General features: G+C 59.8%; 57 protein-coding genes, 6 tRNA genes and 1 riboswitch (1 of these 64 cut by a window edge). Of the genes, 25 read left to right on the forward strand and 38 right to left on the reverse strand.

Translation table 11 applies throughout. The annotated features are described in order from the left end of the window. Positions 1-194: 194 nt before the first annotated feature. A complete protein-coding gene (locus tag DBR44_RS16500) occupies positions 195-446 on the reverse strand; it encodes a YfhL family 4Fe-4S dicluster ferredoxin (RefSeq protein WP_124645112.1) in 252 nt (83 codons plus the stop codon). 99 nt (positions 447-545) lie between these two features. Then, positions 546-1,106, reverse strand: coding sequence for a 16S rRNA (guanine(966)-N(2))-methyltransferase RsmD (gene rsmD / locus DBR44_RS16505; RefSeq protein WP_124645113.1), 561 nt, complete (start codon positions 1,104-1,106; stop codon positions 546-548). A gap of 704 nt (positions 1,107-1,810) precedes the next feature. Here rsmD and ftsY point away from each other — a divergent pair. The 4 genes from ftsY (at position 1,811) to rpoH (ending at position 5,665) form a co-directional block, all read left to right on the forward strand. After that, the gene (gene ftsY, locus DBR44_RS16510; RefSeq protein WP_124645114.1) at positions 1,811-2,929 is read left to right on the forward strand and encodes a signal recognition particle-docking protein FtsY; all 1,119 of its coding nucleotides are present in this window, start codon (positions 1,811-1,813) and stop codon (positions 2,927-2,929) included. A gap of 112 nt (positions 2,930-3,041) precedes the next feature. Continuing rightward, entirely contained in the window at positions 3,042-3,695 is a 654-nt protein-coding gene (gene ftsE / locus DBR44_RS16515) for a cell division ATP-binding protein FtsE (RefSeq protein WP_103524468.1), read from the forward strand. Continuing rightward, a complete protein-coding gene (gene ftsX / locus DBR44_RS16520; RefSeq protein ID WP_124645115.1) occupies positions 3,692-4,600 on the forward strand; it encodes a permease-like cell division protein FtsX in 909 nt (302 codons plus the stop codon). Before ftsE ends, ftsX begins: the two co-directional genes overlap by 4 nt. A gap of 201 nt (positions 4,601-4,801) precedes the next feature. Then, positions 4,802-5,665: an RNA polymerase sigma factor RpoH gene (gene rpoH, locus DBR44_RS16525; RefSeq protein ID WP_103524438.1), complete on the forward strand. Its 864-nt coding sequence runs from the start codon at positions 4,802-4,804 to the stop codon at positions 5,663-5,665. Between the two features lie 68 nt (positions 5,666-5,733). On the opposite strand, the gene DBR44_RS16530 is transcribed toward rpoH, so the two are convergent. From DBR44_RS16530 to DBR44_RS16545, 4 genes are all read right to left on the reverse strand, one after another. Further along, positions 5,734-7,521: a PglL family O-oligosaccharyltransferase gene (locus DBR44_RS16530; RefSeq protein WP_124645116.1), complete on the reverse strand. Its 1,788-nt coding sequence runs from the start codon at positions 7,519-7,521 to the stop codon at positions 5,734-5,736. Between the two features lie 95 nt (positions 7,522-7,616). Next, on the reverse strand, positions 7,617-9,446 hold the full coding sequence (locus DBR44_RS16535; protein ID WP_124645117.1) for a PglL family O-oligosaccharyltransferase: 1,830 nt from the start codon (positions 9,444-9,446) through the stop codon (positions 7,617-7,619). A gap of 56 nt (positions 9,447-9,502) precedes the next feature. Next, positions 9,503-9,937 (reverse strand): pilin, encoded by a 435-nt coding sequence (locus DBR44_RS16540; RefSeq protein WP_124645118.1) that lies wholly within the window; start codon positions 9,935-9,937, stop codon positions 9,503-9,505. Positions 9,938-9,958: 21 nt separating this feature from the next. Next, the gene (locus DBR44_RS16545; RefSeq protein WP_124645119.1) at positions 9,959-10,387 is read right to left on the reverse strand and encodes a pilin; all 429 of its coding nucleotides are present in this window, start codon (positions 10,385-10,387) and stop codon (positions 9,959-9,961) included. Positions 10,388-10,576: 189 nt separating this feature from the next. On the opposite strand from DBR44_RS16545, the gene DBR44_RS16550 reads away from it, so the two are divergent. The 3 genes from DBR44_RS16550 (at position 10,577) to proB (ending at position 14,776) form a co-directional block, all read left to right on the forward strand. Continuing rightward, entirely contained in the window at positions 10,577-11,926 is a 1,350-nt protein-coding gene (locus DBR44_RS16550; RefSeq protein WP_124645120.1) for an adenosylmethionine--8-amino-7-oxononanoate transaminase, read from the forward strand. A gap of 126 nt (positions 11,927-12,052) precedes the next feature. Continuing rightward, the gene (locus DBR44_RS16555; RefSeq protein WP_124645121.1) at positions 12,053-13,591 is read left to right on the forward strand and encodes a hypothetical protein; all 1,539 of its coding nucleotides are present in this window, start codon (positions 12,053-12,055) and stop codon (positions 13,589-13,591) included. A gap of 66 nt (positions 13,592-13,657) precedes the next feature. Continuing rightward, a complete protein-coding gene (gene proB, locus DBR44_RS16560; RefSeq protein WP_103524445.1) occupies positions 13,658-14,776 on the forward strand; it encodes a glutamate 5-kinase in 1,119 nt (372 codons plus the stop codon). Positions 14,777-14,842: 66 nt separating this feature from the next. Here proB and DBR44_RS16565 read toward each other — a convergent pair whose 3' ends face one another. The 4 genes from DBR44_RS16565 to ruvB form a co-directional block, all read right to left on the reverse strand. Beyond that, positions 14,843-15,670, reverse strand: coding sequence for a hypothetical protein (locus tag DBR44_RS16565; protein ID WP_124645122.1), 828 nt, complete (start codon positions 15,668-15,670; stop codon positions 14,843-14,845). 142 nt (positions 15,671-15,812) lie between these two features. After that, positions 15,813-16,247: a hypothetical protein gene (locus tag DBR44_RS16570; RefSeq protein WP_124645123.1), complete on the reverse strand. Its 435-nt coding sequence runs from the start codon at positions 16,245-16,247 to the stop codon at positions 15,813-15,815. A gap of 44 nt (positions 16,248-16,291) precedes the next feature. Further along, positions 16,292-17,008 carry a glutamine amidotransferase gene (locus DBR44_RS16575; RefSeq protein ID WP_124645124.1) on the reverse strand — a complete coding sequence of 239 codons (717 nt, stop codon included), beginning with the start codon at positions 17,006-17,008 and terminating at the stop codon, positions 16,292-16,294. Between the two features lie 4 nt (positions 17,009-17,012). Next, complete coding sequence (gene ruvB / locus DBR44_RS16580; protein ID WP_103524448.1) at positions 17,013-18,047, reverse strand: Holliday junction branch migration DNA helicase RuvB; 1,035 nt, start codon at positions 18,045-18,047, stop codon at positions 17,013-17,015. Between the two features lie 90 nt (positions 18,048-18,137). Continuing rightward, a riboswitch (FMN riboswitch) is annotated at positions 18,138-18,292 on the forward strand. 179 nt (positions 18,293-18,471) lie between these two features. Between ruvB and ribB the strand changes: the two genes are divergently transcribed. Continuing rightward, a complete protein-coding gene (gene ribB / locus DBR44_RS16585) occupies positions 18,472-19,119 on the forward strand; it encodes a 3,4-dihydroxy-2-butanone-4-phosphate synthase (RefSeq protein WP_124645125.1) in 648 nt (215 codons plus the stop codon). A gap of 94 nt (positions 19,120-19,213) precedes the next feature. On the opposite strand, the gene ruvA is transcribed toward ribB, so the two are convergent. The 5 genes from ruvA to amgK form a co-directional block, all read right to left on the reverse strand. Continuing rightward, complete coding sequence (gene ruvA / locus DBR44_RS16590; RefSeq protein ID WP_124645126.1) at positions 19,214-19,807, reverse strand: Holliday junction branch migration protein RuvA; 594 nt, start codon at positions 19,805-19,807, stop codon at positions 19,214-19,216. A 30-nt stretch (positions 19,808-19,837) separates the two neighbouring features. Further along, positions 19,838-20,785, reverse strand: coding sequence for a prenyltransferase (locus DBR44_RS16595; protein ID WP_124645127.1), 948 nt, complete (start codon positions 20,783-20,785; stop codon positions 19,838-19,840). A gap of 89 nt (positions 20,786-20,874) precedes the next feature. Next, positions 20,875-21,405, reverse strand: a complete 531-nt coding sequence (ruvC, locus tag DBR44_RS16600; protein WP_124645128.1) for a crossover junction endodeoxyribonuclease RuvC — start codon at positions 21,403-21,405, stop codon at positions 20,875-20,877. Continuing rightward, a complete protein-coding gene (gene murU / locus DBR44_RS16605) occupies positions 21,402-22,100 on the reverse strand; it encodes an N-acetylmuramate alpha-1-phosphate uridylyltransferase MurU (RefSeq protein ID WP_124645129.1) in 699 nt (232 codons plus the stop codon). Before murU ends, ruvC begins: the two co-directional genes overlap by 4 nt. A gap of 10 nt (positions 22,101-22,110) precedes the next feature. Then, positions 22,111-23,142 carry an N-acetylmuramate/N-acetylglucosamine kinase AmgK gene (gene amgK, locus DBR44_RS16610; RefSeq protein ID WP_124645130.1) on the reverse strand — a complete coding sequence of 344 codons (1,032 nt, stop codon included), beginning with the start codon at positions 23,140-23,142 and terminating at the stop codon, positions 22,111-22,113. A 98-nt stretch (positions 23,143-23,240) separates the two neighbouring features. Between amgK and DBR44_RS16615 the strand changes: the two genes are divergently transcribed. The 4 genes from DBR44_RS16615 (at position 23,241) to DBR44_RS16630 (ending at position 31,863) form a co-directional block, all read left to right on the forward strand. Further along, positions 23,241-25,517 carry an LPS-assembly protein LptD gene (locus tag DBR44_RS16615; RefSeq protein ID WP_233578624.1) on the forward strand — a complete coding sequence of 759 codons (2,277 nt, stop codon included), beginning with the start codon at positions 23,241-23,243 and terminating at the stop codon, positions 25,515-25,517. Positions 25,518-25,519: 2 nt separating this feature from the next. Next, on the forward strand, positions 25,520-26,809 hold the full coding sequence (locus DBR44_RS16620) for a peptidylprolyl isomerase (protein WP_233578625.1): 1,290 nt from the start codon (positions 25,520-25,522) through the stop codon (positions 26,807-26,809). A gap of 3 nt (positions 26,810-26,812) precedes the next feature. After that, a complete protein-coding gene (pdxA, locus tag DBR44_RS16625; protein ID WP_124645133.1) occupies positions 26,813-27,802 on the forward strand; it encodes a 4-hydroxythreonine-4-phosphate dehydrogenase PdxA in 990 nt (329 codons plus the stop codon). 218 nt (positions 27,803-28,020) lie between these two features. After that, positions 28,021-31,863, forward strand: coding sequence for a DUF3683 domain-containing protein (locus DBR44_RS16630; RefSeq protein ID WP_124645134.1), 3,843 nt, complete (start codon positions 28,021-28,023; stop codon positions 31,861-31,863). Between the two features lie 56 nt (positions 31,864-31,919). Here the strand turns inward: DBR44_RS16630 and DBR44_RS16635 are convergent, their stop codons facing one another. Next, on the reverse strand, positions 31,920-32,672 hold the full coding sequence (locus DBR44_RS16635; RefSeq protein ID WP_158613646.1) for a glutathione S-transferase family protein: 753 nt from the start codon (positions 32,670-32,672) through the stop codon (positions 31,920-31,922). 153 nt (positions 32,673-32,825) lie between these two features. On the opposite strand from DBR44_RS16635, the gene DBR44_RS16640 reads away from it, so the two are divergent. Next, positions 32,826-33,362 (forward strand): cysteine hydrolase family protein, encoded by a 537-nt coding sequence (locus DBR44_RS16640; protein ID WP_124645136.1) that lies wholly within the window; start codon positions 32,826-32,828, stop codon positions 33,360-33,362. 85 nt (positions 33,363-33,447) lie between these two features. Here DBR44_RS16640 and DBR44_RS16645 read toward each other — a convergent pair whose 3' ends face one another. Both DBR44_RS16645 and DBR44_RS16650 read right to left on the reverse strand, forming a co-directional pair. Next, the gene (locus DBR44_RS16645; protein ID WP_124645137.1) at positions 33,448-33,744 is read right to left on the reverse strand and encodes a protein YbgS; all 297 of its coding nucleotides are present in this window, start codon (positions 33,742-33,744) and stop codon (positions 33,448-33,450) included. Positions 33,745-33,880: 136 nt separating this feature from the next. Next, the gene (locus tag DBR44_RS16650) at positions 33,881-35,188 is read right to left on the reverse strand and encodes a hemolysin family protein (RefSeq protein ID WP_199731086.1); all 1,308 of its coding nucleotides are present in this window, start codon (positions 35,186-35,188) and stop codon (positions 33,881-33,883) included. A gap of 169 nt (positions 35,189-35,357) precedes the next feature. Here DBR44_RS16650 and DBR44_RS16655 point away from each other — a divergent pair, with 169 nt between their 5' ends. Together DBR44_RS16655 and DBR44_RS16660 are read left to right on the forward strand one after the other, a co-directional pair. Then, positions 35,358-35,780: an HIT family protein gene (locus DBR44_RS16655; RefSeq protein ID WP_124645138.1), complete on the forward strand. Its 423-nt coding sequence runs from the start codon at positions 35,358-35,360 to the stop codon at positions 35,778-35,780. Between the two features lie 183 nt (positions 35,781-35,963). After that, positions 35,964-36,800 (forward strand): sulfurtransferase, encoded by an 837-nt coding sequence (locus DBR44_RS16660; protein ID WP_124645139.1) that lies wholly within the window; start codon positions 35,964-35,966, stop codon positions 36,798-36,800. 82 nt (positions 36,801-36,882) lie between these two features. Here DBR44_RS16660 and DBR44_RS16665 read toward each other — a convergent pair whose 3' ends face one another. The 3 genes from DBR44_RS16665 to DBR44_RS16675 all read right to left on the reverse strand — a co-directional run bounded on the left by DBR44_RS16665 (position 36,883) and on the right by DBR44_RS16675 (position 39,049). Then, on the reverse strand, positions 36,883-37,479 hold the full coding sequence (locus tag DBR44_RS16665; protein ID WP_233578627.1) for an alpha/beta hydrolase: 597 nt from the start codon (positions 37,477-37,479) through the stop codon (positions 36,883-36,885). A 167-nt stretch (positions 37,480-37,646) separates the two neighbouring features. Continuing rightward, complete coding sequence (locus DBR44_RS16670; protein WP_124645140.1) at positions 37,647-38,105, reverse strand: hypothetical protein; 459 nt, start codon at positions 38,103-38,105, stop codon at positions 37,647-37,649. A 161-nt stretch (positions 38,106-38,266) separates the two neighbouring features. Continuing rightward, positions 38,267-39,049: an exodeoxyribonuclease III gene (locus DBR44_RS16675; RefSeq protein ID WP_124645141.1), complete on the reverse strand. Its 783-nt coding sequence runs from the start codon at positions 39,047-39,049 to the stop codon at positions 38,267-38,269. 76 nt (positions 39,050-39,125) lie between these two features. Here DBR44_RS16675 and pyrE point away from each other — a divergent pair, with 76 nt between their 5' ends. Together pyrE and DBR44_RS16685 are read left to right on the forward strand one after the other, a co-directional pair. Next, positions 39,126-39,773, forward strand: coding sequence for an orotate phosphoribosyltransferase (gene pyrE / locus DBR44_RS16680; protein WP_124645142.1), 648 nt, complete (start codon positions 39,126-39,128; stop codon positions 39,771-39,773). Next, positions 39,770-40,375, forward strand: a complete 606-nt coding sequence (locus DBR44_RS16685) for a DUF4124 domain-containing protein (RefSeq protein WP_124645143.1) — start codon at positions 39,770-39,772, stop codon at positions 40,373-40,375. Before pyrE ends, DBR44_RS16685 begins: the two co-directional genes overlap by 4 nt. A gap of 15 nt (positions 40,376-40,390) precedes the next feature. Here DBR44_RS16685 and DBR44_RS16690 read toward each other — a convergent pair whose 3' ends face one another. The 8 genes from DBR44_RS16690 to cutA form a co-directional block, all read right to left on the reverse strand. After that, the gene (locus tag DBR44_RS16690) at positions 40,391-40,717 is read right to left on the reverse strand and encodes a hypothetical protein (protein ID WP_124645144.1); all 327 of its coding nucleotides are present in this window, start codon (positions 40,715-40,717) and stop codon (positions 40,391-40,393) included. A 131-nt stretch (positions 40,718-40,848) separates the two neighbouring features. Further along, positions 40,849-40,924: transfer RNA gene (locus DBR44_RS16695), tRNA-Lys, on the reverse strand. 9 nt (positions 40,925-40,933) lie between these two features. Beyond that, a tRNA-Lys gene (locus DBR44_RS16700) sits at positions 40,934-41,009 on the reverse strand. Positions 41,010-41,038: 29 nt separating this feature from the next. Further along, positions 41,039-41,114 (reverse strand) — tRNA-Lys (locus DBR44_RS16705). Between the two features lie 10 nt (positions 41,115-41,124). Continuing rightward, positions 41,125-41,200 (reverse strand) — tRNA-Lys (locus tag DBR44_RS16710). Positions 41,201-41,230: 30 nt separating this feature from the next. Further along, positions 41,231-41,306, reverse strand: a tRNA-Lys gene (locus DBR44_RS16715). A gap of 7 nt (positions 41,307-41,313) precedes the next feature. Beyond that, positions 41,314-41,389, reverse strand: a tRNA-Lys gene (locus DBR44_RS16720). A gap of 140 nt (positions 41,390-41,529) precedes the next feature. Next, positions 41,530-41,868, reverse strand: coding sequence for a divalent-cation tolerance protein CutA (cutA, locus tag DBR44_RS16725; RefSeq protein WP_124645145.1), 339 nt, complete (start codon positions 41,866-41,868; stop codon positions 41,530-41,532). Between the two features lie 17 nt (positions 41,869-41,885). Here cutA and DBR44_RS16730 point away from each other — a divergent pair, with 17 nt between their 5' ends. Continuing rightward, a complete protein-coding gene (locus tag DBR44_RS16730; protein WP_124645146.1) occupies positions 41,886-42,314 on the forward strand; it encodes an FxsA family protein in 429 nt (142 codons plus the stop codon). On the opposite strand, the gene DBR44_RS16735 is transcribed toward DBR44_RS16730, so the two are convergent. Continuing rightward, positions 42,308-42,604, reverse strand: a complete 297-nt coding sequence (locus DBR44_RS16735) for a DUF167 domain-containing protein (protein WP_124645147.1) — start codon at positions 42,602-42,604, stop codon at positions 42,308-42,310. The two genes, DBR44_RS16730 and DBR44_RS16735, sit on opposite strands and share 7 nt — an antisense overlap. Before the next feature lie 106 nt (positions 42,605-42,710). On the opposite strand from DBR44_RS16735, the gene DBR44_RS16740 reads away from it, so the two are divergent. From DBR44_RS16740 to DBR44_RS16760, 5 genes are all read left to right on the forward strand, one after another. Continuing rightward, the gene (locus DBR44_RS16740; protein ID WP_103523069.1) at positions 42,711-43,175 is read left to right on the forward strand and encodes a Dps family protein; all 465 of its coding nucleotides are present in this window, start codon (positions 42,711-42,713) and stop codon (positions 43,173-43,175) included. Positions 43,176-43,272: 97 nt separating this feature from the next. Continuing rightward, positions 43,273-44,118, forward strand: a complete 846-nt coding sequence (locus DBR44_RS16745) for an energy transducer TonB (protein ID WP_124645148.1) — start codon at positions 43,273-43,275, stop codon at positions 44,116-44,118. Between the two features lie 24 nt (positions 44,119-44,142). Next, positions 44,143-44,517, forward strand: a complete 375-nt coding sequence (locus tag DBR44_RS16750) for a VacJ (protein ID WP_124645149.1) — start codon at positions 44,143-44,145, stop codon at positions 44,515-44,517. A 30-nt stretch (positions 44,518-44,547) separates the two neighbouring features. Then, a complete protein-coding gene (locus tag DBR44_RS16755) occupies positions 44,548-44,955 on the forward strand; it encodes a thioesterase family protein (RefSeq protein WP_124645150.1) in 408 nt (135 codons plus the stop codon). A gap of 57 nt (positions 44,956-45,012) precedes the next feature. Next, entirely contained in the window at positions 45,013-45,504 is a 492-nt protein-coding gene (locus DBR44_RS16760; protein WP_124645151.1) for a TlpA disulfide reductase family protein, read from the forward strand. Positions 45,505-45,565: 61 nt separating this feature from the next. Here the strand turns inward: DBR44_RS16760 and DBR44_RS16765 are convergent, their stop codons facing one another. The 8 genes from DBR44_RS16765 to def form a co-directional block, all read right to left on the reverse strand. Then, on the reverse strand, positions 45,566-46,321 hold the full coding sequence (locus DBR44_RS16765; protein WP_124645152.1) for a molybdopterin-synthase adenylyltransferase MoeB: 756 nt from the start codon (positions 46,319-46,321) through the stop codon (positions 45,566-45,568). A 122-nt stretch (positions 46,322-46,443) separates the two neighbouring features. Then, positions 46,444-47,712 carry a sigma-54 dependent transcriptional regulator gene (locus DBR44_RS16770; RefSeq protein WP_059285445.1) on the reverse strand — a complete coding sequence of 423 codons (1,269 nt, stop codon included), beginning with the start codon at positions 47,710-47,712 and terminating at the stop codon, positions 46,444-46,446. Further along, positions 47,712-49,817 (reverse strand): ATP-binding protein, encoded by a 2,106-nt coding sequence (locus DBR44_RS16775; protein WP_124645153.1) that lies wholly within the window; start codon positions 49,815-49,817, stop codon positions 47,712-47,714. The genes DBR44_RS16770 and DBR44_RS16775 overlap by 1 nt, the downstream gene beginning before the upstream one ends. After that, complete coding sequence (locus tag DBR44_RS16780; RefSeq protein WP_233578629.1) at positions 49,817-50,371, reverse strand: DUF4390 domain-containing protein; 555 nt, start codon at positions 50,369-50,371, stop codon at positions 49,817-49,819. The genes DBR44_RS16775 and DBR44_RS16780 overlap by 1 nt, the downstream gene beginning before the upstream one ends. Positions 50,372-50,375: 4 nt before the next feature. Beyond that, positions 50,376-51,629 (reverse strand): 16S rRNA (cytosine(967)-C(5))-methyltransferase RsmB, encoded by a 1,254-nt coding sequence (rsmB, locus tag DBR44_RS16785; protein ID WP_124645155.1) that lies wholly within the window; start codon positions 51,627-51,629, stop codon positions 50,376-50,378. Positions 51,630-51,792: 163 nt separating this feature from the next. Next, positions 51,793-52,644, reverse strand: coding sequence for a zinc metalloprotease HtpX (gene htpX, locus DBR44_RS16790; RefSeq protein ID WP_124645156.1), 852 nt, complete (start codon positions 52,642-52,644; stop codon positions 51,793-51,795). Positions 52,645-52,677: 33 nt separating this feature from the next. Next, on the reverse strand, positions 52,678-53,598 hold the full coding sequence (fmt, locus tag DBR44_RS16795) for a methionyl-tRNA formyltransferase (protein WP_124645157.1): 921 nt from the start codon (positions 53,596-53,598) through the stop codon (positions 52,678-52,680). Between the two features lie 87 nt (positions 53,599-53,685). Then, on the reverse strand, positions 53,686-54,189 hold the full coding sequence (gene def / locus DBR44_RS16800; RefSeq protein WP_124645158.1) for a peptide deformylase: 504 nt from the start codon (positions 54,187-54,189) through the stop codon (positions 53,686-53,688). Positions 54,190-54,314: 125 nt separating this feature from the next. Between def and DBR44_RS16805 the strand changes: the two genes are divergently transcribed. Together DBR44_RS16805 and dprA are read left to right on the forward strand one after the other, a co-directional pair. Beyond that, positions 54,315-55,352 (forward strand): LysM peptidoglycan-binding domain-containing protein, encoded by a 1,038-nt coding sequence (locus DBR44_RS16805; protein ID WP_124645159.1) that lies wholly within the window; start codon positions 54,315-54,317, stop codon positions 55,350-55,352. Then, positions 55,349-56,188: the 5' portion of a DNA-processing protein DprA gene (dprA, locus tag DBR44_RS16810; protein ID WP_124645160.1), read on the forward strand. It continues 243 nt past the right edge of the window; 840 of the gene's 1,083 nt are visible here — the first part of the coding sequence; it begins with the start codon at positions 55,349-55,351; the stop codon falls past the right edge of the window. The genes DBR44_RS16805 and dprA overlap by 4 nt, the downstream gene beginning before the upstream one ends.

The following is a 56,188-nucleotide window of genomic DNA, read 5'->3' on the forward strand; positions in this document are numbered from 1 at the left end:
GCTGAGCCGCCGGATTTACAGTCCGGACCCGTTGACCGCTGGGGTAACCCCCCCCTGAGAGACCCGAATAGTATAGATACCCACTTCCCTCGTCAACACCTGTGCTGCAATTTTTTTCATTATTTTTGCCAGAAAAAGAACAAAGCCCCGCAAACTGCGGGGCTCTGTCTTTTTCATCAAGCACTTAGCTTCAATCAGGCTTTGCCGGAAATGACCAGGTACTTAGCATGCAGCTCATCCTGGGTTTCCGGATGGGCCGGATCCAGCGGGATGCAATCCACCGGACAGACTTGCTGGCACTGCGGCTCGTCATAGTGGCCTACACACTGAGTGCACAGACTGGGGTCGATCTGATAGATCTCCTCACCCTGCGAGATGGCATTGTTCGGGCATTCCGGCTCACAGACGTCGCAGTTGATGCATTCGTCGGTAATCATGAGAGACATAGTAATTTCCTCAGGTATTCACAGTATTGATTCTGTCATCCGTGCAGCACGGTCGCAAGTTCGCCCCGTTATATCCTTATGCGGCGACCTGCCTACGTATTACAGCGATTCTTCAGTCGCAGGCCGGACCAGTGCGTAATGCACCATGCCGGCCTTGTCCTGCTTCAGGATCTGCCAGCCTGGCAAACTTTCCGGCCAGTGCCTGGCTTCGAAATACAATACGCCGTCAGTAGCCAGCAACGGCTGCAACAAGGGCAATGCCTGCTGCAGCAAGCTGGAGTCATACGGCGGATCGACGAAAATGATGTCAAATTGCTCTCGACAGCTTTTCAGGTACAGCAAGGCATCCATTGGGACGACGTCGATGGCATGCGCCGCGAGCAACTGGCGATTGGCCTTGAGCGATTCCGCTACCTTGCGCGACTTTTCCACCATGACCACACGTGCCGCTGCGCGCGAGGCCGCTTCGAAACCGAGGGCGCCGCTGCCGGCGAACAGGTCGAGACAGCGCTTGCCGTGCAATTCCTGACCCAGCCAGTTGAATACCGTCTCCCGCACCCGGTCCGGCGTTGGGCGCAAACCTTCGGCATCCGGAAAGGGCAGCAAGCGACGACGATACTGGCCGCCGATGATTCGGACTTTGTTTCGCTGTTGATTCATGACGCTTGGGCTAAAAACTCAAGGGCGAGAGTTTACCCGTTTCCCGTCCGGCATGCTGCATCTGACGCAGATTGGCGTTCAAAGGTGTCGCACCCGCCGTCACAGTGCGTATCCAGACAAGACCCTGGACCAACAAGCAGACAGCGCCGCGTAGCCATGCCACAGGCAAGCACAACATGCCCCATCAGCGCCATTACCAATCTGCCTGCGCCAGGCACATCCTCTATGCTCTATATAGACGTGTGGGTAGCAAAGCACACACACCCGGTTTCTGCATGCCGATTAGCCATCGCTTGATAAATAGCCCCAATGACAATGCTTGATTGATCAGCCTGATCAACAGCGCATGCCGCTTCGGCGGAACCATGCCATTACAAACCACCGTGGCACACGGTGCTTGCCACCTAGCCGGGTGACGTAGCCTGAGAACACCCAGCTTGCACACCATCTCGTCCAATCAACGTGACTGGCAAACTCACCCACTCACCTCATCCGCAGCCGCGACCTGCCTTCACCTTCAGACATGGGCGCAGCAGCATAGGCATGCTGGTTAGGCTAAATGCCCTCCTCCAATCGACAGTGCCAACGCCCTTCACCACGGCCAATCAGCCCGGCTTTGGCTTTCATCACCATCGTTTCTGCCCAGTGGCTGATTTAAGGATACAATTTAGCCATTTATCGCCTACCGTTGACTACGCAGACGCATGTTCAGTTTCTTCAAGAAAAAGCCAAAGCCGGTTGAAACCCCGGCTGCAGAACCCCTAGCCAGCCAGCCGGCAGACATCCCGGCGGCGGCTCCCGCCACCTTGCAAGCCACACCGCTTGCTACACCCGACATCCCTGAGGCGCCCGTACCCGCGCCGGAGAACCCGACTCCTCCCCCCGTCAGTGCCGCAGCAGAACCGCCGGCACGCAAGCAGAGCTGGACCGAACGCCTCAAGACTGGTCTGTCCAAAACCCGTGACAAACTGGGCAAATCGCTGGCTGGCCTGTTTGGCGGTGGCAAGATCGATGAGGAGTTGTACGAAGAGCTGGAAACCGTACTACTGACCGCCGACATGGGCATGGATGCCACGGTGCACCTGCTGCAGGATGTGCGCGAGCGCGTCAGCCTGAAGGGCCTGAAAGACGGCAGTGAGCTGAAAGGCGCACTCAAGGATTCGCTCAATGATCTGATCCACCCGCTGGAAAAGCCGCTGGATGTCAGCGGCAAGAAGCCTTTTGTCATCATGATGGCTGGGGTGAATGGTGCCGGGAAAACCACCTCGATTGGCAAGCTGGCCAAGTACTATCAGCAGCAAGGCAAGAGCGTGCTGCTGGCTGCTGGCGATACCTTCCGCGCAGCTGCGCGCGAACAGCTGATGGCCTGGGGCGAACGTAACAATGTCACCGTAATTGCCCAGCAAGGTGGCGACGCTGCTGCCGTGTGCTTTGATGCCATCCAGGCGGCTACCGCCCGTGGCATCGACATCGTACTGGCGGATACGGCGGGGCGCCTGCCGACCCAGCTGCATCTGATGGAAGAAATCAAAAAGGTAAAGCGCGTCATCCAGAAAGCGCTGCCGGATGCGCCACATGAAATCATCCTGGTGCTGGATGCCAACATCGGCCAGAACGCCATCAGCCAGGTCAAGGTATTCGATGACGCCCTGGGCCTGACCGGGCTGATTCTGACCAAGCTGGATGGCACCGCCAAGGGTGGTGTGATTGCCGCCATTGCCAAGCAGCGGCCGATTCCGCTACGGTTTGTCGGTGTGGGCGAAAGCATCGACGATCTGCGCCCGTTCAACAGCAAGGATTATGTCGACGCCCTGTTCGACTGATCGACACACTTTATAGAGACCCGCGCCGGTGATTGCTTGCCGGCGACACCTCACCCGGCAGGCCCTGGCGAATACGCTGGCCTGCAGCTCAGGATCAAGGGGAATGCAGCGCATGATTCAGTTCGACCAGGTCACCAAGCGTTATCCCGGTGGCAACGAAGCCCTGAAGAATCTTTCCTTTACCATCGACACTGGTGAAATGGCTTTTTTGGCCGGCCATTCCGGTGCCGGCAAATCTACCTTACTCAAGCTGGTGGCTGGCATCGAGCGCGCCAGCAGCGGCAGCGTGATTGTCAGCGGCCAGAATCTGTCCAAGCTGCGCAGCAGTCAGATTCCCTATGTGCGCCAGCATATCGGCATGGTATTCCAGGACCACAAGCTGCTGTTCGATCGCTCGGTCTTCGATAACGTTATGTTGCCGCTGGACATCATCGGCTTCGATCGACGTGATGCCGCACGCCGGGTGCGTGCCGCACTGGACAAGGTTGGCCTGCTGTCCAAAGAAAAATCCATGCCGATTCGCCTGTCTGGTGGCGAACAGCAACGTTTGTGCATTGCCCGCGCCGTGGTGCACCGCCCCAGCCTGCTGCTGGCAGATGAACCATCAGCCAACCTCGACCGCGCTTACGCGCTGGACATCATGGAGCTGTTCAAATCCTTCCATCAGGTTGGGGTGACCGTGGTGATTTCCGCCCATGACGAAACCCTGATGGAAGACTACGGACGTCGCATCATCCGGTTGAAAGAAGGGCAGTTCGCCGCATGAAACACTTTCTCTATCTGAACTGGCAAAGCGCCAGACAGGCGCTGGTGAAGATCCTGCGCCAACCGTTCGGCAGCCTGCTCACCTTGTTGATGCTATCCATCGCGCTGGCCCTGCCCTTGTCGCTTTATCTGACGGTAAGCAGCATCCAGGAATGGGCTGGCCGGCTCACCGCCACGCCACAGATCACCCTGTTCATGGAGCAATCAGCCGAGGAAGCCGACCTCGCCGCCGTCTCCAGCACCCTCACCAAACACCCACGCATTCAGAGTTACAGCTTCGTCGGCAAGAAGCAGGCGCTGTCCGATCTGGAAAAGCGCAACGGTCTGCCAGGACTGAGTGATGGTCTGACTGACAACCCGCTGCCAGACGCCTTTGTAGTCACCCCCAAGACGCTGGAACCCCACGAACTGGAAATGCTGCAAAAAGAACTATCCGGCCTGCCCATGGTGGAAACCGCCCAGTTCGATGCCCGCTGGGCCAAGCGCCTGTACGGCATGGTGGAGATGGGCAAACAGCTGACCTGGTTTCTCGGCGCGGCACTGGGCATTGCCCTGGTTCTGGTCACCCACAATGCGGTACGGATGCAGATTCTGGCCCGTCGCGATGAAATCGAAGTGGCCAAGCTGATTGGCGCGCCGGACAGCTTTATCCGTCGCCCCTTCATGTACCACGCCATGTGGCAGGGCCTGCTTGCCGGTCTGGCCGCATGGGGGCTGACCAGCTGGCTGGTAATGACGGCCAACCCCGCCATCCACGAATTTGCCCAGCTTTACAACGAAGCCGTGCAGTTACGCGGCCTCAGCGTTGTCGAGTTGCTTGTTGTGCTGGCCATTTCCGCCCTGCTGGCGATGCTGGGCGCCCGCCTGGCTTCCGACCATCACCTGCGGCAGATTCAACCTCGTTAACAATCATTCCCTTTCACTTCTGGCTGAATGTCGCTTATGGTGACATTCAGCCGATGTCGACCAGCAGAATATTCCCAGCGATTTTCCACTGAAAAAGCTATCAGCCCGATAGGAAAAATCATTGACGCTGGAACCTTTGCTTGCTAGCACTCTCAATATACGAGTGCTAACATAGCACTACCCAAGGAGGTAGTTACACTGATGACCACAACATTTGCCTTGCCCGTTCCGTCGTCCAGCGGCAGCCTGGAGCAATACATCCAGGCGGTGAACAGTGTTCCCATGCTGACCCCCGAACAGGAAACCGAGCTGGCCACCCGCTTCCAGCAAGACAATGATCTGGAAGCCGCTCGCCAGATGGTGCTGTCACATCTGCGCGTTGTCGTATCGATTTCGCGTGGTTATGCCGGCTACGGCCTGCAACAGGCCGACCTGATCCAGGAAGGCAATATCGGCCTGATGAAAGCGGTAAAACGCTTCGAGCCGGGCCGTGGCGTACGCCTGTTTTCCTTTGCCGTGCACTGGATCAAGGCTGAAATTCACGAATTCATCCTGCGCAACTGGCGCCTGGTGCGCATTGCCACCACCAAGCCGCAGCGCAAGCTGTTTTTCAATCTGCGCAGCATGAAGAGCAGTTTTTCTGCGCTGAGTGAAAACGAAGCCCGGCAAATCGCCGAAGACCTTGGCGTGAAGCCGGAAGAAGTGCGTGAAATGGAAACCCGCATGAGCGGGCAGGATATCGCGCTGATGGCCGACGATGGCGACGATGAAGGTTTTGCCCCCATCGACTGGCTGGCCGACGCCCATCACGAACCGACTCGTGCGCTGGAACGCAAAGCGTTCGACCATCTGCAAACCGAAGGCATCGAATACGCACTGGCATCGCTGGATGCCCGCAGCCGTCGCATTGTCGAAGCCCGCTGGCTGGCCGATGATGGCGGCGCCACCTTGCACGAGCTGGCTGCAGAGTTCGGGGTTTCTGCCGAGCGCATCCGCCAGATCGAGGCCAAGGCACTCGGCAAAATGAAAACTGCGCTGAGCGAAGGCGTCGTTATCGACAACTGATTGCCTGCTACTGCAATGAAAAAAGCCCGCGCCATTCAGCGCGGGCTTTTCAATTTTACAGCGACCGCTTATTCCCCTTCGCCACCGCGATACTTGGCTGGCAGGCGGTCAAACACCTGCTGTGCGATCTCGCGCAGCGGCTGCCACGCCGGGACTTCTTCATCAATACCGTCCAGATAATCCTTGGCATAAGTCGGGAATGAGGCCAGTGCCGTGCTCACCGTCGCCTTGGCTTCCGCCTCGCGTCCGGCCAGCGCCAGCATTTGTGCCTTTTTCATCATCACATCCGGGTAAGGGCGGAAAGCTGTCAGCCGCTCCTCCCACTGCAACTTGCGCGTCAGATTGTTCTTGTCGGCAACCAGATAGTCATCCAGCGTGCTCAGTGCATGGTAGGCAAACAGCGGGTGCTGCTCCATGATCTCGGCCAACCGCTGCTGTCGCTTGGCATCACGCGCCGGGTTATCCGTCTGGGTATAGAGCCCAACCAGCTCGTTATAGGTAGACCAGGTCACCACCGACATATAGCCGATGAACAGCATGCCCAGCATCCAGCACGCCCGCAGCATCCAGCCCGCGCGACCGGTACGCGCAGGAGACATCGAGGCAAACACCACCAGCATCGCCAGGAAATACAGATACCAGAGTGGGTACTCCAGCATGGAGTGAATCAGGGTGACCGCCATGCAGCCCAAGGCCAGCATCCCCTCAGCCTCGGCCTGCTCGCTGAAGAAAGGCCAGATCACCCAGGCAAAGCCACCCACCACCAGCAAGGTGATCGGCAGTCCCATTTCCACCAGCAATTGCAGAATCAGATTATGGCAATTGGTAAACAAACCGCTATTGAAACCGGCAGAAGCAAATTGCGGCAAAGGCTGCAAGCGCACACTTTCCGCTGCATATTGCGACCAGCCCACCCCCCACAGCGGGTGCGACTTGAAACTCAACCAGGCCTTGCCCATTTCCGCCAGCCGGCGCGAGCCCATATCATCGCCGTTGGCTGCCAGCCGCTCCACCCCCGAAGCGTTGCTCACCGTGGCATGTGTCAGCAAAGAGAGCAGATGATTCACCAGCGGCAAGGCAAACTGCGCCGCAAACACCACCACACAAGACAGCAGCATCGCCCACATCAAGCGGCGCGATACCGCAGACTGCATCCGCCAGTGCCACAAGCCACCCAGCAAGGTCAAGGCCAGCAGATACAGCAAGGTAGTACGCGATGCGGCATAGGCCAGCATCAGCCCCAGCCACAGCACCAGCAGCACCAACCAGCCACGCGCCAGGCGATCCACCGCAAACAGATACACTCCACTGACCACCGACCACATCAGGTAATGCGCATACTGGTTGCGCTGCCCGATATGGCCAAAGATATTGGTCGTCGGGTGGGCGCTGTCATAAAACAAGCCCAGGCTATTGGCCAAGCCCGTCAGTTGCGCCAGACCGATCAGCGACTGCACCAGCCCGCCGACAATGATGGCGCGCGCCAGCCACACCGCAAACTCGCGACTGCCAAAGGTCTGCTGCAGGCTATAAGACAAACCAGCCAGCAAAGCCACCACCAGCCAGGCCAGCGCGGTGGCATAAGTCATACCGGGAAACAGCGCATGGACCAGCTGCGGCTGCAGCGCCCACACGATGGCCAGCCACAGACACCACCAGCTGGCACGCGGCACCCGCTCGAACAGCATGCCGCTGGGCAACAGATAAACCGCTGCGGCCAGCATCAGCCACACCACATTCATCTCGCCAAACCACTGCGGCAATGGCACGAAATGGATACGGGAGGCAAAAGGCATGATGGCGATCAGGCAAAACGCCAGCAAGGCCAGACGGCGGGAAAAAGTTGGAAAAGACATGATGGAGTCTGGGGCTAAAAGCAAAGCATGGAGGATACCGCATGTAGCGCGGTGAAGACACCGCCAGCCAGAAGACTGGCAGTGTCGTTAACTACCTAGAACAAGGGCTTGCGGGTGGCCGGGGAGGCAACTGTCATGACTGCCGCGATACGGCCAGGATCGGTCTGAACACCATGATCGACATATGCCTTGGCCGCCTTGGAGGTAATCAGCTGCAATGGCTTCAGTTCATCTTTCTTCATCACGGCCAAACGGTAATCAAAATTGGGCGCATAATCTGGATAGTTGGCGATTGCCAGCTTTATCGTATGCTCGGCTTTGGCCATCTGCTTATCCAGTGCATACAAGACTGCCAATTTCAGTAGCACTTCAGGGTAGGGTCGGTATGCTGCCAATCGGGAAAAGTGCTGCAGCTTCAGATCCAGCTGCTCACGCGAGGGAATCAAATAATTGGCCAATACCATATCTGCATCATTAGTCCACAACGGATTTTTGCCAACATCAAACAAGGCTCCCATCCGCCGCACATTCTCTTGTGCATTTGGTGCTGGCAAGTCATAGGCGACCATTGTTTTAAAGGCTGCAATACCAGTCCCAAGATAAAGCAATGTCATTATCGCGACAACCAAACCCGCCACCCTGACAAATGATGGCCGCATCGAAATTGTTACTCTTGGCGCTGGCGCTAGCAAAAGAACAATCAAAAACATACTCAAAAATGGCAGATACCATAGCGGGTATTCAAACATGCTGTGCGCCAGGATCACGCCACCAATACCCAGCAACAGCAAGTTTTCCGCCGACTGCTGTCCTTTTCTAAAAAAACTGCCCAGTGCGTAGCCAAGTGTGGCAAATACAATCAGTACACCAACAATGCCGGTTTCAGCCAACAGCTGGAAAAACAGGTTATGGCAATGAACAAACAGCCAGCTCTCAGGATATTTCGGTAGACCACCAGTCAGCTCCATCTCCACCGACTGAGCGGGGAAACCTCCCCAACCAACGCCAAACCAGGGATGTTGCAGAAAAATTTCCCATGCTTTAGTCCACTCAATACGGCGACGAATACCAAAACCAGCAGAAAAGAAACGGTCTGCACCACTAACAACATGGATGGGAATACCGAGCCAGGCCAACAGTGCTGCAATCTGCTTACTAAATAATTGCGTCAATACTATCAAGACAACTGCGATCATCACAGCCCGGATCATTCGGCGGACTGTTTCAGCCTTATTCTGCCTTGACCAATACCATCCCAGCCCGGCAAAAATCAGCACATAAGCCCACACCAGACGTGCACCTGCACATGCTGACAGCCAAGCCAGAAGAAAAACGCTCCCGATGAAGAAAGACATACGCAATCGTCTTTTAGCATAAAGATAGCAGGCAGCCAGGATTCCCCAGCTTAAAAATTGGGCATACTGATTACGCTGCCCAATATTACCCATGATATTTGAATTTACCTCAGACTGATCAAATACCACATAGCCTTGAAATAAAGGAGCAAGACTCAACACCTGCAACAAGCCCAACACCACTTGCAGCATGGAAAAAATAAAAATGACTGTCGCCAGAATCAGCAAAAAATCTTCGCTGTTATTTTTATTGAAATGAATGGAGAACTGCAAACTCCAAAGAACAAGAAAGCCCAGTATTGCAATCAAGATTGTGAAATTCGCCAAATTATGACCAGTCATAGCCAGATAAATGGCAAAACACAAAAATGGTAGCAATACTGCAGAGATATTTAGTGAGGAATTATTCCGTGCTGGTAGGATAAATAGCATGGAAGTCGCCAAGAAAAACAAGCACGATGCATCCGACACCCAATCAGGCAGAGGCGCATAGCGCAGCCAGCTCAAAAAAGGCATGGTTACTGCCGCAGCAATTAATAAGCTGCCCATGGTTATCTTTTTAATCATCATAAAAAAAGGTGCTCTTTGCAGAGCACCTTCCCTAATTAATTACTCAATGATCAAAATTAGTTACCGTTGCGGCAGTTGGAAGGTACCCAGTTTGTTGGAAGGGTAGCTGCAGCACATTTCCACGAAATTGCACCACTTCCCGAACTAGGGCTCAAGGTCAAAGTATTAGCGGACCCGGTAGAGTCAACTAATGTGTTATAAGTCACGGTAATAACACCAGAGGTACCAACCACCACACTGGAAACAGCATTACCTGAAATAGATGTTGACAAACCTGCCGAAGCATTTGACGTCGGAAACTGGTTATTAGATGCGTAATATTCAGATACGGCAGTCTTGGCTGCAGATGCCAGCGACAAACCTTCCGTTACACGCGCACGCTTGGTGTAATCCTGGTAGGCCGGGATAGCGATGGCAGCCAGAATACCGATGATGGCAACAACGATCATCAGTTCGATCAAGGTAAAACCTTGCTGAATTTTGCTATTCATAACGTATTCCTCTTTATAAAGTTAACGACAACTCGATGGAAGGTACTGTGAAAATGTTGCACTGGCTTGACATGTCCACATGATTGAACCACTAGAAAGTTGTGGCATCATGGTTACGGTCAATCCAGACAATACCGTACTAGCATTAAAATTTACTACTATATTGCTGACTGACGATGCTGCCACTATATTGATTGAATCAATATATTTCGTTGCATAAGTGCTTGCCGACAAAATACCTGCTGACGCATTACTGGATGGCCAGCTATTATTACTGGTATAGCTATCCCAAACTGCAGACTTGATCGCATCGGCAGCCAGCAACCCTTCGGCTACCTTTGCTCGTATCGTGTAAGCCTGATACGCCGGTATGGCAATCGCGGCCAATATGCCGATGATGGCAACAACAATCATCAGTTCAATCAAAGTAAAACCATTATTGCCCCGCATGACCCTCTCCGTGGTATGCACTATCCATACCATGCAGAAAGCGTGCCAAGCGGCCCCATCCAGTAAATTCAGTCCGTCAGTACATCCCATAGCCCGCATTACGCGGCAGGATGTGACGTTTTTTGTCAGTTCGGGTGGTGCTTGCGGGCTGTGTTAGCATCCAGCCCATTCCCCATTCAGGAGTTTGCCGTGAGCAATCAGGACTGGCTGCAACGCAGCCGCCAGCATGTGTGGCATCCATGTACCCAGATGAAGCGCCATGAAACCTTGCCCATCATTCCCATCGCGCGCGCCGAGGGCGTGTGGCTGGAGGATTTCGAAGGCCGACGCTATCTGGATGCGGTCAGTTCCTGGTGGGTCAATCTGTTCGGCCATGGTAACCCCAGGATCAAGCAGGCAATCAAGGATCAACTGGATCAGGTAGAGCATGTCATTCTGGCCGGCTTTACCCACCAGCCAGTGATTGAGCTGTCCGAGCGGCTGTGCGCGCTGAGCGGCCAGGATCATGCGTTTTATGCCTCGGATGGTGCTAGTGCCACCGAAATCGCGCTGAAAATGAGCTTTCATTACTGGAAGAATGTCGGTCGTCCGGAGAAATGCCGCTTTATCAGTCTGGACAACAGCTATCACGGCGAAACTGCCGGTGCGCTGGCAGTGACCGATGTGCCACTGTTTTCCGCGACCTATGCGCCGCTGCTGAAACCCGGGGTACGTGTCCCCACCCCGGATGCGCGCCAGGCTGGCCCGGGGCAAAGTGCAGCCGATGTGGCAAGGCAGGCATTGCGCTCGTTGGAGAATGTGCTGGCCAAGAAAGCTGGTGAAATGGCGGCCATCATCGTCGAACCACTGGTGCAGGGCGCTGCCGGCATGGCCATGTACGATCCGGTTTACCTCACGGAGCTGCGCCGGCTGTGCGATCAGTATCAGATACACCTGATTGCCGACGAAATCGCGGTCGGCTTTGGCCGCACCGGCACTCTGTTTGCCTGTGAGCAGGCTGGGATCACGCCAGACTTTCTCTGTCTATCCAAGGGGATTACCGGCGGCTTCCTGCCCCTGTCCTGCGTGCTGACCAGCGATACGGTCTATCAGGCCTTCTATCACGATGAGGTGACGCGCGGCTTTCTGCATTCACACAGCTACACTGGCAATGCGCTGGCCTGCAGTGCGGCACTGGCAGTGCTGGATATCTTTGCCGATGAAGACATCATCGCCCGTAACCGCGAGCTGGCCGCAACCTTTAGCGCCATTCTGGCACCGCTGGCCGAGCGTGCCGACGTACGGCATTTCCGCCATACCGGCATGATCTGGGCCTTTGATGTCGACAGCCCCCGCTCGGACTTTGCACAAGCCTTTTTCTCAGCCATGCTTAAGCATGGTTGCCTGGTAAGGCCAATTGGCAAAACCGTGTACTTCATGCCGCCTTACATCTTGCAAGCAGAGGAGATGACTCAACTGTTTCAGGCCACAACACAGGTACTGGATGAGTTAAGTCAACAAAACGATGTTTTGACCGGGCCTGTGACTGCCTTGCCCTGAGTGCTACCTTGCTTTGGCCGGCTTAATTCAAATAGCATAGAGAGTGATACATGGCAGGGAACGATTTACATCCGCTTCCCCGCCTTTCATTCCCAGCGCTACGCCGCCTTGCCATGAGGACGCACGATGCAGCTTGCCTTGCCCGCCCTCGATAGGGATCCACGATTGGTCGACACCAACCCCGACAGCGTAGCCAGCTGGGTAGAGCGCTTGCCGTATAGCGACCTGCAGGAATGCGGCCGCCTATTGCTTGAGGCCCTGCGAGGCCTGAGCCGCACGCCGATGGAAGTAGGCAATCGGCACAAGCTGCTATTGCACTACCTCAAAGGGCTGGATCGCTACTATCCGGCGCTGGAAAGTGAGATTGTCCAAACCGACCTCACTTCGGTGGTGCGCACCCGCCAGTTGGCCATGCTGGGTGCCGCGCTGTTCGAGTCTATTTTTGTCGCGTTCAAGCTCACCCTGAGCGAACGCCTGGCCAAGCGCGGCCTGCTGGAGCGTGAGCAACAGCGCATTGAACTGCTGCTGTACACCATGATGGCGGCGCGGCAGCTGCTGAACATCTGTTGCCAGAGCTACAGCCCGCCCCCCGCGCACTTCTGGCAAGACTGCCACCAGCTGTACAGCTTTGCCCTAGCACGCGGCTGGCAGGAAAAACATCTGGAAAAGGACGACTCACCAGAGCTGATCTATCGGCAGATTCTGCTGCTGGGGCTCACCTCCACCAACCGGCTGTCGATGCCGGAATTGCTGGTGGCCAAGCAACTGATCATGGATCTGTCACGCCAGACCACCCTGCTGCCGGTGGAAGCCCTCAAGGGCAGGGTACATGGCTATCTGGTGGACTCCAGCCGCGACGAACCGCCACGCTTCCTGCGCGTACAGAGTGAAACACTGGATGCCGCCTGCTATCTGCTCGACCTCTCCCCTGCCATCACGGTACTGACGCATAGCGTGGAGCAGCTGACCCGGCTGCAAAACACCAGCCATAGTCCGAGCCAGGTTTACGATGAGCTGGCCCTGCTGCAATCGCTGGCCGCCGAATGGCAACAACCACGGCGGCGGCGGCATCAGCGCCTGCCGATACAGGAAGTCATCGAGTTGATTTCCACCATTCCTGCCATCTGGTATCGCAGCAATGGCATGAGCTGGGTACAGGCTGGCAACGAGCAGGCTGCGCCTCCGGCCAGCACCCGTGCACCACCGGCGCCCAGCCTGTTTGTGGTGGTGAATCAGAGTGCGACCGGCTTTTTGTTGCGCGGCCAGCCGCGTGGCCAGACACTGCGAGCCGGCGAGGCCATTCTGCTGACCCAGCCGGGCAAACCGGACACCGCCCAGCTCTGCATGATTTGCTGGGTATCGCTATTGCCGGATGGTATCGATGTGGAATGCGGCGTCGAGATCATCGGCCGGCAGCCCGAAGCCGTGATGCTCATCCCCAGCATCACCCATCCAGCCGATACACCACAATACGCGCTACGCCTGCCGGCCATCACCAGTCTGCACCGGCCACCGCTACTGGTCACCCAAGGCCGTCTATTCAGCCGGCTGCGTGAATTCCGCCTATGGGATACGGCTGGAGAAAGCCTGATTCGCAGCTCGCGGCTGGATAAGCAGTCACCCCATTTCCAGCTGATGGAATTTCGCGCCAGCGAGTACTTCTGAGCCATGCCACGGCAGTTTGCGGTACACTGGCTAGCTCGATATTCATAGCCAGACAGAGGATTTTGTATGCGTTCGGTGATTCATGCCGCCAGCCGTATCGTGGTCAAGGTAGGCTCCAGCTTGGTAACCAATGACGGCAAGGGGCTGGACCTGTCGGCACTGGCGCGCTGGGCAGCGGAAATCGCCGAACTCAAGCGTCGTGGCAAACAGGTGGTGCTGGTATCCAGCGGCGCCATCGCCGAAGGTTGCCAGCGACTGGGCTGGTCGGTACGCCCCAAGGGGGTGCACGAACTGCAGGCCGCTGCCGCAGTGGGCCAGATGGGCTTGTGCCAGGCTTATGAAACCGCCTTTCGTGAATTCGGCCTGAAAACCGCGCAAATCCTGCTGACCCACGAAGACCTGGCCGATCGCACCCGCTATCTGAATGCCCGCTCCACCCTCACGACCCTGCTCAACCTCAATGTCGTCCCCATCATCAATGAGAACGACACCGTGGTGACCGATGAAATCCGCTTTGGCGACAACGACACCCTGGGCGCGCTGGTCACCAACCTGATCGAAGCCGACGCGCTGATCATCCTGACCGACCAGCAAGGCCTGTATAGCGCCGACCCGCGCAAGCATCCGGATGCCATCTTTGTCCACGAGGCGGAAGCGGGCGACCCCAAGCTGGAAGACATGGCAGGTGGTGCCGGCTCCAGCGTGGGCACTGGCGGCATGATCACCAAGATCCTGGCCGCCAAGCGCTCGGCACGCAGCGGTGCTGCCACGGTGATTGCCTGTGGCCGCGAGCATGACGTGCTGTCGCGCCTGGCTGATGGAGAAGGGATTGGCACCCAGTTGCTGGCACCGACCAATCGCATGGCCGCCCGCAAGCAGTGGCTGGCCGATCACCTCAAGCTCACCGGGCGCATCGTGCTGGACAACGGCGCCGCCCTGGCCGTGCGCGAACGTGGCACCAGCCTGCTGCCGGTCGGCGTCACGGCTATCGAAGGCGATTTCCTGCGCGGCGAGGCCGTGGCCTGTGTTGATCCGCAAGGGCTGGAAGTAGCGCGTGGCCTGGTCAACTACAGCTCGGACGAAGCCCGCCTGATCATGAAGAAAACCACCCGCGAGATCGAAGCCACGCTGGGTTATATGGTGGAACCGGAATTGATCCACCGCGACAATATGGTCACGCTGTAATTAATACGGCAGCAAATAGAAAAGGCAGCGCAAGGCTGCCTTTTTCATATCTACAGATATCGTGACTCAGAAAGAGTACGACAGATTCATACCGACTTCCTTGGTGGTATTGCGTGGCTCCATACCGGAAATGATCCAGTTGCCACATACGGCAGTAGATGTATCACTGTCCTTGATATTCCAGTAGCGATAATACGGAGCCAGCGACAGGTAGTTACCACTGCTCAGCTTACGGTCGAAAGACAAGTTCAACTCATAGCCATAACCGTCTTTCTGACGGTTATTCAGATTGCTGCACGAAGAACTGATATCGCTCAACCGCGACTCCTGGCTCCCGCTTATCACATACTTGTAGGCTATGCGAGGCGAGATCATCCAGTCGGCGTTGAGCGTGTTACGGCTGCTAATGCCAAACAGCAAATAGCTGTACATGGAATTGCGCTCATAGCCACCCCAGCCAGACTGTTCCAGATGGTCATCCAGTCGGCGATAACCAATGCCGAACTCTGGTGTCAGCGTAGTAAAGCTCAAAGCAAAATCATGCTGATAAACCAGGCTGAAATCAAAATTCTTACGACTAAGGTCACTGAATTCACCTGATGCGCTGGAGTAATCAGCACTGCCCCAAGCATAACGACCACGCAACAGGAATGCATCGCCCTTATCGTTCACATCTTCACGTATAGCCATGTTAATACCCAGCATACGTGCTTTTTCCGTCATGAAACTGGAGCCGTCCACCGTTTCATGATAGGTCTCGTGATACCCCTCAATACCCAATTGCACTGGCGGCATGGTATTGGCAGCCCATGTCGAAGTTGAGGCAACAGCAGCAAGCAGAAAAGCGAATTTTTTCATTTTAATGACATGATTATAAATATAGGGAGTGATCATTTTGATTTCATGAAATGCCAATGTCAAATAATGTAAATACCATCAAATTGCTGTGCAAAATAAAAAACACCGCCCGGTACAGGGGCGGTGTCCAAATAAGCACGATCAGCCGAAGGCCACTACTCAAGAGACATCGATATCCTTAATCTTGCTCCGCATCCGGCTGCCTGGCATCAACTTGCAAATCGCGGGACCGGCGTAACTCCAGCGAGCGGGCAATCACATACGCCATCATCGAGCACAGGAAAAACAGCAGCATCACCAGTGCAATCGAACGCAGGGTTTCAGTCAGTGCATTCCACAGCTCCAGCAGCCAGCGCGCACCGGTAATTTCCAGCTGGGTACTCCCCTTGCCTGCCGATGGCGGCAGGTACTGTTCCAGATTCCACGGCCGCACTCCACCGGAAATACCCGCCACCAGAATGGCAAAGCTGATATAGCGGCGCCAGGCATCGGCCAGATCCTGCCCCAGCGTGCGTAGCAGAATCTTGTACACCGCAGGATCGAAAAAACGCACCACCGCCAGCGAAGCGGCCAGCGCCACTGCAACAATGGCGGTAAACAGTGCATAAAACATGATGTTCCCTTTCTGGAAAACAAAGATGAACCGGGACGGCCGGATCAGGCCGCCTGGTATTCGAGCAAACGGGCAAAACGCTGCAGCAGCCCCGCCGCATGCGGGGTAGGTCGCAAGGACTGATGCAAGGCCTCTGCGCTTGTTCCTGCAGCCTGCAAGGCCGGGGCGAGATGGCTCAGATAGGCCGCCATGGCGGCAGTATCGAACTCGGGATGGAACTGCACGCCCCAGGCCGAACCGATGCGAAAAGCATGGTTGGCTTCGAAATCATTGGCCGCCAGCCGCACCGCACCGGGCGGTAAGGCAGTCACCGATTGCCAGTGAATCACCGCCGCAGGGAAAGCCGGCGGCAACCCGGCCAGCAGCAGATCCTGCCCCGCCTCCGGCAACAGCTGGATATCCACCACGCCGGCCTCAGGCCCCTGCGGGTGATAGCCCACTGTACCGCCCAGCGCATCGGCCAGTAGCTGGTGGCCATAGCAAATGCCCAGCAGGGGAACATTGCCCTGTACCGCCTCGCGCAGCCAGGCCGCCGTGCTGACACTCCAGTCTTCATAGTCGCTGACCATGGCAGGAGAGCCAGTCAGCACCGCACCACGGCAATCAGCGACCGGTGGCAGTGCTTCGCCGCGCTGGACATCGACCACCCGCCACTCGCCTGGCGCGGCGCCCAGTTCACGTTCAATCCACTGTTCGAAATCGCCCAGTTGTTCGGCCAGTGCCGGATAGGTTCGGCCGGTCTTGATGATGATTTTCTGCATGAGGCTAGTCTTTGAGCGGCAGGCCGAAATGGGTGTAGGCCAATGCCGTGGCCATCCGCCCGCGCGGTGTGCGCTGCAGATAGCCTTGTTGAATCAGGAAGGGTTCGATCACGTCTTCGATGGTGTCGGTCGACTCACCAATGGCCGCACCCACATTGTCCAGCCCTACCGGGCCACCGCCAAACTTCTCCAGAATGGCCGCCAGTAGTTTGCGGTCCATCACATCCAGCCCGGCCGGGTCCACGTCCAGCATGGCTAGCGCGGCATCGGCCACCTGGGCGGTGACGATGCCATCGGATTTCACTTCGGCGTAATCGCGTACCCGCCGCAGCAGGCGGTTGGCGATACGCGGCGTGCCGCGCGAGCGACGGGCCACTTCGAATGCGCCATTATCTGCCAGCGTGACATTGAGCAGGCCGGCCGAGCGGCTGACGATTTTCGTCAGCTCCTCCGCGGTGTAAAACTCCAGCCGCGCCACAATGCCGAAACGGTCGCGCAGGGGGTTGGTCAGCATGCCGGCACGGGTGGTGGCACCAATCAGGGTAAAGGGCGGCAGGTCCAGCTTGACCGAGCGCGCGGCCGGCCCTTCGCCGATCATGATGTCGATCTGGTAATCCTCCAGCGCCGGGTAGAGGATTTCCTCCACCACCGGGCTCAAGCGGTGGATTTCGTCGATGAACAGCACATCATGCGGTTCCAGATTGGTCAGCAGCGCCGCCAGATCGCCAGCACGCTCCAGCACCGGGCCGGAAGTCTGGCGCAGGTTGACACCCATTTCACGGGCCACGATGTGGGCCAGCGTGGTCTTGCCCAGGCCGGGCGGGCCGAACAACAGCACATGGTCCAGTGCCTCGCCGCGCCGCTTGGCCGCCTCGATGAAGATTTCCAGCTGTTCACGCGCTTTTTTCTGGCCGACGTATTCATCCAGCAGCTTGGGCCGCAGGGCGCGTTCCAGCGCTTCTTCCTGGGTGGACAGGCTTTGCTGGGTCACGATGCGGCGCTCGGGTGCGCCGCCGATCAGGTTGTCGGTTTCAATCATGTGCCGTTGCCATAAAGCCGAATGGTGCGATCCCGCCATCTTACCACTGCGTTATACTGGCCGCTGGCCGACGCACAGTGCGCGGCCTTGCTACGTCTTCAGGGCGGGGTGCAACTCCCCACCGGCGGTATGGCCTGCACACCAGCAGGCCGAGCCCGCGAGCGCCTTTTTCTGATGAGAAAGGGTCAGCAGATCTGGTGCGATGCCAGAGCCGACGGTGATAGTCCGGATGAAAGAAGATGACAGCAGCGCCAGTCTGGCCATGCCGGACTGGCGTCATCCTGTCCGGTGTGATGCAGACACCGGCGTCAGCCATGGCTGGCGCACACGGTCTGCAATACATCCATCGCTGGCGACAATGGCTGTTGCTGGCGGCTTTTCACGCCCTGAAACGTGTTTCTCTGACTTGATCGAGGACCGTTTCATGCATTACACCCAATCCCCTTCCCTCCCCCCGCGGCTGGCCGCCGCGCTGACCGCCTTGCGTCAGGGCCGGCCGGTGATTGTCAGCGATGATGATGACCGCGAAAACGAGGCCGACCTGATCCTGGCGGCCGATACCTTGAGCGTGCCGGAAATGGCACGGCTGATTCGAGATGGCAGCGGTATTGTCTGCCTGTGCCTGACCCCAGCCCATGCGGCAAGGCTGCAGCTGCCGCCCATGGTGCCGGACAACCGCAGCCGCTATGGCACGGCCTTTACCGTCAGCATCGAAGCGGCACAGGGCGTCACTACCGGGGTATCCGCCACCGACCGGGTCACCACCATCCGTGCGGCCATTCACCCGCAAGCGCAGGCGGCTGATCTGGCCCGCCCCGGCCATGTCTTTCCCTTGATCGCCCGCCCTGGCGGCGTACTGGAGCGACGCGGCCATACCGAAGCGGCAGTCAACCTGGCGGAACTGGCCGGTTTCAGCCCGGCAGGGGTCTTGTGTGAGTTGATGAACCCGGATGGCAGCATGATGCGCGGCGCACAGCTGCAGGCTTATGCCACCTTGCACCAGCTGCCCATGCTGACGGTGGCTGAACTGGCCTTGTGGCTGGAGCAGCAGGCCAGCGCCGTCTGCGCCTGATCCGGAGTTTGTCGGCCGCAGCTTGAAAGCAACAAGGCCAGCGGCATGCCGCTGGCCTTGTTCATTGCCGCTTGTCCACAGCGTGCAGCGGCAACTAGCCCTTCATCAGGTTCTTCAGCGCCAGCCGCACCCCGTCGCTCACCGTCACATCTGCTGCCAAGCCCTTGGTGGCGGCGGCGGCTTCCTTGTCGTTGTAACCCAGGGCCAGCAGCGCATTGACGATATCGCTCTTGTCGTCCGGCGTGGCAGCGAAAGGCAGGCCACCCGGCACTGCCAGATTACTGCCGGTGGCCAACTTGCCGCGCAGCTCCAGCACCAGACGCTCGGCGGTTTTCTTGCCAATGCCCGGCACCGAGGACAAACGCTTGAGGTCTTCACTGGCAATGGCTACCGCCAGTTCATCCGCCGTCATGCCCGACAGCACGGCCAACGCGATCTTGGCACCGATGCCGCTCACCTTGATCAGCTGGCGGAAGGTTTCGCGTTCCTCCTTGCTGGCAAAGCCATACAGCAGATGGGCATCCTCGCGCACCACCAGATGGGTGAACAGCGTGGTTTTCTGGCCCAGCGCCGGCAGCTGGTAAAAGGTGGTCATCGGCACATCCACTTCATAGCCGACACCGTTGACATCCACCACCACTTGCGGCGGCAGTTTTTCGATGAGATTGCCGCTGAGGCGTCCGATCATGTGGGTGATTCTCCAGAGATATACCGCCGCTCAGCCGAGGAGCAAGGCCAGGGCCAGCAGCAGGGGAAACAGATTGGCCGCCATGATGGTGGCAATGATGGCCGGGCGCAAGCGCGCCGGTTCGGCGGCATGTCGCCACAACTGCCGCGCGGCAAACAAGGACAGCGGCAGGCTCAGCAAGCCCAGCAAGGCAGAGCGCGGTAATAGCGCACGCCACACCAGCCAGATGAGCAAGGCATAAGCCAGCAACACCAGCACACCGTACACGCTGCGCGCCTGCTCCAGCGGCAAACGTGCCACCCAGTGCCACTTGCCGGCCAGCCGGTCCGCCGTGCGGTCGGGAAACTGGTTGATGTACAACAGCAGGCTGGTGAGGATGGCAAAGGGCAGGCTGGCCCACAGCAAAGGCTGCTGCCACTGCCCGGCCAGCAAGACCGCCATGCCTTGCGGCAGCAACAGGAAACACAGCAACACACTCAGTTCGCCAAAGCCACGGCTGTTGAGCCGCAAGGGCGGTGCCGAATAGCCCCAGCCCAGCACGACGCCGACCAGGCCGATCAGCAACAAGGGCAGGCCGCGCAGGCTGACCAGATACAGACCACCCAGCACCACCAGACCAAACAAGCCATAGGCCAGCCCCTGCATCTGCCTGGCACTGAGCACGCCGTTCTGGATAAAGCGGCTGCCACCAGTAAAGGGAAACAGCCGTGCGGTATTGGCAGCATCCGTACCATTGTGGTGGTCTGCTACATCATTGATGACATTGACAGCAGCGTGGGTGAGCAAGGCCAGCAACAAACCCAGCAATGCCAGCAGCCAGTTTTGCTGCACGGCTGGCCAGCCACTGCCGGCCAGGCCCAGCAGCACGCCGGCCAGGGTAATGCTGAGAAACGCCGGCCGGGTGGCCAGCCACCAGCGCGCCGGATGATGGGCCAGCACCGCCGCGCTGGGTTCGAGACTGACAGGAATCTGCGACATGAAGCGCTCCGCTTGCTAATGACCAGAGCATAGCGCGAACAGCCGCCGCCAGGGTCTGCGTCAGCACAAGTTGAAGATGCCAAGCGGCACTAGACCAAACGCCCGCCCCGCACTTTCAGCCCCTGGCGTGCCAGCTCGCCGATGGCACCGCCACTGAGATTGGCATGGGCCAGCGCCACGGCCAGCGCATCGGCTGCATCCGCCTGCGGCGTGCCAGACAGATTGAGCATGCGCACCACCATGTGCTGCACCTGCTCCTTGGCCGCCTTGCCATGCCCCACTACCGATTGCTTGACCTGCAAGGCGGTGTAATCGGACACCGCCAGATTGCGCATCACCAGCGCCGACACGCAGGCCCCACGCGCCTGGCCCAGCATCAGCGTCGCGGCAGGATTGACGTTGACGAACACTTGCTCGATGGCGGCCTCATGCGGCTGATAGGTATCGATCACGCCAAACAGGCCATCGATGATGACCTTGATGCGGTCTGCCAGTGGCGCGCCCTGTGGCGTGCGAATACAGCCGGAGGCCACATAATGGCGCTGCTGGCCAAGCAGATCGATCACCCCGAAACCGGTGATGCGGCTACCCGGGTCTATGCCCAGAATACGCCGGCTCACGCCGACCAACCTGTAGCGATGGCATCCGCTTCGGCCAGGCGCTCCGGCGTGCCCACATCCAGCCACAGGCCATCCAGCCTGCCACCCGAGATCTGCCCTTGCGCCATGGCGGCGCGTAGCAGCGGTGCCAGCTTGGCCGGCCGGCCGGCCGGCGTGTCAGCAAACAAGGCCGGATGGTAGGCAGCAATGCCGGAAAAAGTCAGGCCGTTGCCCGCGGCTGGGCTGGCCGCCAGCAGGCCATCCGCCAGCAAACCGAAATCACCGGCCGGATTGTGCGGCGGATTATCCACCAGCAGCAGATGCGCCAGATGCTGCTGGCCATCCAGCTGCGTGGCAGCCTGTTGCAGGGAGACAAAATCCACATCGCTCAGCACATCGCCATTCACCACCAGAAAAGGCTGATCACCCAGCAAGGGCAAGGCACTGGCGATGCCGCCAGCGGTCTCCAGCGCCGTCGCTTCCGGAGAATAGGCAATGGAAACGCCCAGACGGCTGCCGTCGCCCAGCACCTGCTCGATCTGCGCCCCCAGCCAGGCATGGTTGATGACCAGCTGCCGGATGCCCACTGCCGCCAGGCGGCGGATATGCCACTCGATCAGCGGACGGCCCCCGGCCAGCAACAGCGGTTTGGGGGTATGGTCGGTCAGCGGGCGCATCCGTTCGCCGCGACCAGCGGCCAGAATCATGGCTTTCATCGCGTTGCCATCAGCCTTTGACACTCAACACCGGATAGGTCGATTGCAGCTCGGCATCGGTGTCGTCCTTGCCCACCAGTTGCAGCAGCAACTGATAAAAAGGAGACAGCTCCTGATAGCGACGCGTGGTGCGTTTCAGGTATTTGATGAAGCGCGGAATCTCGCCACGGTACTTATCCTTGCCATCGCGGTGGTAAAGTCTTGCAAAGATCCCGGCCACTTTCAGGTGGCGCTGCACCCCCATCCATTCGAAATCGCGGTAAAAATCATCCACGCTTTCCGGCACCGGCAGGCCAGCTGCCCGTGCTTTTTCCCAGTAGCGGATAGCGATGTCGAGCACGAAATCCTCTTCCCATTCGATAAAGGCATCACGCAACAAGGACACCAGATCGTAGCTGATGGGGCCGTAAACCGCGTCCTGGAAATCCAGCACGCCCGGGCGGCCGGCAGTCAGCATCAGGTTGCGCACAATGAAGTCGCGGTGCACATAAACCTGGCTCTGCGGCAGGATGGCAGCCAGCAAACGCTTGCATCCTTCGTCCCACAGCTGACGCTGCGCAAAGTTGAGCGGCTTGCCCAATTCCTGGGCGCAATACCATTCCGGAAACAGGCTGAGTTCCCGGCGCAGCAAGGCTTCGTCGTATTCCGGCAGTACGCCGGGCTGGCTACCCTGTTGCAGCTCAACCAGGGTGTCCACGGCTTCCAGCAGCAGGTGGCGGCGCACCAGCGGACGCTCATCGTGCTCCAGCGCGGCCAGCAGCGTGATCTTGCCCAGATCCTCCAGCAGCATGAAGCCCTGCTCGCGGTCGCGGGCGATGATTTGCGGTACATTCACCATGGCGAACACCTCGCGAACCTTCACGTAGGGTTCGGTGTCCATCTTCTCCGGCGGCGCATCCATCACGATGCGTGTGCTGCCATCCGGGAACTGCGCGCGGAAGTAGCGGCGGAAGTCGGCATCGGCGGCGGCAAACTCCACCACGATGTCGGTTTGCGGGTAAAGGCTGGTCAGCCAGCTTTTGAGTTGTTCCAAACGTTGCATGTCGGTTCGTCACGATGCTGATAGAATCGTCTGATTTTAACCTGCCCACCTGCCCACACGATATGGCTTTGTGCATGCTCAAACTGCAGCCCACGAGAATGACCCTGGCCCTGGCAGCCGCTTTTTCGGTTTCTGCCGCCCAGGCTGATGATATTGCGCAGCAAGCGCTCACCACGGTGCCCGCCGCCCAAGGCCAGACCCACGTCACGGCCGACCACATGGACGGGCAGATGCAGGACAAGCTCAAGGCCAGTGGCGATGTGGTCGTCATCCGTGACAACCAAACCCTGGAAGCCGACTGGCTGGACTACTACCAGCAGCAAAACCGCGTCAAGGCCGGCAATCATTTCCGCCTGACACGCGAGAAGGATGTCGTCACCGGCACCACGCTGGATTACTGGATGGACGAGCATACCGGCTCCGCCCAACAGCCTTTCTTCCAGATGGGTAGCCCGGATAGCCAGAACAAACCCGGTGGCAACCAGCGCAGCCTGGCCAAAACCGGCATTGCCTTCCGCGGCGATGGCAGCGAGGTGCAATTCACCGGGCCAGACCAGTACCGCCTGATCAACAGCCGGGTGAACTCCTGCGTGGTGGGCGATGACTCCTGGTATCTGAAATCCTCCACGCTGGACCTGAACTACACCACCAATATCGGTGTAGCACGCAATGCCCGGCTGGAATTCCAGGGCGTGCCGATTCTCTACACCCCGTGGATCGATTTCCCGCTGGATGGCAGCCGCAAGTCCGGCCTGCTGACACCGACCTTCCGTTCCGGCAGCAGCGGCTTCGACCTGGCGCTGCCCTACTACTGGAATATCGCCCCCAATTACGACGCCACCATCACGCCGCACATCAACCTCAAGCACGGCACCATGCTGGCTGGCGAGTTCCGTTATCTGGAGCCGGATTTCTCCGGCAGCATCTATACCGAGCAGCTGCGCAATGACAAGCTGACCAATACCGACCGCTATGCCTGGTACGCCACGCACAGGCAGACGGTGGTGCCGGGCCTGACCTTCGGCTACGACTACAACTACGTTTCCGATGTCAATTACTTCACCGACTTCGGCGACCGCACCCTGAGCGCCACCAACGTCAACCTGATGCGCCAGGCCTGGGTCAACTACACCACCAGCTGGCAGGGTGGCAGTGTCAATACCATGCTGCGCGCCCAGCGTTACCAGACGCTGGAAGACCCGATCATCCCGGCCGACCAGCCCTATGCGCGACTGCCGCAGATCACGCTGACCGCCAACCAGAAGCTGCCGGATGGTTTCAGTTTCAACCTGCAGGGCGATCTCACCCGCTTCTCGCACCCCACGCTGCAGACGGGTGACCGTGTGGTCGCCTATCCCAGCGTGAGCTGGGCGTTTGAGCGCAGCTGGGGCTTCATCAAGCCCAAGTTCGGCGTCAACTACACCAGCTATTCACTGAATGCGCTGGGCAGCGATACCACCCCGGGCAGCAATATCACCCGTACCCTGCCCATCTTCAGTACCGACTCCGGCCTCTACTTCGAACGCGATGCCAATTTCCGTGGCAGCGATTATGTCGAAACCCTGGAACCACGGCTGTTTTACGTTTACATCCCGGCCAAGGACCAGAGCAAGATCCCCAACTTCGACAGCTCGGAAAATGACTTCAACTTCGCCCAGCTGTTCTCGGAAAACCGCTTCTCCGGCTGGGACCGCATCAATGCGGCCAACCAGCTGACTGCGGCCCTGACCAGCCGGCTGATCAGCAGCGAAACCGGTATCGAGCGCCTGCGCGTGATGCTGGGTCAGCGCTACTACTTCAAGAATGAAGACACCTCCTTGTACGGCGACCAGATCACCCTGCAAAACAACAGCAAGGGCTTGCTGGGTAGCCTGGGCGGCGATCTGACCCGCGCCTGGCGTCTGGACAGCACCTACGAATACAACCAGGATCTGGCCAAAACCCAACGCTACAACCTGCAAGTACGCTATAACCCCGAGCCGGGCAAAACCGTCAGCCTGCGCTATCGCTATGGCCGTTACGAGCAGATCGGCGATACCACGCAATATGGTCCGCTGCGCCAGATCGATATCGGCGTGCAATGGCCCATCGCCCGCCAGTGGTATGCCGTGGCGCGGGAAAACTACTCGCTGATCGACAACAAGCCGCTTGAGCATCTGCTCGGGGTGGAGTACAACGACGGCTGCTGGACTGCGCGGGCCGTGGTAAAACGTGACGCCTCGCTGGCGACCACCATTACTTCCGCCACCACTCATACCGGTGTATTTTTCCAGCTGGAACTGCGCGGTCTGGGCGGTTTGGGCAGCAATCCCACTTCCGAACTGAAACTGGCGATTCCGGGCTACTCCAATATTTCCGACATCCGATCCAATTGACCATGAAAAAAACCCTGCTTGCCCTGTTGATCGCCACCATTGTCCAGACGACCCATGCGGCGCCGGCGTCCCCGGTCAGCGAGATGGATCGCATCGTGGCCGTGGTCAACAAGACCGTCATCACCAATATCGACCTGCAAAACCGCATCGATGCAGCCATCCAGCAACTCAAGGGCCAGAACGTGATGCCGCCTGCGCGCGACATCCTGGCGCGCCAGGTGCTGGAGCAGATGATTACCGAACAAGTGCAAATGGAGTACGCCAGCAGCAATGGCATGCGCGTGGATGAGCATGATCTGGACCAGGCCATTGCTGATCTGGCCAAGCAAAACAAGCTGGACGTCAAAGGCCTGCAGGCACAGCTGGCCAAGGAAGGTGTGCCCTTCGCCCGCTTCCGCGAAGAAATCCGCCGCGAAATCGTGCTGGCACGCCTGAAAAACAATGAAATCGGCTCGCGCATCAATGTCACCGATAGCGAAGTGGATCAGGTACTGAAAAGCGCACAAAGCGCCAATCGCAGCGAATACCACCTGGCCACCATCCTGATCAGCACCCCCGAGCGCGCCGATGCCAAACAGCTGGACGCGCTGTCGGCCAAGGCCAACAAGGCACTGGGCGAGCTGAACGACAAGCAGCCCTTTGCCAAGGTATCCGCCAGTTATTCCGACGCCCCCAACGGCATCAAGGGCGGTGATCTGGGCTGGCGTCCGGCAGCCACGCTGCCGCCGGAGTTCGTCTCCATGCTGGATCAGCTGAGCCCCGGCCAGCACACCGGCGTCATCCGCACCGCCCAGGGTTTCATGATTTTCCAGCTGATTGAAAAGCGTAGCGGCAACCAGCCGCTGATGGTGGAGCAGTACCACACCTCGCACATCCTGATCCGCACCAACGAAGCCGTATCAGAGGCTGATGCCAAAAACCGCATCCTGCAGATTCGCGACCGCATTCTGCGTGGTGCCAAATTCTCCGAAATGGCCAAGCTCTATTCGGAAGACGGCAGCAACGTCAAAGGCGGCGATCTGGGCTGGGTGAACAAGGGCGACATGGTGCCGGAATTTGAAAAGGCCATGCTCAGCTTGCCGGTAGCCACCGTGTCCGAGCCGGTACGCAGCCCCTTCGGCTGGCACCTGATTCTGGTGGAAGCCAAACGCAATCAGGATGTATCGGCCGACCGCGAACGCCAGACCATCAAACAGCAGCTGCGCCTGCGCAAACTCGACCAGGCTTATCTGGACTGGGTACGCCAGCTGCGCGACTCCGCCTTTGTTGAAGAACGCCTGGACGACAAGTAAGCCATGGCTGATACCCGCCCCCTGCTGGCCGTTACCGCTGGCGAGCCAGCCGGCATCGGCCCGGATCTGGTCCTGCAACTGGCAGACCACAGTGACGGCGCACGGCGGGTCATCATTGCCGACCTGCCGCTATTGCAGCAGCGTGCGGCGCAGCTGGGCCTGACCGCCCTGCGCTTTCAGCCCTACCAGCCAGGGCAGGCAGCCGCTCCGGCCGGCGTACTGGAAGTACAACACGTACCGCTGGCCACCGCGGTCACCCCCGGCCAGCTGGATCCGGCCAATGCCCACTATGTGCTGAACACCCTGGATGTGGCGATAGCCGGCTGCCTGTCCGGCGAGTTTGCTGCCATGGTCACCGCACCGGTACACAAGGGCGTGATCAACGACGCCGGCGTACCGTTCAGCGGACATACCGAATATCTGGCCGAGCACACCGGCACCGCGCGTGTGGTGATGATGCTGGCCGGCGCAGGCATGCGGGTGGCGCTGGTCACCACCCACCTGCCGCTGCGCGCTGTTGCCGACGCCATCACCAAACCGGAGCTGGAAGCGGTCATCCGCATCCTGCATGCCGATCTGCAACACAAATTCGGCCTGCCCTCGCCGCGCATTCTGGTCGCCGGCCTCAACCCGCATGCCGGCGAGTCCGGTCACATGGGGCGTGAGGAAATCGACGTCATCGAACCGGTATTACAACAACTGCGCGCCGAAGGCATGCAGCTGATCGGCCCGCTGCCGGCCGATACCCTGTTCAATCCCGACAAGCTGGCCCAGGCCGATGCGGTACTGGCCATGTACCACGACCAGGGCCTGCCGGTGCTCAAACATGCCAGCTTTGGCGCCGGCATCAATATCACGCTGGGCCTGCCCATCATCCGCACCTCGGTGGATCACGGCACGGCACTGGATCTGGCCGGCACTGGCCGCGCCGACCCCGGCAGCCTGTTCGAGGCCATCAAGCTCGCCGAGCAACTGGCACGGAACCGGCAATAAAACCACGCGCAAAACCTGGCAGCCCCTGTTGATAACAGGGGCTTTTCCTTTTGTGGCAAGGCCTTAGCCAATACTGGCCAATATTGTCCGACAACATCCAATCAGCCACGGTATCTTCACGTGAAAATGAGAAAATGACGCATGCGGCATTTTTCGCAACGCAGCAATTGGGCTAAACTAGCCGGTAATATATTCAAACAATTACTGCAGCACGGACCATGACCACCAGCACCCAGCAGCGTCTTCGCGAGATACCTTACAACTACACATCGTATTCGGACCGGGAAATCTTTATCCGGCTTCTGGGCGAGCCCATGTGGGCACTGCTGGAAGAGTTGCGCAGCGAGCGCAAAACCGGCCGCTCCGCCCGCATGCTGTTCGAGGTGCTGGGCGATATCTGGGTAGTGGATCGCAACCCCTATCTGGTTGACGACCTGCTGGACAATCCCAAGCGTCTGTCCGCGCTGGTGGAGGCCATGCACCACCGCCTGCAGGAAGTGGAAAAGCGCCGCGAGGGCAATGACAAGGTGGGCCGGCTGATCGCGGCGGCGCGCGAGGCGGTGGACCGCTTTGCCCAGCAGTTTGCCGAAACGCGCGAGCTGCGCCAGGCCATCCTGAAAAAACTGTCGCGCCATACCCGCAAGGACAACATCCTGTTCGACGGCCTAGCTCGCGTGTCGCACGTGACCGACGCCACCGACTGGCGCGTGGAATACCCCTTCGTGGTGCTGTCGCCGGATACCGAAGAAGAAATCGCCCCGCTGGTGCGTGCGCTGATCGAACTGGAACTGACCATCATCCCGCGTGGTGGTGGTACTGGCTACACCGGTGGCGCCGTACCGCTGGACCGCCGCAGCGCGGTGATCAACACCGAAAAGCTGGTGCAGCATAACGGCGTGGAATACATCGGCCTGCCGGGTCTGGATGGCGAACGCGCCACCATTCAGTGCGGAGCTGGCGTGGTCACCGCCCGGGTATCGGAAGCGGCCAGTGCCGCCGGCCTGGTGTTTGCGGTTGACCCGACCTCGGCCGAAGCCTCCTGTATCGGCGGCAACGTCGCCATGAATGCCGGCGGCAAAAAGGCCGTGCTGTGGGGCACCGCGCTGGACAACCTGGCCAGCTGGAAAATGGTGGATACCGACGGCAACTGGATGTTCATCGAACGCCTGGCGCACAACTACGGCAAGATCCACGACATCGATGTCGCCAGCTTCCGCGTCACCCGCTTCAAGGACGACGACAAGACCGTGCTGTCCACCGAACAGCTGGACATCCCCGGCCCTTCCTTCCGCAAGGTTGGCCTGGGCAAGGACGTCACCGACAAATTCCTCGCCGGCCTGCCCGGCGTGCAAAAGGAAGGCACCGACGGCATCATCACCAGCGCGCGCTTCGTGCTGCACAAGATGCCGGCGCACACCCGCACCGTCTGTCTGGAATTCTTCGGCACGGTAGCCCAGGCCACCCCGGCCATCGTGGAAATCACCGACTACTTCAAGCCGGATGGCGCAGGCTGCAAGGCTGGCGTACAACTGGCCGGCCTGGAGCATCTGGACTGGCGCTATGTACGGGCCGTGGGCTATGCCACCAAGGCCAAGAGCAAGGGCCGGCCCAAGATGGTGCTGATTGCCGACATCGTGTCCAACGATGAAAACGCCGTGGCCGAAGCCGCCAGCCAGGTCGTGCGTTATGCCAATGCCCGTACCGGCGAAGGCTTCATCGCCGTCACCGCCGAGGCGCGCAAGAAGTTCTGGCTGGACCGTTCGCGCACCGCCGCCATCGCCCGCCACACCAATGCCTTCAAGATCAACGAAGACGTGGTGATTCCGCTACCGCGCCTGGGCGACTACTCCGACGGCATCGAGCGCATCAATATCGAGCTGTCGGTCGCCAACAAGCTGCGTCTGCTGGATACCCTCACCGAATACTTCCATGGTCGCCTGCCGGTGGATACCGAAGGTGGTGCGGTTTCCGCCGACGAAATCATCGGCGAGCGTCGCGGCACCGCACTGGAGCTGATTGCCACGTTGCGCCAGCGCTGGCAGTGGCTGCTGGACAATCTGGACGCACCGTTTGCCCAGTACCGCGCACAATGGCCAGAGGCACCGCTGGTGGATGCCAACGCCACGCCGGCCACCCTGTTCATCGCCATGCGCGACTTCCAGCTGCGCGTCAGCTGGAAAGACGAACTGCTGAACGATCTGGAAAGCCTGTTCTCCGGCAAGGCCGATGCACCCATCCTGGATGCCGTGCATGCCCTGCACCAGAAGGTGCTGCGCGGTCGCGTGTTCGTGGCCCTGCACATGCACGCCGGCGACGGCAATGTGCACACCAACCTGCCGGTCAACTCCGACGACTACGACATGCTGCAAACCGCGCACAAGGCGGTGGCACGCATCATGCAACTGGCACGCAGCCTGAACGGTGTGATTTCCGGGGAACACGGCATTGGTATCACCAAGCTGGAATTCCTCACCGAAGAAGAAATCGCCCCCTTCCGTGCCTACAAGCAGCGCATCGACCCCAAGGGCCATTTCAACAAGGGCAAGCTGCTGCCAGGGGCCGACCTGTCCATGGCCTACACCCCGTCCTTCGAATTGCTGGGGGCGGAATCGCTGATTCTGGAACAGTCCGACATCGGCAGCATCTCCAACAGCGTCAAGGACTGCCTGCGCTGCGGCAAGTGCAAACCGGTCTGTTCCACCCACGTGCCGCGTGCCAATCTGCTGTACAGCCCGCGTAACAAGATTCTGGGCGTCGGCCTGCTGACCGAGGCCTTCCTGTACGAAGAGCAAACCCGCCGTGGCGTCAGCCTCAAGCATTTTGACGAGCTGTCGGATGTGGCTGACCACTGCACGGTGTGCCACCGCTGCGTCAAACCCTGCCCGGTCAAGATCGACTTTGGCGATGTCTCGGTCGCCATGCGCAACTTCCTGCGCAAGACCGGCAACAAGCGCTTCAACCCCGGTACCGCGCTGGGCATGGCCTTCCTCACCGTCAAGGACCCGGCCACCATCAAGGCCATCCGTGGCGGTCTGGTGGGTTTTGCCTATAAGGCACAACGGCTGGGCTACAGCGTGGGCAAAAAACTGCACCTGACCGGCGCGCAAACCAAGCAACCGCCGTCCACCGTGGGCAAGGCGCCGATCAAGCAGCAGGTGATCCACTTCATCAACAAGCCGATGCCAGGCGGCCTGCCCAAGAAAACCGCCCGCGCCCTGCTGGATGTGGAAGACGCCAATGTAGTACCGGTCATCCGCAATCCGCAGCTGGCCGAAGACGCCGAAGCGGTGTTCTACTTCCCCGGCTGTGGTTCGGAGCGCCTGTTCAGCCAGGTAGGCCTCGCCACTCAGGCCATGCTGTGGCATGTCGGCACCCAGACCGTGCTGCCACCGGGCTATCTGTGCTGCGGCTACCCGCAGACCTCGGCCGGCTACGCCGACAAGGGTGAGGCCATCACCACCGAAAACCGCGTGCTGTTCCATCGCCTGGCCAATACGCTGAACTATCTGGACATCAAGACTGTGGTGGTGAGCTGTGGCACCTGCTACGACCAGCTGGCCAAGTACCGCTTCGAGGATATCTTCCCCGGCTGCCGCATCATCGACATCCACGAATACCTGATGGAGAAAGGCCTGAAGCTGGAAGGCATCGCCGGGCAGAAGTATATGTACCACGACCCCTGCCATACCCCGATCAAGACCTACCAGCCGCTGGATGTGGCCAACAAGCTGCTGGGCGGCAGCGTGACGCTGAGTGACCGCTGCTGCGGCGAGTCCGGCACCTTTGCCGCCAGCCGCCCGGATATTGCCACCCAGGTCCGTTCGCGCAAGGAAGAAGAAATCAACAAGGATCTGGCCAAGATCGGTGCTACCGAACAGCCGGTGAAGATTCTCACCTCCTGCCCGTCCTGCCTGCAGGGCCTGTCGCGCTACAGCCCGGACACCGGCACCGAGGCCGACTACATCGTGGTGGAAATGGCCAAGCACATCCTGGGCAAGAACTGGATGAAGGACTACGTGGAAAAAGCCCGCAACGGCGGCATCGAACGCGTGCTGCTGTAAGCCTTTATCGCGCATCCTCCATCAAACCGCAGGCTACGTTACGGCCTGCGGTTTTTTCATGGCTGGATACAAGACGCTGGGCGATGCAGGCGGTAGATGCGCTGCAACCAGCCATACAGCGGGCGCTGTACAAAGCCCTGCCGCCACAGCCACACCACTTCGGGCAAACGGGCCTGCATGGCCGCTTCATCCCCCTCCCACGGTAACAAGGGCCACAGCAATGCGGCAGCAGTCAGGTCGGCGCGGCTGAAGGCGTCACCCACCAGATAGTCCCGCCCCTGCAAAGCCGCTTCCAGCCTGTCCAGTGCCTGCTCCAGTTGTAGTCGCGCCGCAGCGGCGTTGACCGGATTGATTTTCATCTTGTGATGCATGGCAGGCCGGATCAGCGGGAACAAGCAGCGCAACAACAGCCCCTGCCGCCGCGACGCGCCACGCAGCAGAAAGGCCATGGCGTAGCGCCGCTGCGCCAGCACATGGCGATAAAACCACAACCGCAATGGCACGCCGATTTCCTCTCCCAGCCAGCGCTCCCACTCCCGCGCCTGCATCGCCAATTCGGGCGCTGCCGGCGTCAAGGCTGGCTGTGGCCAGCGCTGCTCCAGATAATCGATGATGGCGCTTGAATCCTGCACGATGTACGCGCCGTCCCACAGGATGGGTAGCGACGTGCCCGCTGCCAGACGGCGGCTCCACAGCACATGCAGGCCGGGCAGCAGATTGACCGTATCAAAGGGCTGCTGTTTATAGTCGAGCGCCCAGCAGGCTTTCTCGCAAAAGTGGGAAAAGGCAAATTGATAGAGCTTGAGCATGGCGACTCTGGCACGAGGATGTCCTGGTCGCACAGTATGCATTAATGACAAAAGGATTATTTTTCTTTTGCCGGAGACTTGCGCCAGATCAGGCTTGCCGCGTAGCCAGCTCTGCTGATACAACCATGCAGCCTCCACCCACCGGAATGAGCCATGCCCTCTGCACGCGCCCTGCTGATTGTCGATGTCCAGCTTGCCCAGTTCGAACCCACCCCGCCCTACCAGGCCGCTACGGTACTGGCCAGGCTGAATCAGGCCATTGCCAAAGCCCGCCAACTCGACATGCCCGTCATCTTCGTGCAGCACGACAGCCCGCCCGGCACCGATCTGGCCCCCGGCAGCGCCGGCTGGGCGCTCCATCCGGCCTTGCAGCGGCTGCCAGGTGATCCGGTGGTACACAAGACCGTCGGTGACAGCTTCTATCGGCCAGAGCTGCATGCGCTGTTACAGCAGCTGGCGATACAGCATCTGTGGATAGGCGGCTCCGCTACCGACTTCTGCATTGATTACGCCATTCGCAGCGCGCTGTCGCACGACTATGCGGTAACCGTGCTGGAAGATGCCCATACCTGCCGCAACCGTCCCCTGCTGAGTGGTGAGCAGGTGGTGGCGCACTTCAACTGGGTATGGCGCAATATGGATGAAACCCCGCAAGCCTTGCGCGTGTGCAAGGTAGCCGAGCTGGACTGAAGAGCGGACATGAAAAAGAGGAGGCTTGCGCCTCCTCTTTTTTGAGCACTACTGCGAGTGAGCTGCCGCTGTACGGCTTAATTACTTATTGGTTGAGCTTGCGCGGGGCATGCTGGTGATGCTTGCCGGCGTGATGATGGTGGTGCTTGTGCACATGCTTCTTGGCAGACTGGGCCTTTTGCGCAGCCGGGGCCGAAGCGGCCTTCTTCACCTGATGTTTTTTGGCGTGGTGTTTCTTGGCCTGATACTGTTTGGCGTGATGGGCCTTGGCCGGAGCAGTCACTGCAGGCTTGGCAGCAGGGGCGGAGGCATCAGCGGCAAAGCCGGCAGCGGAGGCGAGACCAAACACAGCGGTCAGGACGAGTGCGGCGATCTTTTTCATGGTCATTCTCCCGTAAGGCGACTTTGTTGAGTTCCGGGGGCAGTGTGTTTGCTGCCTCCATGAACTGCATCTTAGGGAGGGGGCGCGACCCCGTCTGTGAGACTCTTGTAAGCCTGTGTAAGCAATCGTAACCGGCTCAGGCTTGCGGTGCCGGCACCGGGGCCACCCGTGTCACCAGCAACTGGTCGATGCGGTAGTTGTCGATATCCACCACCTCGAACTTGTAGCCGGCGTACTCGACATGGTCGGTACGCTTGGGGATCTTGCGCAGCATATACATCATGAAACCAGCGATGGTTTCGTAGTTTTCGTCATCCGGAAAACTGTCGATGTCCAGCGCACGCAATACATCCTCCACCGGCGACGCACCATCCACCAGCCAGCTGTCGGCATCGCGCTGCACGATCTGGTCTTCCTGGCTTTGCGTCACCAGGTCGCCCATCACCGTGCTCATCACATCATTCAGGGTGATGATGCCCACCACCAGCGCATACTCGTTCATCACCACGGCAAAGTCTTCACGCGAAGCCTTGAAGCGTGCCAGCAGCTCGGACAGGGTCAGGCTGTCGGGAATGATCAGCACATTGCGGATGGTCAGTTCACGCTTGATCGACACGCTCTGCTGGTTCACCAGCCGCGTCAGGATATCCTTGGAATCGACATAGCCCACCACCGCATCCACCACGCCGTCGCACACCAGATACTTGGCATGCGGGCTTTCTGCAATCTTGCGCTTGATGCTGCTTTCTTCTTCCTGCAGGGTGAAATACACCACGCTTTCGCGCGCGGTCATCGATGAGGGCACGGTGCGGCTTTCCAGCTCGAACACGTTTTCGATCAGATGATGCTCCTGCTGATGCAATACGCCGGCCTCGGCACCTGCCTCCATCATGGCGACGATATCATCCGGGGTCAGGTCATCCGGCCGGGCCGTGGGCAGGCCGAACAGCCGGAACAACATATTGGCCATGCCATTGAACAACCACACCAGCGGCATGAACAGCCGCACGCAGGCCTGCATCGGCCGTACCACGCGCACGGCAATCTGCTCCGGTGCGGACATGCCCAGCCGCTTGGGCATGAGGTCGGCAAACAGCACGAACAAGGCCGTCACCGTGACAAAAGACAGCAAAAAGCTGACCCGCTCCACCCAGTCAGCGGAAAAAACCAGATGCAGCGCCTGGGCAAAATAGGGGGTAAAGGCCGCTTCACCCATGATACCGGCCATGATGGCCACCGCATTCAGGCCGATCTGCACCACGGTAAAGAACAAGCCCGGCTGCGCCTGCAAGGCCAGCACGCGGTCGGCGCGCATATCGCCTTCTTCGGCCATTTGCCGCAGTTTTATTTTACGTGCCGCCGCCAGCGAGATTTCCGATACGGAAAAGAAGGCACTGATCAAAATCAGTACGGCAATCACCATCAGGCTTTGAACCAGATTCACACAGTATTTCCAGGGAGTTAGCGACGATTTGTCTTGTACAGAATAGCAGGCCCGCATGACAGGACTGAACATACGGACAGTTCAATCAGTATAACAGACGAAAAAATCCAGCAAGTACCAGCCGCGGTAGAATGAGCGACATCCATCAACAGGAAATGACTACCTGACCATGACTTGCCCTCTTTGCACCCAGCCGGCCGGCGAATTGCTGCATGAAGACGCCCTACTCCGGGTACTGCTGGTGGACGAAGCCGGCTATCCCGGTTTCTGCCGCGTCATCTGGAAACAGCATGTGCGCGAAATGAGCGACCTGTCCGCTGCCGATGCCCGCCATCTGCTGGACTGGGTGCTACATACCGAGCGCGCACTGCGCCAGGTGATGCAGCCGGACAAGATCAACCTGGCCAGCCTGGGCAATGTGGTGCCGCATCTGCACTGGCATGTCATCCCGCGTTTTGCCGACGATGCCCACTTTCCCAGCCCGATCTGGGCCAGCCCGCAGCGTCAGGGCACTGAGCACAGCCAGCCGGGCCTGGCCGACAGCCTGCGTGCTGCCTTGAAAAATCAGCCACTTGCCGCTGCAGTGCAATAAACCGGTCTGCTTGCCGACTGCTGCTGCTTCTGTGTAGGCTAGAGCGGTCCTGCCGGTTTGCCACCACGTACCGGCAGGCATGCGGAACCGCTTTCAAGCCGGCCCCTGGGCCGGCTCGTAAGCGGCTCCTCCTTGCCACATGGCGCATGTCCGCCATGTAGCACACCCATTCAGGAGAAGCCGATGTACACCACCCTCATCAGCCTGGCACAGTTGCAGGCGCTTGATCCCGAGCACTACGTCATTCTCGACTGCCGCTTCCAGCTGACCGACCCGGAATACGGCCTGCATGCCTATCAGGCCGGCCACATTCCTGGCGCACGCTACCTCAACCTCGACTACCACCTGTCCGGCGTCAAGACCGGCAGCAATGGCCGTCACCCCTTGCCGGACGGCCAGCGTCTGGCGGTGGATCTGGGTGCTGCCGGCATTACCGGCGACATTCAGGTCATCTGCTATGACGACGCCGGCGGCATGTACGCCGCCCGCGCCTGGATGCTGCTGCGCTGGCTGGGCCACGCCGCCGTCGCCGTGCTGGATGGCGGCATCCAGGCCTGGCAGCAAGCCGGGGCGGTACTGGAAACCGACAAAAAGCGCTATATGCCGCGCCGCTTCCCGGTCAATGCCAGCCTCATCGAAACCGTCGATGCCGATCAGGTGCTGGCCAATCTGGATGAACAGGACTTTGTCGTGGTGGATGCCCGCAGCCCGGAACGTTTCCGCGGTGAAGGCGAAACCATGGACCCGGTCGGTGGCCACATTCCCGGCGCCCGCAACCGCTTCTTCCAGCAGAATCTGGACAGCGCAGGCCGTTTCAAGGATGCCGCCACGCTGCAGCAGGAATGGAACACCGTGTTGCAAGGGCTGAACCCGGAACAGGTCGTCCACCAGTGCGGCTCCGGCGTCACCGCCTGCCATAATCTGCTGGCAATGGAACATGCCGGGCTGAGCGGCAGCCGCCTGTATCCTGGCTCGTGGAGCGAATGGTGCAGTGATCCGGAACGTCCGGTCGCCCGCTAAGACCCGCTAACAACACCCCCGCAATATAAAAACCGCCGCCCTCGCTAACGAAGGTGGCGGTTTTTTATTGGCCCCTGGCGGCTCAGGCCAGTATGAAACGCTGCAGCAACTGCTGTCCGACAGCCCAGCTGCCCAGCCCGGCATGGCTTCCCATATGACCGGAACAGCCAGCGTCCACCAGTCTGACACCCCACTGCTCTGCCATGGCCTGTGCCGTGGCAAAGTCGCAGAACAGGTCATCCCGGCTGGCCACCATCACCGCTGGCACCGGCAGCGTTCCGCCACTGGCTTGTGCAAAGCCCGAGAATGCCGGCAGCGCCGTGCCCTCCGGCAGCTCGCCACTGGCCCTTGCCCGTGCCTCGGTAATCGGCAAAGCCGGTGGTGCCACCAGCAACACACCCTTGATACGGCGCTGGGTGGCCAGATCAACAGTACGCAGCCACTCCACCGCAGTGTGGCAGCCCAGGCTGTGAGCCGCCAGCACAATACGGCCACCGCTATCCCGTACCAGCGCATCCAGCGCGGCCACCCACTGTTCACGTACCGGATAGAGCCAGTCCTGTTGCTGGACGCGCCGCGCCAGCGGATAGGTCAGCTCCCACAGGGTTTGCCAGTGCTTGTCACCAGAATTGCCCCAGCCCGGTACGGTAATCAGCACCACATCATCATCGTCCAGCATCGCCGCCCTTATGCCTTGCTGATGCCACCTGCCTTGCCATGGCCGCATCATGGTTGATCTGCAACGTAACTGCCGCAGCAGCCACGCAGGCAACAGGCTAAAGCCTTGTGCGCGGGAATGCAAAACCGCCGGTCAAACCGGCGCTTGCTGGGTTGGGCAAGGCCTTATCAGTGGCGGCCCTCACGCTGCTGATCAGGCCAGGGAGCGCCGGGTCGCTCATCACGGTAGCCATGGCCACGGTGGTCTTCACCCTTGTGCCAGCCATTGTCATGTCCATCATGACCACGCGGGTGCTCGCGCTGATAGCGTGGCGCAAACTCCTGCCGGTACCACCGGTCCTGCACAAAATACACGCGGCGGTCACAGGCTTGGTAGCGACGGCAATAACGGTCCCAATGACGAGCGTGTTCTGGCGGAACGCGCAGGTAGACCGGTGGCTGTGCCACCACCACCGGGCTGACAATGAGCGGTTGCGGATACAACAAGGCCGGGGCTGGGTAATTGCCGATATCCAGTTGGCCGTAAAAGCCCGGCTCACCGATATTGACGGAAATGCCAACATTGGCGGCCAATGCCGGCGCCGTGGCACCCAGGCCCAGTAAAAGCAGCAGCAGACGGTTTTTCATGGCATGCATCCTATGAAGTGACGTGTAGGCCAGCAGCCGGCAGGCTTTCCCTGCCGGTGCACGCGCACAAGCGATCACTTCATCCTAGGTGCAACACATCAGCTAGGGTTAACACAATGATTACAATGTGTTGCCAACGCGCTGTGCTCAACACAAATTCATCAAGCTGGCAGCTGCAGTGCGTAGTCGACGATCAACGGCGCGTGGTCGGAGAATTTTTCATCCTTGTACACCGAGGCTGCCTGAGCGACCGCCATCAGCGATGGGGTGACGATGTGATAGTCGATACGCCAGCCCACATCCTTGGCATAGGCCTGGCCGCGATTGCTCCACCAGCTATAGCCAGGCTGCTCGGGATACAGCGTGCGCCACACATCGCACCAGCCCACACGCCCCAGCAGATCACTCATCCAGGCGCGCTCCTCCGGCAGGAAGCCAGAGTTTTTCAGATTGCCCTTCCAGTTTTTCAGGTCGATTTCCTGATGGGCGATATTCCAGTCGCCACAGATGACGATATCGCGGCCGGCCGCTTTCAGTTGCTCCAGATGCGGCATGAACACCGCCAGAAACTGGAACTTCACCTGCTGGCGCTCATCGCTGCTGGAACCCGACGGCAGATAGAGCGAAATCACGCTGAGATTGCCAAAATCCAGCTGCAGGAAACGCCCTTCGGCGTCGATCCAGTCCACGCCCAGCCCCTCGATCACCGCATCCGGCTGATGACGGGTATACACCCCTACGCCGCTGTAACCCTTTTTCTCGGCATAATGAAAATAGCCGGTCATGCCATCCGGTGCGCGCATGCGCTCGCTCAGGTCAGCTGCCTGGGCCTTCAGCTCCTGCACGCAGACAAAATCGGCAGCAATTCCGGCCAACCAGTCGAAAAAACCCTTCTTGTCCGCCGAGCGGACGCCATTGAGGTTGGCTGAAACGATTCGAAGCAATGCAGTCTCCTGTGCTATCCTTGCCGGCAATTTTTCCAGCCGTTCAGATAGTTAACTAGTATCCATGAGGAATGATATGAGCGATTTCCGCCAAGATTTTATCCGTTTTGCACTCGACAAGCAGGTATTGAAATTTGGCGAGTTCATCACCAAGGCCGGGCGCAAATCGCCGTACTTCTTCAACGCCGGCCTGTTCAATGATGGCCTGTCCACCCTGCACCTGTCGCGCTTCTATGCCAAGTCGATCATGGCGAGCGGTCTTGAGTTCGACATGCTGTTCGGACCGGCCTACAAGGGTATCATCCTGGCCGCCGGCGCGACCATGGCCATGGCCGAACAAGGCCGTAACGTGCCTTTTGCCTATAATCGTAAAGAAGCCAAGGATCACGGCGAAGGTGGCAACCTGGTTGGCGCACCGCTGCAAGGCCGCGTGCTGATCATTGACGACGTGATTTCCGCGGGTACCTCGGTGCGCGAATCGGTCGAACTGATCCGTGCAGCCGGTGCCACACCGGCTGGCGTGGCCATCGCACTGGACCGCATGGAACGTGGCAGCGGCGAATTGTCGGCCGTACAGGAAGTGGCTCAGCAATACGGCATGCCGGTGCTGGCCATCGCCACCCTCGAAGACCTGCTGGGCTTCCTTGAGGGCAGCCCGGAGCTGGCGCAACACCTGACGGCAGTACGCGCGTATCGCGCGCAATATGGAGTGAATGAAAAATGACCAAGCACTTGCCTGCCTTGTTAATCGTACTGAGTAGCAGCGTCGCCGTAGCCGATGGCGCGCTGTACAAGTGGGTGGACGAAGCAGGCAAGGTGCATTACAGCGACGCCGCACCGCTGCAAAACCAGAAGCAGGGTGTGGCCGAACTAAACCGGCAGGGCGTGATACGCAAGCCAGCGGAAAGCGAACAGGCGCGCCTCCAGCGTGAAGCCAGCGAAACCCAGCGCAAGCAGGAACAACAACGCCAGCTGGATAGCGCACGCTACGACAAGGGTCTGCTGGAAAGTTACCGCAATGTCGGCGAACTGAAGGCCGACCGGGAAAAACAGCTGAGCATCCTGCAGGCTTCGCTGGATGCCCAGTACTCCAGGTTGAAAGGCCTCAACCTGCAGCTGCGCGACATGCTGAAAGAACAAGACGTCAGCCAGAAACTGCACAGGCCGGCGGCACCGGCCCTGCAGCACAATATCCAGGTCATCCAGCAGGAACAAAAAGGGCTGGGCGCGCTGATCAGCACCAAGCAGGCCGAACTCAACAGCGTACGGCAGAAAATGCAGGAAGACATCAACCGCTACCAGCAGATCAGCCGCAGCGCTCCATAAGCCCTCCGTGCCGTATCAGCCGCCAGCCTCCTTGCGCTGCCATGCGTCCTTCAGTTGCCGGGTATGCTGCTGCAACTGTTCACTGGCCGCACTTTGTGCCGCAGTCGCCGCCGACAGCTCTTCCGCCGCACGCTGTGCCGCCATTTGCGCATCGGCCAGGCGCTGATCCGCCTGCTGCTTGGACGCCTGCGCCTGCGTCAGCCGTGCCTGGGCCTGCTCCTGCAGATTATTTGCTTGCTGATAAGCCATCTGCGCCGCCAGCAGCTGCTCATCCACCGTTTGCGCCAGCACCGGCAGCGCCGTCGCCGCCAGCAACAATACACAACCAAATTGCTTGATCATTGCCTTGCCCTCTCACAGGTATTCTTGACGCTGTCCATTATCCACGCGGATGGCAGGCTTGACGACCACGCTGCGCCGCCACAATGCAAAAAGCCCGGTCTCCATTGGCGACCGGGCTTCTGCATACTGACTGGTGGGTTGTGAGTGGCTCGAACACTCGACCTACGGATTAAGAGTCCGCTGCTCTACCAACTGAGCTAACAACCCGCAAAGCGGTGGTGGGTCGGGCGAGATTCGAACTCGCGACCAACGGATTAAAAGTCCGCTGCTCTACCGGCTGAGCTACCGACCCGATCCTGCAATGAGGTAACAACGATAAACTGGTGGGTTGTGAGTGGCTCGAACACTCGACCTACGGATTAAGAGTCCGCTGCTCTACCAACTGAGCTAACAACCCGCAAAAGCGGTGGTGGGTCGGGCGAGATTCGAACTCGCGACCAACGGATTAAAAGTCCGCTGCTCTACCGGCTGAGCTACCGACCCGATCTTGCTTGACGGCAAAACCGGAAAAACTGGTGGGTTGTGAGTGGCTCGAACACTCGACCTACGGATTAAGAGTCCGCTGCTCTACCAACTGAGCTAACAACCCGAAACTGTGGTGGGTCGGGCGAGATTCGAACTCGCGACCAACGGATTAAAAGTCCGCTGCTCTACCGGCTGAGCTACCGACCCACGAAAGAGTTCGCAACTATAATAAAACCGTCTTTTTCAGTCAAGGCTTTTACCGAAATAATTTGGAAAAACCGGGGCATAGACCCGCATTTCATGCTACACGGCTGGAACCATGGCAAATGGCGACCGGTCCAAATTTTTCATGCGCCCGCATAGTCATCACTTGAAAGCAGCGACTGTGATACCCATGTCAGGTAGGCGGGCAAGCCCTGCGCCACTGGCAATGCGATGATTTCCGGCACATCATAAGGATGCAGCTCGAGCAAACGCTGCTGCAGCCTGGCGTAGCCGGCCGGGATGGTCTTGATCAGCAGGGGAAACTCGCTACTTTCCTGCAGCGCGCCCTCCCAGCAATAAACCGACCTGCAGGCTGGCAGGATATTGACGCAGGCGGCCAAACGCTCCTGTACCAGAACATGCGCAATGTGCGTGGCGGTGTTTTCGTCCGGCACATTGCAGATCACCATCAGACAATTCATACGGATACCTTGATTCGATGCGCGCCATCTTGCTGTTATTGCTGCTTTATCCCTTGCTGGAAATCGCCACACTGGTCACGCTGGCCCATCACCTGGGCGGTGGCGTGGTGTTCCTGCTGGTGCTGGCCAGCAGTCTGCTGGGCATCTGGATGCTGCGCAACCAGAAGCTGGGTGCGCTGCTGACGCTGTCCAGCGTACTGCGCCAGGGCCAGCAGGTTTCGCTCTATTCGCTGCTGTGGCCCCTGCGCTATGCCTTGTCCGGCCTGCTGTTTGCCATTCCTGGCATCCTCAGCGACCTGCTGGCTATACTGCTGCTGCTGCCGTTCAAAGGCCCGGCGCTGAATATGGGGGCAGCTGCGGCTGCCAGCACGCCGGATGATGTCATCGAAGGCGAATTCAGCCGTGTCGACAAACCGGTAGCGGATCAGCAGCAGCGCCTTCACTGAACGCCCAGCAAGGCCAGCACTTCCGGTTCGGACCGCGCCGACTCGATCAGCACCACCTTGTGCCGGCTCTTGTCACCGGCCTGCAAGGTAACAGAGCGCTTGCCAACAGCAAAACAGTCGGCCAGCCAGGATAGCAGTGCAGTATTGGCCTTGCCGTCGACTGGCGGAGCCGCCAGACGGATTTTCAGGCAGTCGCCATGCTCGCCCGCCACCTCGGTTTTTCGTGCGCCGGGCTGGACATGCAAGGTAAGACGCACCGTATGGCCGCTACAGACCAGCCAGGGTTTCATGATGATTTTTCCGCAAAAGGGCAATTCTAGACCAGATTCAGTCGTGCTCAAGCAGTGCTCTGCAGCCTGATCTGGCCAGACTTGCCCATTAACCAGGAGTTTGCATATGGATATCGGTATCAACGAACAAGATCGTCAAGACATCGCCCACGGTCTGTCCCGCCTGCTGGCAGACACCTACACGCTGTATCTGAAAACCCACAATTTTCACTGGAACGTCACCGGGCCGATGTTCAACACCCTGCACCTGATGTTCGAGACGCAATACAACGAACTGTCGCTGGCAGTAGACCTGATCGCCGAACGCATCCGTGCACTGGGCCACTTTGCCCCCGGCAGCTATGCCGACTACGCCAAGCTGACCGCCATTGCCGAAGCCAGCGGCGTACCCAAGGCCGAAGAAATGCTGGCACAGCTGGTCGATGGCCATGAAATCCTCTGTCGCACTGCCCGCAGCATCTTCCCGCTGGCCGAGCGCGCGGCTGACGAGCCGACCGCCGACCTGCTGACCCAGCGCCTGCAAGTGCACGAGAAAACCGCCTGGATGCTGCGCAGCATGCTGGACAAATAAGCTGGCACACCACACGCCGCGCCTAGCGCGGCGTTTTTCTTGGCACATCCCCAGCCATGGTAAACTGCAGCAGTCTTACGGAGGCCGCCAGTTGCCCATGACCGCCAACCTGCGCAAACCCACCAGCACCAACCCTAACGGACCGCTGATCATCATGATCGCAGCGTCCCTGCTGGCCCATGCCTTGCTGCTGGGCAGCAGCGCCATGTCATGGACACCCGGCATCACCCTGCCCGACAGCAACCGTATCAACATCCAACTGGTGCAGGCACCGACACGACAAGCACTACCCACCCTCCGCCAGAGTGAAGACAGCAACCAGGGTCGCGGCAATACCAGCGCCCCCGATCAGTTGGCCAGCCACCGCCGGCCCACGGCCAAGCCCGAGCAGGCAGAGCAGTCAGCCGCCACGCCGCCAGCCAGCAACAACACCAATCTGCTGCACGAAAACCACCGCAAAAAACCGGCGCTGGCCGATGTGACGCCTGCCCAGCACACCGCAAGCGCACCAGTCAGCGCCGCCAAGCTGCTGGGGCAGATTGCCACCCTCGGCAGCGTGCAGCGGGGTGATAGCGACGTAAAAGACAGCACGCTGGAAAGCGGATCTGCCGACGGTGCGGGCGATAGTGCCAACCGCTATGCCTGGGTACGCTACAAGGAAGACTGGCGGCTACGCATGGAACGCATCGGGCAGCAAAACTATCCGGAAGCATTGCGGCAGCAGCATATCTACGGCTCGGTCACCCTCGCGGTCAGCATTCTGCCGGATGGCAGCTTGCAGGACATCAAGGTGGTGCGAAAATCCGGCAATAGCGTGGTGGACGATGCCGCCATCAATCTGGTCACCCGCCACGCCCCATTCGGCCGCTTTCCACCCTCACTGGCCGGCAAGGGCGCCCTGACCATCGTCAAGGCCTTTACCTTTAGCCGGGACAACAATTAGTCGAACCCACGACAAGGAAGCATCATGTTTGAAGTCAACCGCAGCATCGCGCTGATCCGCCCCAAAGCCCCTTTTCTCGACTGGCTGCAGCAATTGCCCGGCGAGCTGGATGGACAACTGGATCTGGACATCCTCACCCGCGACTGCAATGCCCTGCTGATTCCGGCTGCCGACGATTACGCCTCGGCTGCCGACTTCGTCCTGCAGCACTACCGTCTGCTGTTTCAGGCCGAGCTGGCCGACTGGTGCGATGACGAACAACTGTGGCCGGCACAACTGAGCCCGGCCCTGTTTCTGGAGTGGTTTGAAGTAGAAATCCACTCCGTACTCACCGATATGGTCGAGACGCCACTAGAGCGCGAACCATTCGTCCCGCTGGACCTCGACGCCGAGGATTGAGATCCAGCTTTTCACTACAAGGGGAAACACATGTCGCATGAAACACGCATCAAGGTCCGGGGTTATCATCTGGACCTGTACGGCCACGTCAACAACGCCCGCTACCTGGAATTTCTGGAAGAAGCCCGCTGGAGCTTTTTCGAAGACCGTGGCGATCTGCCCTGGTTTTTACAATCCGGGCTGGCACTCGTCGTCGTCAATATCAACATCGACTATCGCTATCCCGCCACCATGGGCGACGAGCTGGCACTGGCCACCTCGGTCAAGAGCATCGGCAGCCGCAGCGCCGTCATGCACCAACGCGTCACCCTGGCCGACAGCGACAAGGTGGTTGCCGAGGCCGATGTTACTTTTGTGGTGTTTGATGCCAAGCAGAACAAGGCAGTGACGCTGGACGGACAATTGAAGGAACTCCTGCAGTCCATGCTGGACCAATAAGCCCGACAGCCCCGCCAGACGGGGCTGCTGTTTATCCCCTTTCCGGATGTAGCAAGCATGAAGAAGGTTCTGATCGCACTACTGGCTGTCGCCGTCATCGGCCTGGTGGCCTATACCCTGCTGTTCGACCGCAATGCGGCACCGCAGGTCAGCTATACCTCGCTGAACGGCCAGCAAGCGGACACCGCCTCACTCAAGGGCAAGGTGGTACTGGTCAATTTCTGGGCTACCAGCTGTTCCGGCTGCGTGGAAGAAATGCCGGAAATCAAGAAGCTGCACCAGCAGTATGGCAGCAAGGGCTTACAAATCATGGCCGTCGCCATGAGCTATGATCCGCCCAATTACGTACAGGCTTTCGTGCAACAGAACCAGCTGCCCTTCTTTGTCGCTCTCGATGGTCAGGGCAGCATTGCCAAGGCTTTCGGCGATATCCAGCTGGCACCGACCACCTTCCTGATCGACAAGCAGGGCAATATTCTCAAGCGCTATGTCGGGGTGATGGATTTCAAGGAAGTACACCAGATACTGAACCAGCAACTGGGTGCGTAATCCCCATCAGCACAAAGCCCCGCCAAAGCGGGGCTTTTGCATGGCAATGACCGTATACACATCAGCCGCCCGCACACACCGGACAGGCCGGATCGCGGCCAAATTTCATCTGGCGGAACTCCCCGCTCAGCGCATCGTACAGAGTCAGTCGCCCCAGCACCGCTTGTCGCCCGGCCAGCAACTTGACCGCCTCCACCGCCTGCATGCTGCCAATCACCCCCACCAGCGGGGACAGCACGCCGAAGGTGGCACAAGGGCCATCCGACGCCTCGCCCTCCTCGGCAAACAGACAGTGATAACAGGGCGAGCCCGCCACGCGCGGGTCGAACACCGCCAGTTGGCCGGCAAAGCGTACCGCAGCTCCCGAGACCAAGGGCACACCGGCCGCCACACTGGCACGGTTAACCGCATGGCGCGTGGCGAAATTGTCGGAACAGTCCAGCAACAGATCGTGCTGTCGCGCTTCTTCCAGCAGACGGTCTGCGCTTAAGCGCTCGGCCAGCGCACGCACCTGAATATCCGGGTTCAGCCCCAGCATGCGGGCACGAGCGGACTCTGCCTTGTTCACCCCCAGCGCCGCCATATCATGTACCACCTGGCGCTGCAGATTGCTCAACTCCACCTGATCATCATCGGCCAGCGTGATCTGACCGACACCCGCACTGGCCAGATACAGCGCCACCGGCGAACCCAGCCCACCAGCACCGATCACCAGCACACGGGACGCAGCCAGCCGCTGCTGGCCTTCGATATCGATTTCCGGCAACAGGATGTGTCGGCTATAGCGCAGCAGGGCTGCATCATTCAGATCTGTCATGGAGTGCAAGCTTAGTGGAAATCAGGGGGACTGCGCCATAGTGCAGACTAGCTAGCCGGCAAAACAAAACGCCAGCACAAGGCCGGCGTTTTATCAGGCTACAGACAGGCTACAGACAGGGCTTACTCTTCTACCACCTTGCGGGCAAACTTGATACCCAGCTGCTTGAGCTTGCGGTACAAGTGGGTCCGTTCCAGCCCCACTTTCTGTGCCACACGGCTCATATTGCCGTTTTCCAGCGAGATGTGGTACTCGAAGTAACGCCGCTCCAGCTGCTCGCGCAATTCGCGTAGCGGCATGTTGAAATCGAAACCCGACTCTTCCACCGGCTTTTCATGGCGGAACTGCGCCAGCACCTTGTTGACTTCCGGTGCGTCGACATCATCGGATTCCGAGGTCAGCGCCAGGCTCTTGATGATGCTGCGCAGCTGCTCCAGATTACCCGGCCAGTCATACTGGCGCAGCGCATTCAGCGCTGCCGTGGTCAGCTTCTTGTTGGGAACCTGCCGCGACTCCACCAGCTCGATCAGGATCTGCTCGGCGATGAAGATGATGTCCTCTGCATGCTCGCGCAGCGGCGGAATCGGCACAATCACGCTCGACAATGCCGTGAGCAGGCGATTATCGCACTCCGGATCAACCAGCAATTCCTGCAGCGGCCGGCTGCAGGAGCACAGCAGGCGCACATTGAAGCGGTCCAGCTTGGACAGCAGGAACAGCAAACCTTGTTGCACACGACGGTTGTACTGGCCGATTTCTGGCAGGAACAACACACCGTTATTGGCTTTCTGCAGCAATTCCAGCGGCGCATCCGCCAGTTGTTCCGGCTTGGCCGGCGTCACCCAGGGCGTATTGCCCTGATGGAAAAAACGTGCCACCAGTTCGAAACCGGACCCTGGTTCGCCAGTCAGCAACACCGGTGATTTGACCTTGGCCACCCGTTCCAGCTGGCGTTTCAGTTCCTGAATCGGTTCGCTGCGTCCCAGCTTGTCCAGATTCAAGGAGGTATTGGCCTGCATATCGCCATACTTCAGCGCGCGCTGCACCGTGGTGAGCAGCTTTTGCAGGGCAATCGGCTTTTCCAGGAAATCGAAGGCGCCGATGCGGGTCGCCTCCACTGCGGTATCGATGCTGGCATGGCCAGACATCATGACTACCGGCATGTTGAGCTGGCCGGACTTGGCCCATTCCTTGAGCAGGGTAACCCCGTCGCAGTCTGGCATCCAGATGTCCAGCAGCACCAGCGCGGGACGCGTCTGGTTGCGCAGCTGTCTGGCTACCTCGGCGTTTTCCGCCAGGGCAACCGTGTATCCCTCATCCTGCAGGATCTCCGAGAGCAGTTCACGTATTCCGATCTCGTCATCAACAATCAATATATCGCTGCTACGCATTAGGCCTCCAGCAATGGCAGGGTGAGAAGAATTCGCGCGCCTTGCTGCTCGCCATTCCCCAATATGACCTGGCCATGGTGTTCCTCCGCTATTTTCTTCACCACCGCCAGTCCCAGCCCCGTTCCCTTGGGCTTGCTGGTCACATAGGGCTCGAACGCGCGTGGCAGGAGCTCGGCAGGAAAGCCCGAACCATTGTCCTGCACGCAGACGGTCGCGTTTCTTCCTTCTTGTCGGCTGCTAATGTGAATCATCGGGATGTCAACGTCAAGGACCGCATCCTGTGCGTTCTGCATCAGGTTGTGCAATACCTGCCGCAGCAGTGCGGCATCCCCCATGATCATCAGCGGCCTGTCTTCCAGTTCAATCTTAACAGCCGGATTGGATTCGTACAGCGTGGCAACCTCCCGTACTACCTGATTGAGATCAAGTTCACTGAGTTTGATGCGTGGTGCGCGCGCATAATCGCGAAACGCATCCACCATATTCTTCAGCGCCGCCACCTGCTTGATGATGGTGTCGGTAGAGCGTTTGAGCATGTCGGCATCTGCCGCCTCCAGTTTGGCGGTCAACTTCATCGCCAAACGCTCGGCCGACAACTGGATAGGGGTGAGCGGATTGCGGATTTCATGCGCCAGCCGCTTGGCCACCTCGCCCCAGGCCGCATCGCGCTGCGCCCGTCCCAGCTCGGTTATATCATCGAACACCACAACATAACCGCTTCCGGAGCGTTCCGGCAAGCGGGCACCGCGCACCAGCAAGCTGCGCGCACCCTGACCGGTGACATAATCCAGCTGGGTTTGCCATTCTTCTTCCAGCTTGTTCTCGCCGTGCTGCAGCATGGTATCCACCAGCGGAATCAGTGCGGGGACCAGCGTTGACCACTGCTTGACCGGATAGGCGACCAGCTCGGCAAAGTCCACCCCCAGGATGCGGCCGGCACTGGTATTGGCGGCACGCAGCTGCCAGCCTTCGTCCAGTGCAATGACACCGGCGGACAGATTGGCCAGTATGCTTTCGAGATAAAGCTTGCCGCTCTCCAGTGCCCGCTGGTTCTGGTTGGCGGTCTGGCGTGCCTCTTCCAGCTGCTGGGTCATGCGGTTGAACAGGGTGGTGAGCATGCCCAGTTCGTCGCGGCGATAGACCGGGTGACGCTTGGAAAAGTCACCCTGGGCCACGGCACGGGTGCCTGCGGCCAGTTCGGACAGCGGTGCGGACAGTCGCTCGGACAGGAACAAGGCAAAAGCCAGGGCCGAAGTCAGCGCCAGCAGGCAGGCCAGCGCCAGGGTCAGCATGTAGAAGGTTTTCAGGCCATCGCGCGACAGCAGCAACTGGTGGTATTCGGCGCGGGCAGTTTCAATCTGCTCGGCATCATGGGCAATGGTCTGCGGTGCGGTCTGCACCACCTGCAACACGCGCCAGTCGCCGTCCAGCGTGCGATACGGCAGCAGCACCTTGAGCGTCAGGCCACCCGTCTCATTTTCGATGCTCTTGCTGCCCTGGCGCAGCTTGAGGCCACGCAAGGTATCGCGGGCGGGCTGCTGCGGCAGCTGGTGGGTATTATTGCTGGCAAAATTCAGCAGCTGCCCCGACTTGTTGAAAATGGCCAGCTCGCGCAAGCCCAGCTGTTCGCGCAGCCGTTCCAGCCGCGAAGGCAACATGCTGCCAGGCAGGCCGTCGATATCATCCAGCACCACGCGGCTTTTGCGGGCGACGTCTTCCAGCACATAGTTGAGTGCGCCCTTGCCCAGCTCCAGGCCACGGTCCAGCGCCGACTCCACCCGGACATCGAACCAGCTTTCAATGCTGCGCGTCAGGAATTGGGCCGAGATGGTAAACACCAGCAAGCCCGGCACCAGCGCCACCACGGCAAACATCATCACCAGGCGCTGGGTCAGCTTGGCCCCGAACACGCGGCCCTTGACCCGCTGGCGCAGGCGCAGCAGCTGGCGGCCCACCACGCCGAGCAGGCCGAGCAGCAACAGGCTGTTCAGGCCAAACACCCACCAGTAGTACTCGGCCAGCTTGGAGGCATTGCCGGTGGCTACCGCCAGCAGGTAAAGCATGATGGCGCCGAACGTTGCCAGAGCAATGGCTGCGTAACGCATCAGCTGCCATCTTTCATGCTGATGGCCGTCCAGTTGGAAGACAGACTCCACTCCCCCGAGCCCAGGGCATTGATCTGGAATGGCTTGGGCAGCTCACTGATGTCCAGCACCAGCCGCACCCGGCCAGCGACACTGCCGGCGCTGCGCGGATCGAGCGCACCGCTTTGCAAGACGCGCCAGTCCTGAATCGAGCCGAGCGCGCCCATGGCTTCAGCCAGGGTGCGGTAATAATTGGAAAAACTGCCGATGGTAATGCGGTAACGACTGGTCAGTGGCTGGTAGGACAGCTTGAAAGCCAGGCTGGCATGCGGCTCGAACCATTCTTTCAGGTTGAGATAGTAAGCGGTACTGCGCGGCCGGGTGAGTTCGAATTCCAGCCGGAAAGTCAGGACCACGCCCTGCCCCAGGGCATCGCTCAGGCCACTGGACAGTTTGGTCTGAAAGCGGGTACTGAGCGACAGCTGGCCATCCTGGGTCAGCTCGGCATCGGCGCGGCGCGCAAGAATGCCATCGGCCTGCGCCGTGTTGACGGCACAGACCAGTAGCCATAACACCAGGCTAATGTTTCGCAAGCAGCGCGTAATAGAAACCGTCATGACGCTCACAGGGCAACAGTTGTTGCTGATTCAGGCATTCGGCATCGGAATGACGCGCCAGGAATGCGGCCAGCTGCTGCTGATTTTCTTCCGGAAAAATCGAGCACGTAGCGTAAAGCATTTTGCCCCCGGAGGCGAGTAGCCCCCATAGCGTGTCAACCATCACTGCCTGCTGGCGCGCCAGCGCGGCAAAATCGCCGGGGCGACGCAGCCACTTGATGTCCGGATGACGGCGCACCACCCCAGATGCCGAGCAGGGCACGTCGGCCAGAATGCGGTCAAACGGCTGGCCATCCCACCAGTCGGCGCTGCGGCCGGCATCCGCGGCCTGCAGGCTGGCACTCAGCCCGCAGCGCTGCAGATTGTCGGCCACCCGCTCCAGTCGCTGGGCATCGATGTCCAGCGCAGTCAGTTGCAGATCGGCCAGCTCCAGCATATGGCAGGTTTTGCCGCCGGGAGCGGCACAGGCATCCAGTACCCGCTGTCCGGGCTGCAAGTCGAGCAGCACGGCAGCCTGCTGCGCGCCCCAGTCCTGTACCGAGACCACGCCTTCGGCAAAACCCGGCAGTTCACGCACATTGACCGGCTTTTCCAGCTGGATGCCGCAGATATCATCCAACGCGCTTGCGGCCATGCCCAAAGCTTCCAGCTGCGCCAGGTAGCCGGCCACCGTACTCTTGCGCGCATTGACACGCAGCGTCATCGGCGGATGGCTGTTATTCCACTCCAGCACCGAAGACCATTGCTGCGGATAAGCCTGCTGCACAGCCTTGATCCACCAGCGCGGATGATTGGTGGCTGCTTCCAGATCCTTGTCCGCCAGGCGCAGCATTTCTTCGCGCTGACGCAGGAAATTGCGCAACACGCCGTTGACCAGGGCTTTGAATTTGCCGCGCGCCAAGCGCTCGGACAGTTTGACCGCCTCGTTGACGATGGCGTAATCGGCGGCACGGGTATACACCAGCTGATAAAGCGCTACCAGCAGCACCCGTTCCAGCTGTGGTTCCGGCAGGGCTTTGGGGACCAGCCGCCGCAGCCAGAAGCGCAGACGCGCCAGCTGGCGCAGGCTGCCGTAGCAGATGTCCTGCAAGGCGGCGCGCTCTTGCGGCGTCAGTTCACTGCCCTGGCGCTGGGCTTGGGCCAGGGCCTCGGTCAGGGTATGGCCGGATTCCACCTGGCCCAGCACGTCGGCGGCCAGTTGCTGTATGCGATGCATGTCAAAACCTTAAATGGCAAACGGCGAGGACTGCGTTCTCGCCGTTGATAACGGCCGGCTCGCATCTGGCGGCACCGGCCCGTGGGTCTCTGCCCGCGCCGGAAACCAAGCAGTCTTGCTTGATCCGGCGGCAACAGATCCTTGCTAGAGGCGCATGATACGTTCAGCCCACGCCGCGCGCCATAGCATGCAAGCGGGCAATGCGCTCCTCGGTATGCGGATGGGTGCGGAACAGCTCGCCCATGCTCAGACCGGAGAGCGGGTTGATGATCATCATCTGCGCGGTTTCCGGGTGCGCCTGCGCCGTGGGCATGGCAATACCTTGAGCGTAGTACTCGATCTTCTGCAGCGCTGCAGCCAATGCCAGCGGATCAGCAGAAATCTCGGCACCGCCACGGTCGGCTTCAAATTCGCGCGCCCGGGAAATGGCCATCTGGATGACGCTGGCGGCCAGCGGGGCCAGCAGCGCCACCAGGATGCCGGCCAGCGGATTGACCGGTCGGCCGTTTTCGTCCCGCCCGCCAAAGAACATGGCGAAGCTGGCCAGTGCCGACACCGCGCCGGCCATGGTGGCCGACAGGGTGGAGATCAGCGTGTCACGGTGGCGCACGTGGGCCAGTTCGTGCGCCATCACGCCACGCAGTTCGCGGTAGTCCAGCATGCGCATGATGCCGCTGGTAGCTGCCACGGCGGCGTGTTCCGGGTCGCGCCCGGTGGCAAAGGCATTGGGCTGGTCTTCATGGATGACGTAGACCCGGGGCATGGGCAGGCCAGCACGCTGCGCCAGCTCGGCCACCATCCCGTAAAATTCAGGAGCGGTGCGGGCATCCACTTCCTGCGCGTTGTACATGCGCAACACCATCTGGTCGGAATTCCAGTAGGCAAACAGATTCATCCCGCCAGCAAACAGCAAGGCCAGCAACAGGCCGCTCTTGCCGCCCACCATGGCACCGATGATGCCGAGGAAGGCCACGAAGGCGGCCATCAGCATGGCCGTCTTGATCAGATTATTCACGCTAGCCTCCTTTGCTCTGGCCTGTTGTGACGCTCAGCCGCCCAGACGGGTTCCCGCCAGCGCGGCACGGCCGGCAGCAAAATCACGCGCACTCAGGCGCTTGCCACCCGCTGCTTGCAACTGGCTGAGTACCACCAGCCCGTCCCCACTGCCCACCACCACGCCCTCGGCATCGGCACACAGCACGACTCCGGCTTCGCCCTGGCCGACAATGGCATGGGCAAACCACAGTTTGAGCGGCTCGCCGTCCAGCTTGGTAAACGCGCCCGGAGCCGGGTTGTAGGCCCGAATGGCACGGGCAATGGTGTCGGCCGGCAGCGACCAGTCCACCTCGGCCTCAGCCTTGGTCAGCTTGTGGGCGTAGTTCACGCCCTCTTCCGGCTGCGGCTGTGCCTGCAGGCTGTCCAGTTGCGCCAGCGTGCTGACAATGGCTTCGGCACCACATACGGCCAGCTTGTCGTGCAGGCTGGCGGCGGTGTCATCGGCAGCAATGGCCAGCGGATGGATGGACAGCATGTCACCGGTATCCAGCCCCACATCCATCTGCATGATGGTGATGCCGGTTTCGCTGTCGCCGGCCAGGATGGCGCGCTGTATCGGCGCGGCACCACGCCAGCGCGGCAACAGTGAGGCGTGGATATTGAGGCAGCCGCGCGGCGGGATGTCCAGCACCGCCTTGGGCAGCAGCAGGCCATAGGCGGCCACCACCATCAGCTCTGCGCCGATATCCTGCAGCATGGCCTGGGCTTCTGCCGTCTTGAGGGAAACCGGCTGCTCCACCCGCAAGCCATGTTCCAGTGCGACCTGCTTCACCGGGCTGGGCTTGAGTTTCATGCCACGCCCCGCCGGGCGGTCCGGCTGGGTCAGCACCAGGGCAATTTCATGCCCGGCAGCCAACAGGGCTTTGAGCGCTGCGGCGGCGAATTCCGGCGTACCGGCAAAAATCAGTTTCATCGTGAACCTGAAAAAACAAGAGACAGGGCTGACCGTGTCTCGGGTGTGGGATAAGCAGGCCGGCCGCTGTCACGACCGGCCACGGGCTTACATATTCTGCTTTTCGCGCTTTTTCATCTTGGTGCGAATCCGGCCCTGCTTGAGCTCGGACAGGTATTCAACGAATACCTTGCCATCCAGATGGTCGATTTCGTGCTGGATGCAGATGGCCAGCAAGCCGTCGGCCTCCAGCTCGAACACCTTGCCGGTGGCATCCTGGGCACGCACCTTGACGCGTTCGGCACGGGTCACCTTGTCGTAGATGCCGGGTACCGACAGGCAGCCCTCTTCGTACACGGTTTCGCCTTCTTTTTCGGTAATGACCGGATTGATGAAGACGCGACGCTCGTTATGTTCTTCGGAAATGTCCATCACCACCAGCCGCTGGTGGTAGTCCACCTGGGTCGCGGCCAGGCCGATGCCCTTGGCCTCGTACATGGTGTCAAACATATTGTCGATATGGGTCTGCAGGGCAGCGTCAAAAGTCTCGACCGGCGTGGCCACGGTATGCAGACGCGCATCCGGATAATGCAGAATGTTCAGCAGCGCCATCGGTTTTCTTGCTCCAAGTTGTCGTAATGCCATCAGCACGTCGATAATAGACGGGTCTGACGCATGCTCGTTTGTCAAAGGAGCGCTCGCGGGCGCTCGTTACACTCAATATTGGGGCACTTTTCATGCGTAAAAGTATTATATCGCTTGCTTTGGCTCTGGGACTGGCTCTCCCGGCATTTTCCGACACGCTCACCATCAAGCCCGGCGCACCTGAGCGCTATACCGTGAGCAAGGGCGATACCTTGTGGGGCATTTCGGGTCGCTACCTCAAGAGCCCATGGAAATGGCCCAGCTTGTGGCAGATGAACAAGCGCGACATCAAGAACCCGCACTGGATCTACCCCGGCGACGTACTGGTACTGAGCTATGTCAACGGCCAGCCGCGGCTGTCGCTGGAAAAAGGTGGCCAGGGCGAACTCCGGCTGTCACCGCAAATACGCATGTCCGACGTGGGCAAGGCGATTCCCAGCATTCCGGCCAAGGCCATCGAGCCCTTCCTCAGCCGTCCGCTGGTGGTCAATGAAGAAGAATTCAGCCTGGCACCCAGGCTGATTGCCGGACCGGAACAACGGCTGGCCTTCGGCACCGGCGACCGCGTCTATGCCAATGGCGTCGGCGAAGTGGGCAACTGGCAGGCCTACCGCGCCGGCAAGGCACTGATCGACCCCGACACCAAGGAAAACCTCGGCTACGAAGTGATGTACGGTGGCGACGTGGTGGTGGACAAGCTGGGTGAGGATGTACAAAGCATGCACATCACCAGCGTGGCTGGTGAAATCCTGGTGGGCGACCGCCTGATCAAAGCTCCGAAAGACCAGTTTGTCAGCTACGTACCGCACAGCCCGGACAGCGACATCCGCGGCCAGATCATCTCGATCTACGATGGCGTGGATGGCGCCGCACAGTATTCCAATATAGTGATCAACCGGGGCCGGCGCGAACAGGTCGAAGCCGGCGACGTGCTCAGCATCTACAAGAACGGCAAGCCGGTTTCCATCATCACTGCCGACGGTCAGAAAAAGTCGGTCATGCTGCCAGGCCAGACCATCGGCAAGATTTTCATCTACCGGGTGTTTGACAAGGTGTCGTACGGGCTGGTGCTGGAAAGCACCGACGCGGCCAGCGTCGGTGATGTCGTGGCCGCACCGGAAAGCGAATGAGCGAGTCCTCCGGCGACTGGCTGCTGCTGGCACTGACACCGGGCATTGGCCCGGCCGGCTTTCTCAAGCTGATCGCCAGCTTTGGTTCGGCCAGCCATGCCGTGGCTGCCGGGCAGTCACAAACCACGCCGCTGATCGGCCAGCAGGCGGCCATGGCCCTGCGCGAGCGGGTGGCGCAGCCGGACGTTGACGCCGCGCTGGCCTGGGCCGAAGGCGAGCAGTGCAGCCTGCTCAGCCTGCAGGATGACGACTATCCACAAGCGCTGGCAGAAACCGCATCGCCACCGCCGCTGCTGTTTGCTCGCGGTCGTCGGGAATTACTGCAACAGCCCATGCTGGCCATGGTGGGCAGCCGCAGCGCCACGCCGCCGGGCAAGCAGATCGCCAGCGACTTTGCCCAGCGTCTGGCTGAGCACGGCTACACCATCGTCAGCGGACTGGCCAGCGGCATCGACGCCGCGGCACACCAGGGTGCGCTGGCCGCGGCAGGCTCCACCATCGCGGTGATCGGCACCGGCATCGATCGGGTATATCCCGCCAGCAACCGTGCACTGGCACACCAGATTGGCAGTGCCGGGCTGATCCTGTCTGAATTCCCGCTGGGTGCCGGTCCGCTGGCCGGCCACTTCCCGCGCCGCAACCGCATCATTGCCGGCCTTTCCCGCGGCTGCCTGGTGGTGGAGGCCAATATCAACTCCGGCTCGCTGATTACCGCCAGGCTCGCGGCCGAAAGCGGGCGCGAAGTCATGGCCGTGCCTGGCTCGATCAACAATCCGCAGGCACGTGGCTGCCACCGGTTGCTGAAGGATGGCGCCCGGCTGGTGGAGTCGGTGGAA

The sequence above is a fragment of the Aquitalea sp. FJL05 genome (genome assembly GCF_003852595.1).
Classification (GTDB): domain Bacteria; phylum Pseudomonadota; class Gammaproteobacteria; order Burkholderiales; family Chromobacteriaceae; genus Aquitalea; species Aquitalea aquatilis.

Coding starts and splice junctions, on each gene's coding strand:
- DBR44_RS16500 (WP_124645112.1), bottom strand. CDS start 446: ATGTCTCTCATGATTACCGACGAATGCATCAACTGCGACGTCTGTGAG.
- rsmD (WP_124645113.1), bottom strand. CDS start 1,106: ATGAATCAACAGCGAAACAAAGTCCGAATCATCGGCGGCCAGTATCGT.
- ftsY (WP_124645114.1), top strand. CDS start 1,811: ATGTTCAGTTTCTTCAAGAAAAAGCCAAAGCCGGTTGAAACCCCGGCT.
- ftsE (WP_103524468.1), top strand. CDS start 3,042: ATGATTCAGTTCGACCAGGTCACCAAGCGTTATCCCGGTGGCAACGAA.
- ftsX (WP_124645115.1), top strand. CDS start 3,692: ATGAAACACTTTCTCTATCTGAACTGGCAAAGCGCCAGACAGGCGCTG.
- rpoH (WP_103524438.1), top strand. CDS start 4,802: ATGACCACAACATTTGCCTTGCCCGTTCCGTCGTCCAGCGGCAGCCTG.
- DBR44_RS16530 (WP_124645116.1), bottom strand. CDS start 7,521: ATGTCTTTTCCAACTTTTTCCCGCCGTCTGGCCTTGCTGGCGTTTTGC.
- DBR44_RS16535 (WP_124645117.1), bottom strand. CDS start 9,446: ATGATGATTAAAAAGATAACCATGGGCAGCTTATTAATTGCTGCGGCA.
- DBR44_RS16540 (WP_124645118.1), bottom strand. CDS start 9,937: ATGAATAGCAAAATTCAGCAAGGTTTTACCTTGATCGAACTGATGATC.
- DBR44_RS16545 (WP_124645119.1), bottom strand. CDS start 10,387: ATGCGGGGCAATAATGGTTTTACTTTGATTGAACTGATGATTGTTGTT.
- DBR44_RS16555 (WP_124645121.1), top strand. CDS start 12,053: ATGCAGCTTGCCTTGCCCGCCCTCGATAGGGATCCACGATTGGTCGAC.
- proB (WP_103524445.1), top strand. CDS start 13,658: ATGCGTTCGGTGATTCATGCCGCCAGCCGTATCGTGGTCAAGGTAGGC.
- DBR44_RS16565 (WP_124645122.1), bottom strand. CDS start 15,670: ATGATCACTCCCTATATTTATAATCATGTCATTAAAATGAAAAAATTC.
- DBR44_RS16570 (WP_124645123.1), bottom strand. CDS start 16,247: ATGTTTTATGCACTGTTTACCGCCATTGTTGCAGTGGCGCTGGCCGCT.
- DBR44_RS16575 (WP_124645124.1), bottom strand. CDS start 17,008: ATGCAGAAAATCATCATCAAGACCGGCCGAACCTATCCGGCACTGGCC.
- ruvB (WP_103524448.1), bottom strand. CDS start 18,047: ATGATTGAAACCGACAACCTGATCGGCGGCGCACCCGAGCGCCGCATC.
- ribB (WP_124645125.1), top strand. CDS start 18,472: ATGCATTACACCCAATCCCCTTCCCTCCCCCCGCGGCTGGCCGCCGCG.
- ruvA (WP_124645126.1), bottom strand. CDS start 19,807: ATGATCGGACGCCTCAGCGGCAATCTCATCGAAAAACTGCCGCCGCAA.
- DBR44_RS16595 (WP_124645127.1), bottom strand. CDS start 20,785: ATGTCGCAGATTCCTGTCAGTCTCGAACCCAGCGCGGCGGTGCTGGCC.
- murU (WP_124645129.1), bottom strand. CDS start 22,100: ATGAAAGCCATGATTCTGGCCGCTGGTCGCGGCGAACGGATGCGCCCG.
- amgK (WP_124645130.1), bottom strand. CDS start 23,142: ATGCAACGTTTGGAACAACTCAAAAGCTGGCTGACCAGCCTTTACCCG.
- DBR44_RS16615 (WP_233578624.1), top strand. CDS start 23,241: ATGACCCTGGCCCTGGCAGCCGCTTTTTCGGTTTCTGCCGCCCAGGCT.
- DBR44_RS16620 (WP_233578625.1), top strand. CDS start 25,520: ATGAAAAAAACCCTGCTTGCCCTGTTGATCGCCACCATTGTCCAGACG.
- pdxA (WP_124645133.1), top strand. CDS start 26,813: ATGGCTGATACCCGCCCCCTGCTGGCCGTTACCGCTGGCGAGCCAGCC.
- DBR44_RS16630 (WP_124645134.1), top strand. CDS start 28,021: ATGACCACCAGCACCCAGCAGCGTCTTCGCGAGATACCTTACAACTAC.
- DBR44_RS16635 (WP_158613646.1), bottom strand. CDS start 32,672: ATGCTCAAGCTCTATCAATTTGCCTTTTCCCACTTTTGCGAGAAAGCC.
- DBR44_RS16640 (WP_124645136.1), top strand. CDS start 32,826: ATGCCCTCTGCACGCGCCCTGCTGATTGTCGATGTCCAGCTTGCCCAG.
- DBR44_RS16645 (WP_124645137.1), bottom strand. CDS start 33,744: ATGAAAAAGATCGCCGCACTCGTCCTGACCGCTGTGTTTGGTCTCGCC.
- DBR44_RS16655 (WP_124645138.1), top strand. CDS start 35,358: ATGACTTGCCCTCTTTGCACCCAGCCGGCCGGCGAATTGCTGCATGAA.
- DBR44_RS16660 (WP_124645139.1), top strand. CDS start 35,964: ATGTACACCACCCTCATCAGCCTGGCACAGTTGCAGGCGCTTGATCCC.
- DBR44_RS16665 (WP_233578627.1), bottom strand. CDS start 37,479: ATGCTGGACGATGATGATGTGGTGCTGATTACCGTACCGGGCTGGGGC.
- DBR44_RS16670 (WP_124645140.1), bottom strand. CDS start 38,105: ATGAAAAACCGTCTGCTGCTGCTTTTACTGGGCCTGGGTGCCACGGCG.
- pyrE (WP_124645142.1), top strand. CDS start 39,126: ATGAGCGATTTCCGCCAAGATTTTATCCGTTTTGCACTCGACAAGCAG.
- DBR44_RS16685 (WP_124645143.1), top strand. CDS start 39,770: ATGACCAAGCACTTGCCTGCCTTGTTAATCGTACTGAGTAGCAGCGTC.
- DBR44_RS16690 (WP_124645144.1), bottom strand. CDS start 40,717: ATGATCAAGCAATTTGGTTGTGTATTGTTGCTGGCGGCGACGGCGCTG.
- cutA (WP_124645145.1), bottom strand. CDS start 41,868: ATGAATTGTCTGATGGTGATCTGCAATGTGCCGGACGAAAACACCGCC.
- DBR44_RS16730 (WP_124645146.1), top strand. CDS start 41,886: ATGCGCGCCATCTTGCTGTTATTGCTGCTTTATCCCTTGCTGGAAATC.
- DBR44_RS16735 (WP_124645147.1), bottom strand. CDS start 42,604: ATGAAACCCTGGCTGGTCTGTAGCGGCCATACGGTGCGTCTTACCTTG.
- DBR44_RS16740 (WP_103523069.1), top strand. CDS start 42,711: ATGGATATCGGTATCAACGAACAAGATCGTCAAGACATCGCCCACGGT.
- DBR44_RS16745 (WP_124645148.1), top strand. CDS start 43,273: ATGACCGCCAACCTGCGCAAACCCACCAGCACCAACCCTAACGGACCG.
- DBR44_RS16750 (WP_124645149.1), top strand. CDS start 44,143: ATGTTTGAAGTCAACCGCAGCATCGCGCTGATCCGCCCCAAAGCCCCT.
- DBR44_RS16755 (WP_124645150.1), top strand. CDS start 44,548: ATGTCGCATGAAACACGCATCAAGGTCCGGGGTTATCATCTGGACCTG.
- DBR44_RS16760 (WP_124645151.1), top strand. CDS start 45,013: ATGAAGAAGGTTCTGATCGCACTACTGGCTGTCGCCGTCATCGGCCTG.
- DBR44_RS16765 (WP_124645152.1), bottom strand. CDS start 46,321: ATGACAGATCTGAATGATGCAGCCCTGCTGCGCTATAGCCGACACATC.
- DBR44_RS16770 (WP_059285445.1), bottom strand. CDS start 47,712: ATGCGTAGCAGCGATATATTGATTGTTGATGACGAGATCGGAATACGT.
- DBR44_RS16775 (WP_124645153.1), bottom strand. CDS start 49,817: ATGCGTTACGCAGCCATTGCTCTGGCAACGTTCGGCGCCATCATGCTT.
- rsmB (WP_124645155.1), bottom strand. CDS start 51,629: ATGCATCGCATACAGCAACTGGCCGCCGACGTGCTGGGCCAGGTGGAA.
- fmt (WP_124645157.1), bottom strand. CDS start 53,598: ATGAAACTGATTTTTGCCGGTACGCCGGAATTCGCCGCCGCAGCGCTC.
- def (WP_124645158.1), bottom strand. CDS start 54,189: ATGGCGCTGCTGAACATTCTGCATTATCCGGATGCGCGTCTGCATACC.
- DBR44_RS16805 (WP_124645159.1), top strand. CDS start 54,315: ATGCGTAAAAGTATTATATCGCTTGCTTTGGCTCTGGGACTGGCTCTC.